43 protein-coding genes (2 of these 43 only partly in view) are annotated in these 57,671 nt (G+C 69.3%); 14 read left to right on the forward strand and 29 right to left on the reverse strand.

Annotation, left to right across the window (positions count from 1 at the left end):
* From HUA76_RS16350 to HUA76_RS16365, 3 genes are all read right to left on the reverse strand, one after another.
* On the reverse strand, positions 1-1,907 hold the start of the coding sequence (locus HUA76_RS16350) for a type I polyketide synthase (protein WP_254614259.1). It extends 5,086 nt beyond the left edge of the window; only the first 1,907 of its 6,993 coding nucleotides appear in the window; it begins with the start codon at positions 1,905-1,907; the stop codon falls past the left edge of the window.
* Positions 1,908-1,930: 23 nt separating this feature from the next.
* The gene (locus HUA76_RS16360) at positions 1,931-3,445 is read right to left on the reverse strand and encodes an SDR family NAD(P)-dependent oxidoreductase (RefSeq protein WP_174461404.1); all 1,515 of its coding nucleotides are present in this window, start codon (positions 3,443-3,445) and stop codon (positions 1,931-1,933) included.
* 477 nt (positions 3,446-3,922) lie between these two features.
* Complete coding sequence (locus HUA76_RS16365) at positions 3,923-4,345, reverse strand: YciI family protein (RefSeq protein ID WP_174453254.1); 423 nt, start codon at positions 4,343-4,345, stop codon at positions 3,923-3,925.
* Positions 4,346-4,696: 351 nt separating this feature from the next.
* On the opposite strand from HUA76_RS16365, the gene HUA76_RS16370 reads away from it, so the two are divergent.
* The 6 genes from HUA76_RS16370 (at position 4,697) to HUA76_RS16395 (ending at position 14,373) form a co-directional block, all read left to right on the forward strand.
* Positions 4,697-5,146, forward strand: coding sequence for a YciI family protein (locus HUA76_RS16370; RefSeq protein ID WP_174461405.1), 450 nt, complete (start codon positions 4,697-4,699; stop codon positions 5,144-5,146).
* 107 nt (positions 5,147-5,253) lie between these two features.
* Positions 5,254-7,089 (forward strand): fibronectin type III domain-containing protein, encoded by a 1,836-nt coding sequence (locus HUA76_RS16375; RefSeq protein ID WP_174461406.1) that lies wholly within the window; start codon positions 5,254-5,256, stop codon positions 7,087-7,089.
* A 74-nt stretch (positions 7,090-7,163) separates the two neighbouring features.
* Positions 7,164-10,184 carry a DEAD/DEAH box helicase gene (locus tag HUA76_RS16380; RefSeq protein ID WP_174453251.1) on the forward strand — a complete coding sequence of 1,007 codons (3,021 nt, stop codon included), beginning with the start codon at positions 7,164-7,166 and terminating at the stop codon, positions 10,182-10,184.
* Positions 10,185-10,340: 156 nt separating this feature from the next.
* Positions 10,341-10,775 (forward strand): hypothetical protein, encoded by a 435-nt coding sequence (locus HUA76_RS16385; RefSeq protein WP_174461407.1) that lies wholly within the window; start codon positions 10,341-10,343, stop codon positions 10,773-10,775.
* Positions 10,776-10,891: 116 nt separating this feature from the next.
* Complete coding sequence (uvrA, locus tag HUA76_RS16390) at positions 10,892-13,435, forward strand: excinuclease ABC subunit UvrA (protein ID WP_174461408.1); 2,544 nt, start codon at positions 10,892-10,894, stop codon at positions 13,433-13,435.
* A gap of 38 nt (positions 13,436-13,473) precedes the next feature.
* Positions 13,474-14,373: a glycosyl hydrolase gene (locus HUA76_RS16395; protein WP_174461409.1), complete on the forward strand. Its 900-nt coding sequence runs from the start codon at positions 13,474-13,476 to the stop codon at positions 14,371-14,373.
* A 56-nt stretch (positions 14,374-14,429) separates the two neighbouring features.
* On the opposite strand, the gene HUA76_RS16400 is transcribed toward HUA76_RS16395, so the two are convergent.
* From HUA76_RS16400 to HUA76_RS16415, 4 genes are all read right to left on the reverse strand, one after another.
* Complete coding sequence (locus HUA76_RS16400; protein WP_174461410.1) at positions 14,430-15,806, reverse strand: DNA/RNA non-specific endonuclease; 1,377 nt, start codon at positions 15,804-15,806, stop codon at positions 14,430-14,432.
* Positions 15,807-15,925: 119 nt separating this feature from the next.
* Positions 15,926-16,486 carry a gamma-glutamylcyclotransferase gene (locus tag HUA76_RS16405; protein ID WP_141641019.1) on the reverse strand — a complete coding sequence of 187 codons (561 nt, stop codon included), beginning with the start codon at positions 16,484-16,486 and terminating at the stop codon, positions 15,926-15,928.
* Positions 16,487-16,587: 101 nt separating this feature from the next.
* Positions 16,588-18,303, reverse strand: coding sequence for a M28 family metallopeptidase (locus tag HUA76_RS16410; protein WP_254614260.1), 1,716 nt, complete (start codon positions 18,301-18,303; stop codon positions 16,588-16,590).
* 120 nt (positions 18,304-18,423) lie between these two features.
* Positions 18,424-19,365, reverse strand: coding sequence for a LysR family transcriptional regulator (locus HUA76_RS16415; protein ID WP_174461411.1), 942 nt, complete (start codon positions 19,363-19,365; stop codon positions 18,424-18,426).
* A gap of 155 nt (positions 19,366-19,520) precedes the next feature.
* Between HUA76_RS16415 and HUA76_RS16420 the strand changes: the two genes are divergently transcribed.
* Positions 19,521-20,090 (forward strand): nuclear transport factor 2 family protein, encoded by a 570-nt coding sequence (locus HUA76_RS16420; RefSeq protein WP_174461412.1) that lies wholly within the window; start codon positions 19,521-19,523, stop codon positions 20,088-20,090.
* On the opposite strand, the gene HUA76_RS16425 is transcribed toward HUA76_RS16420, so the two are convergent.
* Complete coding sequence (locus HUA76_RS16425; RefSeq protein WP_174461413.1) at positions 20,073-20,864, reverse strand: trans-aconitate 2-methyltransferase; 792 nt, start codon at positions 20,862-20,864, stop codon at positions 20,073-20,075. The two genes, HUA76_RS16420 and HUA76_RS16425, sit on opposite strands and share 18 nt — an antisense overlap.
* A gap of 28 nt (positions 20,865-20,892) precedes the next feature.
* Entirely contained in the window at positions 20,893-21,294 is a 402-nt protein-coding gene (locus tag HUA76_RS16430) for a GFA family protein (RefSeq protein WP_141641014.1), read from the reverse strand.
* Positions 21,295-21,594: 300 nt separating this feature from the next.
* Between HUA76_RS16430 and HUA76_RS16435 the strand changes: the two genes are divergently transcribed.
* Positions 21,595-22,221 (forward strand): LysE family translocator, encoded by a 627-nt coding sequence (locus HUA76_RS16435; RefSeq protein WP_174461414.1) that lies wholly within the window; start codon positions 21,595-21,597, stop codon positions 22,219-22,221.
* Between the two features lie 81 nt (positions 22,222-22,302).
* On the opposite strand, the gene HUA76_RS16440 is transcribed toward HUA76_RS16435, so the two are convergent.
* The 5 genes from HUA76_RS16440 to HUA76_RS16460 all read right to left on the reverse strand — a co-directional run bounded on the left by HUA76_RS16440 (position 22,303) and on the right by HUA76_RS16460 (position 28,586).
* Entirely contained in the window at positions 22,303-23,262 is a 960-nt protein-coding gene (locus HUA76_RS16440) for a hypothetical protein (RefSeq protein WP_174461415.1), read from the reverse strand.
* 38 nt (positions 23,263-23,300) lie between these two features.
* Positions 23,301-24,866: a hypothetical protein gene (locus HUA76_RS16445; RefSeq protein WP_174461416.1), complete on the reverse strand. Its 1,566-nt coding sequence runs from the start codon at positions 24,864-24,866 to the stop codon at positions 23,301-23,303.
* A gap of 275 nt (positions 24,867-25,141) precedes the next feature.
* Positions 25,142-26,461, reverse strand: coding sequence for a DUF418 domain-containing protein (locus tag HUA76_RS16450; RefSeq protein WP_174461417.1), 1,320 nt, complete (start codon positions 26,459-26,461; stop codon positions 25,142-25,144).
* Positions 26,462-26,543: 82 nt separating this feature from the next.
* Complete coding sequence (locus HUA76_RS16455; RefSeq protein ID WP_174461418.1) at positions 26,544-27,011, reverse strand: ATP-dependent DNA helicase; 468 nt, start codon at positions 27,009-27,011, stop codon at positions 26,544-26,546.
* 150 nt (positions 27,012-27,161) lie between these two features.
* Positions 27,162-28,586 carry a hypothetical protein gene (locus HUA76_RS16460; RefSeq protein WP_174461419.1) on the reverse strand — a complete coding sequence of 475 codons (1,425 nt, stop codon included), beginning with the start codon at positions 28,584-28,586 and terminating at the stop codon, positions 27,162-27,164.
* Between the two features lie 376 nt (positions 28,587-28,962).
* Between HUA76_RS16460 and HUA76_RS16465 the strand changes: the two genes are divergently transcribed.
* Positions 28,963-29,346 carry a hypothetical protein gene (locus HUA76_RS16465; RefSeq protein WP_141646907.1) on the forward strand — a complete coding sequence of 128 codons (384 nt, stop codon included), beginning with the start codon at positions 28,963-28,965 and terminating at the stop codon, positions 29,344-29,346.
* A 58-nt stretch (positions 29,347-29,404) separates the two neighbouring features.
* Positions 29,405-32,977: a hypothetical protein gene (locus tag HUA76_RS16470; protein ID WP_174461420.1), complete on the forward strand. Its 3,573-nt coding sequence runs from the start codon at positions 29,405-29,407 to the stop codon at positions 32,975-32,977.
* A gap of 371 nt (positions 32,978-33,348) precedes the next feature.
* On the opposite strand, the gene HUA76_RS16475 is transcribed toward HUA76_RS16470, so the two are convergent.
* From HUA76_RS16475 to HUA76_RS16500, 6 genes are all read right to left on the reverse strand, one after another.
* Entirely contained in the window at positions 33,349-34,251 is a 903-nt protein-coding gene (locus HUA76_RS16475) for a hypothetical protein (protein WP_174461421.1), read from the reverse strand.
* 90 nt (positions 34,252-34,341) lie between these two features.
* Positions 34,342-35,232, reverse strand: coding sequence for a neutral zinc metallopeptidase (locus HUA76_RS16480; protein ID WP_174461422.1), 891 nt, complete (start codon positions 35,230-35,232; stop codon positions 34,342-34,344).
* A 123-nt stretch (positions 35,233-35,355) separates the two neighbouring features.
* Positions 35,356-38,109, reverse strand: a complete 2,754-nt coding sequence (locus HUA76_RS16485) for a pitrilysin family protein (RefSeq protein ID WP_174461423.1) — start codon at positions 38,107-38,109, stop codon at positions 35,356-35,358.
* Positions 38,110-38,225: 116 nt separating this feature from the next.
* Positions 38,226-39,776: a GMC family oxidoreductase gene (locus tag HUA76_RS16490; protein WP_174461424.1), complete on the reverse strand. Its 1,551-nt coding sequence runs from the start codon at positions 39,774-39,776 to the stop codon at positions 38,226-38,228.
* Positions 39,773-40,390: a gluconate 2-dehydrogenase subunit 3 family protein gene (locus HUA76_RS16495; protein WP_141646901.1), complete on the reverse strand. Its 618-nt coding sequence runs from the start codon at positions 40,388-40,390 to the stop codon at positions 39,773-39,775. The genes HUA76_RS16490 and HUA76_RS16495 overlap by 4 nt, the downstream gene beginning before the upstream one ends.
* A 102-nt stretch (positions 40,391-40,492) precedes the next feature.
* Positions 40,493-41,386 (reverse strand): spermidine synthase, encoded by an 894-nt coding sequence (locus tag HUA76_RS16500; protein ID WP_174461425.1) that lies wholly within the window; start codon positions 41,384-41,386, stop codon positions 40,493-40,495.
* Between the two features lie 92 nt (positions 41,387-41,478).
* On the opposite strand from HUA76_RS16500, the gene HUA76_RS16505 reads away from it, so the two are divergent.
* A complete protein-coding gene (locus tag HUA76_RS16505) occupies positions 41,479-43,605 on the forward strand; it encodes an ATP-binding domain-containing protein (RefSeq protein ID WP_174453659.1) in 2,127 nt (708 codons plus the stop codon).
* Here the strand turns inward: HUA76_RS16505 and HUA76_RS16510 are convergent.
* The 3 genes from HUA76_RS16510 to HUA76_RS16520 all read right to left on the reverse strand — a co-directional run bounded on the left by HUA76_RS16510 (position 43,571) and on the right by HUA76_RS16520 (position 46,987).
* Positions 43,571-45,274, reverse strand: a complete 1,704-nt coding sequence (locus HUA76_RS16510; protein ID WP_174453230.1) for a PAS domain-containing sensor histidine kinase — start codon at positions 45,272-45,274, stop codon at positions 43,571-43,573. The two genes, HUA76_RS16505 and HUA76_RS16510, sit on opposite strands and share 35 nt — an antisense overlap.
* A gap of 103 nt (positions 45,275-45,377) precedes the next feature.
* Complete coding sequence (locus HUA76_RS16515; protein ID WP_174453229.1) at positions 45,378-46,214, reverse strand: sensor histidine kinase KdpD; 837 nt, start codon at positions 46,212-46,214, stop codon at positions 45,378-45,380.
* 95 nt (positions 46,215-46,309) lie between these two features.
* A complete protein-coding gene (locus tag HUA76_RS16520; protein WP_174453228.1) occupies positions 46,310-46,987 on the reverse strand; it encodes a hypothetical protein in 678 nt (225 codons plus the stop codon).
* Positions 46,988-47,155: 168 nt separating this feature from the next.
* Here HUA76_RS16520 and HUA76_RS16525 point away from each other — a divergent pair, with 168 nt between their 5' ends.
* Both HUA76_RS16525 and HUA76_RS16530 read left to right on the forward strand, forming a co-directional pair.
* Positions 47,156-48,463, forward strand: a complete 1,308-nt coding sequence (locus HUA76_RS16525) for a pectin acetylesterase-family hydrolase (protein ID WP_141649147.1) — start codon at positions 47,156-47,158, stop codon at positions 48,461-48,463.
* 111 nt (positions 48,464-48,574) lie between these two features.
* On the forward strand, positions 48,575-49,597 hold the full coding sequence (locus HUA76_RS16530; protein WP_174461426.1) for a metal-dependent hydrolase: 1,023 nt from the start codon (positions 48,575-48,577) through the stop codon (positions 49,595-49,597).
* A gap of 96 nt (positions 49,598-49,693) precedes the next feature.
* Here the strand turns inward: HUA76_RS16530 and HUA76_RS16535 are convergent, their stop codons facing one another.
* The 5 genes from HUA76_RS16535 to HUA76_RS16555 all read right to left on the reverse strand — a co-directional run bounded on the left by HUA76_RS16535 (position 49,694) and on the right by HUA76_RS16555 (position 56,541).
* Entirely contained in the window at positions 49,694-51,130 is a 1,437-nt protein-coding gene (locus HUA76_RS16535; RefSeq protein WP_174461427.1) for a DUF1552 domain-containing protein, read from the reverse strand.
* Positions 51,131-51,135: 5 nt separating this feature from the next.
* The gene (locus tag HUA76_RS16540; protein WP_174453224.1) at positions 51,136-52,749 is read right to left on the reverse strand and encodes a DUF1592 domain-containing protein; all 1,614 of its coding nucleotides are present in this window, start codon (positions 52,747-52,749) and stop codon (positions 51,136-51,138) included.
* A 334-nt stretch (positions 52,750-53,083) separates the two neighbouring features.
* A complete protein-coding gene (gene rpiA / locus HUA76_RS16545) occupies positions 53,084-53,797 on the reverse strand; it encodes a ribose-5-phosphate isomerase RpiA (RefSeq protein WP_174453223.1) in 714 nt (237 codons plus the stop codon).
* Between the two features lie 525 nt (positions 53,798-54,322).
* Entirely contained in the window at positions 54,323-55,609 is a 1,287-nt protein-coding gene (locus HUA76_RS16550; protein WP_174461428.1) for an SBBP repeat-containing protein, read from the reverse strand.
* Between the two features lie 176 nt (positions 55,610-55,785).
* Positions 55,786-56,541 carry an outer membrane beta-barrel protein gene (locus HUA76_RS16555; protein ID WP_174453221.1) on the reverse strand — a complete coding sequence of 252 codons (756 nt, stop codon included), beginning with the start codon at positions 56,539-56,541 and terminating at the stop codon, positions 55,786-55,788.
* Between the two features lie 129 nt (positions 56,542-56,670).
* On the opposite strand from HUA76_RS16555, the gene HUA76_RS16560 reads away from it, so the two are divergent.
* The gene (locus HUA76_RS16560; protein ID WP_246137871.1) at positions 56,671-57,561 is read left to right on the forward strand and encodes a LysR family transcriptional regulator; all 891 of its coding nucleotides are present in this window, start codon (positions 56,671-56,673) and stop codon (positions 57,559-57,561) included.
* A gap of 17 nt (positions 57,562-57,578) precedes the next feature.
* Here the strand turns inward: HUA76_RS16560 and HUA76_RS16565 are convergent, their stop codons facing one another.
* Positions 57,579-57,671, reverse strand: partial view of a right-handed parallel beta-helix repeat-containing protein gene (locus HUA76_RS16565; RefSeq protein ID WP_174453220.1) — the 3' end only. It continues 1,173 nt past the right edge of the window; only the last 93 of its 1,266 coding nucleotides appear in the window; its start codon lies off the right edge, out of view; the stop codon is at positions 57,579-57,581.

Consider the following 57,671-nt stretch of genomic DNA (forward strand, 5'->3'; position numbering starts at 1 on the left):
AGCGCCTGACCCCGAGCACCTGCCTGCTCCACGGGAGCCCCCTCGGAAGGCAGCATTCCGGAAATAGCGCTGACCTCGGTGACGGATGCCGAGGGCAGGATGCGCTGAACGATGCGCGCCAGTCGCCCCTCCGTTCCGCAGTCCAGGAAGCGGGTGCAGCCCGAGCGCGACAACCACTCCACCGCGCCCAGGAAGTCGAACGGATGCATCAGATGTGACGCGAGGGCCTCCGCCAGCTCGCCCGGTGCGCCCGCATACACACGTCGCTCAATCGGCGAATAGATGGGCCCGCGGGGCGCCTTCATCGCGACGCGTGCGAGCGCGGTGCGAAATGCCTCCGCCGCGAGCCGTAGCCCTGGATGGTGGAACGGATACCGACTGACGACGAAGGTGAACCCCTGACCCTGCTGCTCCAACCAGGACCGAAGTCGCTCGAGTTCCGCGCGAGCCCCCGCCACGACGGTCTGCTTCGCGTGGTTGCGTCCCGCGATGACCAGCCCGGCCGCACCACAATCGCTGATGGCGCGCGCGGTCTCCGCCTCTCCCAGCGCGAGAGCGGCGAGCGTGCCCAGGTCGTCCGACACCATCTGGAGCGCCTGGCTGCGCAGACACACCACCTCCGCGCCCCCACGCAGGTCCAGCGCTCCGGCCGCGGTCATCGCGGCAATCTCCCCGAAGCTGTGCCCGACGAAGATGTCGGGGCTCCGCCCCTCGCGCATCAGCCACCGGGCACCGAGCACCCCCGCCAGGAAGATGCCGAGCTGGTCCAACCGGGGCGATTTCTCCAGCGCACGCCGCACCTCGTCCGCGTCGCGCGCCGCGAGCAGGGGCCCCGCGTCGAACCCGTGACGCCTCGCCGCCTCCTCAACCGCCGCGAGTTCGTCGCGCAGCTCCGGCTGCAAGAGCCTCAGTCGAGCGAACAACCCAGGCTCGAAGGAGCCCTGCCCGGCGAAGAGGAACGCGGTGGCCCCCGTGGGGAGCGTCAAGGGCGGCACTTCCTTCCGCCCCTCTGTAGCGAACCTCTCGGATGCCAGTGCGACGTCCATCGAGCGGACAGAGCCCGACGCGGCCGAGCCAGTGAGGAGCCCCAGCGTCGGCGCTTCCTTCCGAGCCGCCGGAGCAGCCCCATGAGGCGCCAGCGCAACGTCCATCGGGCGGACAGAGCCTGACGCGGCCTGACCAGTGCGGAGCCCCGCCGTCGGCACTTCCGTCCGAGCCGTCGGAGCAGCCCCATGGGACGCCAGCGCGACGTCCATGGAGCGGGCCGAACCCATCGCGACCGGTCCAGCGAGGAGCCCCAACGTCGGCGCGTCCTTCCGGCCTTCTGGAGTTGCTGGCGCGATATCCACCAGGCGGGCCGCCCCCAACGTGGCCGCGTCCGCGAGCAACTGCTTCGCCAGCCCCCGGACGCCTTCCGAGAACAGCTCCGCGGTGGCGGAGCCTCCCTTGAGCGCGCGCTCACGGAAGCTCATCGCCGCTGCGGGCTCGAACATGCCAGCCAGCGACTCGAAGCACGGACGAAACGATTCGGGGAACGGGCACAGGGCTCCGGTCTCCTTGTCGGCGCAGAGCACCGTTTGGTAGCCGCAGGCCACGGGCGTGCCGTCCTGCTTCAACGTCCGGAAGCAGAAGCGGACCGACACCTCGCCCCGCTCCTCGAACGAGGTCAGCACCACCAACCTGTCACCCAGGTTCGCGGGCGCGAGGTTGCGCGAGTACCCCTCGTACGTGAGCAGGAGCACGCGGTCGAAGTCCCGACGGAACTCGGGCACCTCGAAGAAGTGCGGGCTGAACAGCAGGTGCTCGCGCCCCGCGCACTGGAACTTGAAGTTGGTGAGGAAGTGATGGCTCCCGTAGGCCATCGTGTCATCGAAGTGGATGACGTACGGGACAGCGAAGTAACCCATGGCGTTCTCCCCGTCGAAGGTGTTCAGGAGTCGAGGGCGAGCAGCGCCCGTACATCGTGTCCGTTGGAGGGCTGCCGGCCGACGGGCAACAGGCCGTCCACCGTGCCGGAGAGCCCGCCATCCACCACCCAGATGGCCCCGTTCACCCGCTGCGTCTTCGGTCCGAGCAACAGCTCCGTCACGTCGGCCACGTCGTCCGCCGTGCAGAGCTGCCCGCCGGGCGTCGCCGCCTCCCAGCGCGAGACGCGGCCAGGGGCGTTGGGGAACATTCCCAGCAGCTCACCGTGCACCGGCCCCGCCGACACGCAGTTGGTGCGAATGCCCTCGGGCGCCAGCTCCGCGGCCAGGTAGCGCGTGAGGGACTCGACGCCCGCCTTCACCACGCCCTGGCAGCCCAGGTCATGCATGTACCGCTGGGACATGGACGTGGACATCGTGACGATGGCCCCGCCTCCTCGCCGCGCCATCAGCGGACGCGCCCGCATGGCGCACTCGTAGGTGCCGGTGACGCACGTGCGGAACGCCTTGTCCCAGTCGCGCGGCGCAATCCGGTCGAACGGTCCAATCAGGCCGTTGGACGCGTTGCACACCAGGAAGTCCAATCCACCGAGCCGCTCCTCGATGGAGGAGAACAACCGCTCCAGGTGCTCCTCCTGCGCGACGGACCCCCACAGGTGCAGCGCCTTGCCCCCCGCCGCGACAATCTCCTGGGCCGTCCGCTCCCCTTCGTCCCGGGAGTGGAACGAGTTCACGACCACCGTCGCCCCCGCGCTGGCCAGCCGCATGGCGACCACCTTGCCAATGCCCTTGCCCGAGCCCGTGATGAGCGCGACCTTCCCCTCGAACGGAAGCCGAGCCACGACAGGCGGCGGCGAGGCCCGCACGGACTCCTCTACCGGGTGACGAGGAGCGGTCACCGTCCCTCGCGACGCACGAATCGCCTCGCAGATGGCGGAGAGCGTCCGCAGTCGCTGGGAGGGCTTGGGGCCCACCTCCAGCCCCAGCTCCTTGACGAGCACGGCCAGCACCTCCGCCTGCTTGACGGAGTCGATGCCGAGCTCGTCCTCCAGGTCCGCCTCCAAGGTCAACAACTCCACCGGATAGCGCGTCACCCGCGCGAACACGGACCGCACCTGCGACTCGAGGTCCGACGACTCCATGGACGCGGGGGAAACCACCCGAGGAGGGACAGCGACGGGAGCGGGCGCCGCGACGGGAGCGGTGGCTGCCGGTGGAATCGGCGCGACGACCGACGCGGGCGCCCCTTCCGCCAGCAACTCCACCACGCGCTCGGAGATGGCGCCCAGCGTGCGCGCCTTCGCTCCGCGCGGCAGCCGGTCGGCCGCGAGGTTGAACTCCCGCGCGACGACCGCGGCAATCTCAGCGAGCTTCACCGAGTCGATACCCAGCTCATCCTCGAGCTGGGCCTCCGCCGTGAGGATGTCGAGCGGATACCGCGTGACACTCGCCGCGCAACGACGAATCTGCTCCAGGACCTGAGTCCGCGACCCGGAACCCTGATGAAATGACGGGGACATTCTGAACCCTCACAATTCAAGAACCGCATGGAGATGAATGAGCCACGTGCGTTGTGCATCAGGGGTCTGACATTGCCTCTCAAACCCACCACATGCGACACGCAATCAGGAACAAACAGACTCGCGGGAATACGCACCCGCGAAAATGAATCACTCACCGCGCGCGTTCGCTCTCGTCAGCGCCGAGAGGAATTCCTCGAGAACGCCACGGCGAGGGAATGAGCACGCCGCGGAATACACACGCACGCGAACCCCTCCAGACACACGTCTCCCCTCCATGGCCATACAAGACCTGACGGAGTGGCATCAATGATTTAAAACACATCCATCGCTCAAGCCGAGGGCTCTCGCGACAGGCTTTCCCGGCGGCACGGACCATGCCATTCACACCGGGGAATAGAATGTCTCGCATGAGCCCCCATCAAAGTGGGGCCTCGTGCGTGTCCAGCGGGGGTGTGGGGAAGCGGTGCGGGGTGCCTAGCTCTTCGCGGCCTGCTCACGCAGACGCGCATCCTGCGCACGCAGCTCGGGCGTGAGCTCGGCACCGAAGTCCTCCATCTCGAAGACCTGGCGGATTTCAATCTCCGATTCGCCGTACATCGGGTTCGGGCAGCGCTTCACCCACTCGATGGCCTCTTCCTTCGACTTCACCTGGAACAGCCAGAAGCCGGCCACCAGCTCCTTCGTCTCCGTGAAGGGGCCATCCACCACGGTCCGGCTCGTTCCAGAGAAGCGCACCCGCGCACCCCTGGCGCTGGGGTGGAGTCCCTCGCCCGCGAGCAGCACCCCCGCCTTCACCAGCTCCTCGTTGTACTTCCCCATCGCGGTCAGCAGCTTCTCGTCCGGCATCTTTCCGGCTTCCGAGTCCTTCGTCGCCTTGACCAGCACCATGAATCGCATGTCGTACTCCTTCGGGTTCCCGAGGTTCGTTCGTGCCCGTTGTCCCGGGCTCTACTTCTTCGTCGAACAGGCTCGCGGGAGATCGACACGGCCTTTTAATTTTCTGTGCGCCGCCTTCAACCCCGTGAAATGACAGGCCGCCCCGCGTCCTTCTCTGGAAATTGGGGCGTGCGGCGCCAGAAATCATGGAGCCGGTCGCTCGCCCGGTCCGGTGGCGAGGAGCGCATCCCTCCCCTGAAGCGAGGGGCGCCAGCGCGTGTCGATTTCACCAACGTCCGTTCGTTCTTCCAGCACCACCCGAGACGGAAGGCCCGACAGCCCCACCGTCCCGCCACGAGGGAACCGACGACGATGCGATTCTTGATTCTGCGCAAGGCCGACGCGAGCACGGAGGCCGGTGAGGTGCCGGACGCGGCACTGCTCGCGGCGATGGGGAAATACAACGAGGAGCTGATGAAGGCCGGCATCCTCGTCGCCGGTGAGGGACTCCATCCGAGCGCCCAGGGTGCGCGCGTGAAGTTCTCGGGCGGGCAGCCCCGGGTGTTGGACGGGCCCTTCGCGGAGACGAAGGAACTCATCGCGGGCTTCACCATGATTGACGTGCGGTCGAAGGAAGAAGCCATCGAGTGGCTGAAGCGCTGGCCCTCCATCGACGGGCGCGGCGAAGTCGAACTGGAGCTGCGCCGCGTGTACGAGCTGTCGGACTTCGACACCGGGCCCACACCCGAGCAGAAGGACGCCAACGCGCGCATGCGGGACCACCTCCAGGAAGCCGGCAAGCCCCTCACGCCTCAGGGATAACCACGAGGCCCCGCGCGGCGTGAGGGAAGAGAACGAAAAGAAGGGATTGACCCGAAAAATGGGGCGGTCCGCTCTCTTCGTTCTCTCCCAGCCGAAAGGCAGACGCCATGCAGCTTCCAGGACACCTCCCCCGGGCGGCACTCATCGCCCTGGTGGCCTTCGTCACCCTGCTCAGCACCCTGCTTCCCGCTTCCGCCTTCGCGGCGGACCGAGGGGCCTGGGCCCCCAATACGCAGTACACCGTGGGCGACATCGCCTCCTATGGAGGCAAGGCCTACGACTGCCGTCAGTCCCATTTCTCCCTCGTGGGCTGGGAGCCCCCCAACGTCCTGGCCCTGTGGCTGGAGCGTACGGGGAATCCACCACCCGACACCCAGGCCCCTTCCACGCCACCTTCGCTCACGTCCACGGCGAAGACCTTCGACAGCGTGTCGCTGTCCTGGGGCACATCCACGGACAACGTGGGCGTCACCGGTTACGAGGTCTTCACCAACGGCGGCGCCGCCGCGTCCGCGTCCACGTCCGGTGCCACCATCGTCACCGTGACGGGCCTCGCGGAGAACACCACGTACACCTTCACCGTGAAGGCCCGTGATGCCGCAGGCAACCGCTCCTCCGCGAGCACCGCGCACAGCGTGACGACGTCACCCCGCCCGGCGAACGACACGGTGGCGCCCTCCACTCCCGCCAACCTCGCCTCCACCAGCGTGAGCAGCAGCAGCGTGTCGCTGTCCTGGGGGGCGTCCACGGACAACGTGGGTGTCACCGGCTACGAGGTGTTCGTCAATGGAAGCGCGTCCGCGTCCGCCACCACCTCCGGGGCCACCAGCGTCACGGTGACGGGGCTGGCCGCGAACACGACGTACACCTTCACCGTGAAGGCCCGCGATGCGGCGGGCAACCGCTCCACCGCGAGCAACAGCATCTCCGCGACGACGACGGGGACGCAGCCGGTGGGGAACAAGATTCTGGTCGGCTACTGGCACAACTTCGACAACGGGTCGACGAACATCCGGCTGCGCGACATCTCCGCGAAGTTCAACGTCATCCAGGTCGCGTTCGCCGAGCCCGTGGGCGGCGCCGGCTCCGGCAACATGGCCTTCACGCCGTATAACTCCAGCGTCGCGGACTTCAAGGCGGACGTCGCCCTGCTCAAGAGCCAGGGACGCAAGGTGCTCATCTCCATCGGCGGAGCCAATGGCACGGTGCACCTGGATGACGCCGCCGCCCGGCAGAACTTCGTCACCACCATGCAGGGCCTCATCGACACCTATGGCTTCGACGGGTTCGACCTGGACCTGGAGGGCAGCTCGCTGTCGCTCAATGGCGGCGACACCGACTTCCGCAATCCCACCACGCCGCGCATCTCCAACCTCATCCAGGCCACGCGCCAGTTGCTCAACCAGAATGGCTCCGGCTTCATCCTGACCATGGCGCCGGAGACGGCCTATGTGCAGGGTGGCATGGCCGCATACGGCGGCCCCTGGGGCGCGTACCTGCCCGTCATCCACGCGCTGCGCGACAGGCTGACGTACCTGCACGTGCAGCACTACAACACCGGGACTGTCACCGCGCTCGACGGCCGGGCCTACGCGCAGAGCACGCCGGACTTCCATGTGGCGATGGCGGAGATGCTCCTGCGAGGCTTCCCCGTCGGCGGCAACGCCAGCGCGATGTTCCCCGCGCTCCGGCCCGACCAGATTCTCATCGGCCTGCCCTCCTCCCCGCAGGCGGCGGGCGGCGGGTACACCACTCCGGCCAACGTACACAAGGCGCTCGACTACCTCCTCAAGGGCCAGTCCTTCGGCGGCACGTACGTCCTGCGCAACACCGCGGGCTACCCCGGCTTCAAGGGCCTGATGACCTGGTCCATCAACTGGGACAAGTTCACCAACTTCGAGTTCTCCAACAGCCACCGCGCGTACCTGGACACCTACCCGTAGCCACGCGCCTACAGGCCCGGCGCAGGCGAGCATTGCGCCGGGTCCTCCAACGGAGCTAGGGAGGCGGTCCTCGTATGTCCGCGACCGCCGACCTGCTCGAAGCCATCCAGGAGGAAGCGCGCCAGGAGACCTGGTCCGCCGGCATGGGCCTCGCTCGTGCTGGCGCCGTCTCGGTGCAATCCGTCGGTGAAGAGGAGACGGTGCTGCGCGTGCGCGCCACCGGCCGTCCCGCGCCGGTGACGACCGTCCTCTATCCCGAGGACGAAATCTGGGAGTGCGACTGCAAGGGGAAGGTGGACCCCTGTGAGCATGTGGTCGCCGCCGCCCTCTTCCTCCATCACTCCTCGCAGAAGGCCGCGCCAGCCCGCCCCGCCGCGCCCGCGCGTCCACCCGTTTCCGCGCCCACGCGCGCAACAGCCCCCTCCGCCCCGCGTCCCGGCACAGCGCCCAAGCCGGAGCGGATGGTGTACCGCTTCAAGCGCGTGGACGGGGGCCTCCAGCTCGAGCGCCTGGTGGTCCGGCCCGACAACACGGCCCGACTCCTGGCGCGCAGCCTCTCCTCGCTGCTGACGAACCCCGTGGAGGCCGCTCGCATCCAGGTGGAGCCGTGCGACCGCGTCGCTGACGCACTGCTCGCGAAGCCCACGCGCGGCGCCCTGCCACCCGAGCGACTGGAGGCGCTGCTGCGCGCGCTGGAGCCCGCGCGCACGGTGCTCTTCGACGGTAACCTGGTTTCGATATCCAGCGAGCTGCTCCTGCCTCGCGTCACCGTGGAGGACCGGGGCGAGCAGACAGTGCTGAAGGTGGACCGCGACCCACGCGCCACCGAAGTCGTCAGCCCCGGCGTGGCGGTGGGCGGTGGCATCCTCTTCCGCATGGGCGAGCAGTCGCTCACCGGCTCGCGATGGGAGAACCTGCCCCAGGAGCGCGTCTTCTCGCCCGACCAGATGGGCGACCTCACCGGCAAGGTGCTGCCGGAGATGGCGCGGCGTCTGCCCGTGGACGTGAAGAGCCAGCGGCTGCCGCGCATCGACCGCACGCTCAAGCCGCGAATCTCGCTGGAGCTGGACCCGCTGGGCACGGGGCTCTCCGTGCTGCCCACGCTCGTGTACGGCTCACCGCCCACGGTGCGCATCGACAACGGGCGCATGGTGTACCTCACCGGCGCGGTGCCCGTGCGCAACGAGCCCGCGGAGCAGCAGCTCATCCACGGCCTGCGCGACGAGCTGAACATGGTCCCCGGTCGCCGGGTGACGGTGCAGGGCCAGGAGGCCTTGCAGCTCGCCGACAAGCTGCGGCGCTGGCGGGGTGGGCTCACCGGAGATGCGGCGCGCTTCGTCAGCCCCGACGTGAAGCTGCGCCCCATGCTCGACGTGAAGGCGGGGACCACCGAGGCGGGTGCCCCACGCGTGGACTTCTCGTTCGACTTCCAGGTGGAGGGCGCGGGACCGGATGCGCCGCGCACGGTGGACGCGGGCGCGGTGATGAAGGCGTGGGAAGAAGGACTCGGCCTGGTGCCGCTGCAGGGTGGTGGCTGGGCGCCGCTTCCCACCGCGTGGCTGAAGTCACATGGCCAGCGCGTGACGGACCTCTTGGCGGCGCGCGGCTCGGATGGACGGCTCGCCAACCACGCCATCCCCCAGCTCACGGACCTGTGCGAGGCGCTGGAGCACCCGTCCCCACCCGGCCTGGAGCGGCTGGCGCCCTTGGTGCAGGGCTTCGAGAAGCTCCCCGACCCGAGGCTCCCGGCGGACCTCACCGCAACGCTGCGGCCCTACCAGCTCCAGGGCGTGAGCTGGCTCACGTTCTTGCGTCAGGCGGGCCTGGGCGGCGTGCTCGCGGACGACATGGGTCTGGGCAAGACGCTGCAGACCATCTGCATGGTGGGCAAGGGCACGCTCGTCGTCGCGCCCACCAGCGTGCTCCCCAACTGGCACGCGGAGGTGAAGCGCTTCCGTCCCTCGTTGAAGGTGTCCGTGTACCACGGCCCCGGACGCTCGCTGGACGAGACGGCCGACGTGACGCTCACCACCTACGCGCTGATGCGGCTGGACGCGGAAGTCCTCGGCGCGAAGACGTGGGACATGGTCGTGCTCGACGAGGCCCAGGCCATCAAGAATCCCGACAGCCAGGTGGCTCGCGCGGCGTACGGGCTGGAGGCGACCTTCCGCCTGGCGCTCAGCGGCACGCCCATCGAGAACCGGCTCGAGGAGCTCTGGAGCCTGATGCACTTCACCAACCAGGGACTGCTCGGCGGGCGCAAGGAGTTCGAGGAGCGCTGGGCCCGTCCCGTCGGTGACAACCACAAGGGCGCCGCCGAGCGACTGCGCGCGCGCATCCGTCCGTTCGTGCTGCGCAGGCTCAAGCGGGACGTGGCCCCGGAGCTTCCTCCGCGCACGGAGTCCGTGCGTCACGTCACGCTCAGCGAGCACGAGCGCGCCGTCTACGACGCGGTGTACTCCGCCACCCGCGAGGAGGTGGTGTCCCAGTTGGAGGCGGGCGGCAGCGTGCTCAAGGCGCTGGAGGCCCTGCTGCGGCTGCGTCAGGCCGCGTGTCATCCCGCGCTCGTCCCGGGGCAACACGCGAAGACGTCGTCCAAGGTCCAGGCGCTCCTGGAGGCGCTCGGCACGGCGGTGGAGGACGGACACAAGGCGCTCGTCTTCTCGCAGTGGACGTCCATGCTGGACCTCATCGAGCCGGCGCTGAAAGAAGCGGACATCGGCTTCATCCGACTGGACGGAAGCACGTCCAATCGCGGCGCCGTGGCGGAGTCCTTCCAGGACCCCAAGGGTCCGCCGGTGATGCTCATCTCGCTCAAGGCGGGCGCCACGGGCTTGAATCTCACGGCGGCGGACCACGTGTTCTTGGTGGACCCGTGGTGGAATCCCTCCGTGGAGAACCAGGCCGCGGACCGCGCGCATCGCATCGGCCAGCAGCGCCCCGTCATGGTGTACCGGCTGGTGTCCCAGGGCACGGTGGAGGAGAAGATCCTCACGCTCCAGGACAAGAAGCGCGCGCTGTTCGAGTCCGCGCTGGGTGGAGCCTCCGGTGGCGGCGCCATCACCCGCGCGGACCTGATGCAGCTGCTCGACTGACGGCAGGCGGCTCCGTCAGGAGCCGTGGCCACACGAGCGCCCTCCTCCCCGGCGCCATCGATAACAGGGAGTGATTGACTGATGCTCGATTAGTTCCCAACGGAATTCATGGGAGCCCGGTACGGTGGCTGTCGCCCGAAGGAAGAAGGGGGACCCATGAAATCGCTGCTCGCACTGGCCGCCGCCGCGCTCTTCAGCGTCATCGTCAATCCACTGGGCGCGGAGCTGGCCCGCCTCTTCTCGGACATCGGTCCTCAGAACCAGGGCGCCATGTTCATGCTCGCCCCGTATGTCGCCGTCCCGCTGGTCTGCTTCGTCACCGTGGGTGTCGTCGTTGCCTACGGAGTGCCCAGGACTCCTCCGGTGACCTGGGGGCTTCTCACCGGCGCCGTCAGCGCGCCCGTGCTGCTCCTCGCCGGACAGACTCGGGTCTGGAGCCATGTGGGCGAGGATGCCCAGGCCGCCATCGCCCTCATCTTCATGCCTATCCGCGCGGTCATGGCCTCGGGAGCCCTGGCGCTGGGCGCCATCTTTGTCCGCTGGGTGATAGGGCGGTGGAGGAACGCCGTCGACCGCCCCCGGCATGGCTAGGGCGCACGTTCCCGGCGGCCCGCGCAGAGACTCGAGCACGGGCTCCGTCGGTCGGAGCCTGTTCCTCCGCGCCTCCCGGCACCAGATTCGGTAGGACGCCCGGAGGAGCGTCCCTCATGAGCCGACCCCGCCGTCTTCACCTCGCAGGACCGTCCGGTGACACCCGGACGGGCTTCGTCCGCGTCCGGGGTGCCCGCGAGCACAACCTGAAGCACGTGGACGTGGACCTGCCCCGCGACGCGCTGGTCGTCTTCACGGGCGTCTCCGGCTCCGGCAAGTCCTCCCTGGCATTCGGGACGCTCTACGCGGAGGCCCAGCGGCGCTACTTCGAGTCCGTGGCCCCGTACGCTCGGCGCCTCATCGACCAGGCAGGCATCCCCGAGGTGGACTCGATCGAGGGTCTTCCCCCCGCCGTCGCGCTCCAGCAACACCGGGGCGCCCCCACGACACGCTCATCGGTGGGCAGCGTGACGACGCTGTCGAACTCCCTGCGCCTGTTGTACTCGCGCGCCGGCACCTATCCGCCGCACCAGCCGCATCTCGACTCCGATGCCTTCTCCCCGAACACTCCGGCGGGAGCGTGCCCGAACTGCCACGGCCTGGGCCGCGTCTACGAGGTGACGGAGCGGACCCTGGTGCCGGACGACTCGCTCACCATCCGGGAGCGAGCCATCGCCGGGTGGCCGCCCGCGTGGCACGGGCAGAACCTGCGCGACATCCTGGTGTCGCTTGGCTACGACGTGGACACGCCCTGGAGGGACCTGCCCAAGAAGGACCGCGACTGGATTCTCTTCACGGACGAGCAGCCCACCGTCCCGGTGTACGCGGGCTTCACTCCCGCGGAGACGCGTCAGGCGCTCAAGCGCAAGACGGCGCCCAGCTACATGGGGACCTTCACCGGCGCCCGGCGCTACGTGCTGCAGACCTTCGCCACGACGCAGAGCCCGCTCATCAAGAAGCGGGTGTCGCGCTACATGGAGAGCGGCGAGTGTCGCGTCTGCCATGGCAAGCGGCTGCGCCCCGAGTCCCTGTCCGTCACCTTCGCGGGACTGGATTACGGAGAGCTGTCGCGCCTGCCGCTCAAGCGTGTCGCCACCCTGCTCCAGCCCTACGCGGAGGGGACGGCGTCGCCCCTGAAGAAGCTCACGCGAGAGCACCCCGAGAAGGCGCTCGTCACGGAGCGCATCGCGAAGGACCTGGTGGAGCGACTGCACGTCCTGCTGGAGCTGGGCCTTGGCTATCTCTCACTGGAGCGCGGCACGCCCACGCTCTCCCCGGGTGAGCTGCAGCGGCTCAGGCTGGCCACCCAGGTGCGCTCCAACCTGTTCGGCGTGGTGTACGTGCTGGACGAGCCCTCCGCGGGCCTGCACCCCGCGGACACCCAGGCGCTGCTCAGGGCGCTCGACGCGCTGAAGGGCTCCGGCAACTCGCTCTTCGTGGTGGAGCACGAGATGGACGTCATCCGCCACGCGGACTGGGTCATCGACGTGGGCCCGGCCGCCGGAGAGCAAGGCGGAGAGGTCCTCTACAGCGGTCCGTTGGACGGGCTCAAGGGCGTGGAGGCGTCCCAGACGCGGCGCTACCTCTTCGGAGCCGAGCCTTCGCGTCCCCGCCCTCCGCGCACTCCCAAGGGGTGGCTGCGCCTGCGAGGCGTCTCCCGCAACAACCTGCAGGGGCTGAACGCCGACTTTCCGCTGGGCGTCTTCACCACCGTGACGGGCATCTCCGGCTCTGGCAAGTCGAGCCTGGTGAGTCAGGTGCTGGTGGAGTTGGTGGCCGCGCACCTGGGCCACGAGCCTCCCGAGGAAGAGGAGGACGGCGAGCCGCTGGAGCGCACCCTCGTCCTGACCACGGGCGGGAAGATCACCGAGGGACTGGAGGACATCCACCGGATGGTGCGGGTGGACCAGAAGCCCATTGGCCGCACGCCACGCTCCAACCTCGCGACGTACACGGGCCTGTTCGACCACGTCCGCAAGCTCTTCGCCGCGACGCCGGCCGCGAGGTCTCGCAAGTACGACGTCGGGCGCTTCTCGTTCAACGTGGCCAAGGGCCGCTGTGAGACGTGCGAGGGCGAGGGCTTCGTGAGCGTGGAGCTGCTGTTCCTGCCCAGCGTCTATGCGCCCTGCCCCACCTGCCATGGCGCCCGCTACAACGCGAAGACGCTGGAGATTCGCTACCGGGGGAAGAACATCGCCGACGTGCTGGGCATGACGGTGGACACCGCCCATGCGTTCTTCACCGAGGAGCCTCACGTGCAGCGCGCGTTGGGCGTCCTGCGCGAGGTGGGCCTGGGCTACCTGCGCCTGGGCCAGCCCGCGACGGAGCTGTCCGGCGGCGAGGCCCAGCGCATCAAGCTGGCCACGGAGCTGCAACGCACCCAACGAGGCCACACCCTCTACGTCCTGGATGAGCCCACCACCGGCCTGCACCCCGCGGACGTGGACAAGCTCATGGCGCAGTTGGATGGACTCGTCGAGGCGGGCAACACCGTCATCCTCGTGGAGCACGACATGCGCGTCGTCGCCGCGAGCGACTGGGTCATCGACCTGGGGCCCGGCGCCGGGGATGAAGGCGGCCACATCGTCGCGGCTGGCACACCCGCCCAGGTCGCCGCGTCATCGAAGAGCCGCACCGCGCCATTCCTCGCACTAGGATGACCGTCTCCACGCGCCCTCGCGGGCGGAGGTGACGGCACATGAGACGCTGGCTCGCGCCATCCTACATCGCGTTGTTCCTGCTCCTGGGTTGCGACCCGGCGGACCCCATCAAACCCGGCCGTCCTTCCACGGACGACGCGGGCACCCAGACGCCTCCGCTCATCAAGAGCGCCAAGCGCGGCATCGCCTTCGACCTGGCGACGCCCGAGGACCTGGCGGCCGTCTCTCCGGGCGTGAGCTGGTGGTACAACTGGAGCCCCCGTCCCCATACCAACGTGCCCACGGACTTCCGCACCCGCTACGGCATGGACTTCATCCCGATGCTCTGGAACGGCGACTTCGACGCCGCGCGCACCGAGACGATGCTCCGGGACAATCCCCACATCGAATACCTGCTGCTGCTCAACGAGCCCAACCTGACGGATCAGGCGAACATGTCACCGCAGGCCGCCGCGCGGCTGTGGCCCCGGTACGAGAGCGTCGCCGCCAACACGGGCGTGAAGCTGGTGGGCCCGGCGATGAACTGGGGAACGATGTCGGGGTACTCGGACCCGGTGGTCTGGCTGGATGCGTTCTACGCCGCCTACCGCGCGGAGAACGCCAACCGTGAGCCCCGCATCGATTACCTGGCGTTCCACTGGTACGACTACGGACTCGACGGCCAGCTCAACCGGCTCACGAAGTACGGCAAGCCGTTCTGGGTCACCGAGTTCGCCAACTGCCACCAGCAACAGGATGGCGCGCAGATTGACTCGGTCGCCAAGGCGAAGGCGCAGATGACGGAGATGGTGGCCGTCTGCGAGCGCCGGGCGGACGTGTTCCGCTACGCGTGGTTCACCGGACGGTGGACCAATGACCCGTGCTTCGCGAGCCTCCTGGGCGCGCCCGGCGTCCTGAACGAGCTGGGCAGGCACTACATCTCACTGCCCGCGCCCTGAGGGCGGAGACAGCGCGCCACCGGGCCCGTGAGAGAGGGCCCGGTGCTCGGGAGGGACTACCGCTTCGTGAGCAGCGTGGCGGACTCGTACTTGCTGCCCTGGAGCTGGAAGGCGCCAGGGGCCGACGTGTCCTTCTCCAGCTTCGCCTGCACGCTCTTGGGAAGCTGCGCGTACAGGTCCTGACCCAGCAGCTTCTCGAGCTGGTCCACCGGCACGCGCGAGGACTCCAGCAGCGGGATGATGGCGTCCTTCTTCGAGGGCCCGTCCTTCACGTTGGGCACCATGTACGCGAACATCGTCACGTTGCCGTTGGGCAGCTCCAGCAGCACCGTCTTGAAGTTGTGCGTGGGCACGCCAATCTTGCGGTCCTTGGCGCCCGTCGTCTGCACCGACTCCTGAGGCAGCGGCTTGCCGTCCGCGTCCAGGAACAGGTTGCCGGTCATGATGTGCGCCTTGCCACCGGTCTCCTTCACCAGCCCCGTCACGGCCTGCTCCAGCGTCTTCCACACCTGCTGATTGTGGTTGCCGTACTGGGGGGCGATGTTGGTCATCTGGTGACTCTCGTTCATCGCCTCCTGGTTGGGAGAGTCGTCGGCGGGCTTCATGTGCCCACGGTCGAAGCCCGTGTGGTCGTAGTCGGAGTCCGAGACGCCGTTGGCGCCCAGCAGCGGGTCCCTCACGAAGGAGCTCTTCGTGCGGTTCACCTCGGCGGGCGTCTCCTTGATGTCGGCGGCGGACAGCATGTAGCTCACGAAGGTGGGGAGGTTCTTCCCCTCATCCAGCGTCAGTCGCGAGTACTGCTTCACCAGCTCCATCCCCTTGCCCTCGCCGCCCGTGGGACGCAGCGGGTCTACCTCTCCGGCGGACTCGGCGACGCGGCTCTGGATGACGGCCATCTGCTGGTCCGGCACCCACCGCGTGCCGTCCACCTGGTTGGCCTTGGACTTCTGGATGTAGGCCGCCAGCTCATCCTGGCTGACCTTGCCATCGCTGTTGCCACCCAGGAGGTCGGCGCGCTTGGCGAGCCCGTCCTGCCACTTGGTGTCGAAAGCGTCGACGTCCACGGGCGTGCCGCCGCCCTTGGCGACCTTCGCCTCCACCGCGGAGCGACCCTGCTGGAGCGCCGTGGAAGTGAGGTATTTACCGTCCGTGGGCGCGGAGAGGTAGGCCTGGATTTCCGCTGCGGACACCTGGCCGTTGCCACCGCGCGTCTTGGTACCCGCCGCATCCGCCGCCTTCAGCAGCCCGGTCTCCCAGCTCTGCTCGGTCCAGCCGAACTTCGCCTGGAGTTCGGCGATGGGGACCTCGCGAGCGGTGGAGCGGTTCCAGCTGCCCCCCTTCGGCGCCACGACGTTGGTGGGAGCGGCGTCCGCCGTGGCGACCGTGGCGGGGGACGGGGTGCTGGCACGAGCAGTGGGTCGCAGCGTCGTCATGCGGAAGGCATCCTTGGGCCGCCCAGGGGAGGAACGGAGTGAGGCCCTGGTAGAGCTATGGTCGGTCGGAGGCGACACCGGGTTGCGTCATCGCCCCGCCTTTTTCCAGAAAGTTGCGATCAAGGCTTCTTCGCGGACGGGCCTGGGACGGAGCGTGCGTCCGCCTTCGCCTGTTGGAGCGTTCCCACGATGTGGGCCTCGGCCTGGAGGCGCTCCACGTAGTCGGCGGGGAGGCCGGTGCGCTCGGCGGCCAGGGCCACGGTGACGAGGAAGGCCTCGCTGATGGGGCCCGTGGCGGGAGGGCCGCTTCGGGCCGGAGCGGTGAAGGCGTGGGCGGAGAGCACGGCGCCGGTGGCGGTGCGCACCTTGACGGGCCGCGACGCGGTGGCCTCGGCGAGCACCGATTCCAGGCGGCTCACGGCGTCCCACGTCTCCGGCGATACGCGCCGCAGCAGCCCGGGGAGCGTCTTGCCCGGGGCGTCCACCAGCCGGGCCACCTTGCCGCCCCAGGCCAGCGAGGGCACGTCGTAGACGACGTCCACGTCCAGCGCCTCGGCCGGCTCGCCATCAGGCAACGCGGGCGCGGAGGGGAGACCTGGAAGGCGCTCACGCGCCGTCGCGGGGGACAGGTCGACGGAGAAGGCGAACCACGGACGCGGCGGAGGAGTACCTGCGGACATGGTTTCGAGTCTCGGCGGGTGATGGCCTGGGGACAAGCCCCCTGGAGTGTGCGCCGGGCCCCGAGGACTTCGAGGCCGGCGCCTTCACGCCCGAGCGGGCGCTACTCCTTGGCGGTGGTGCGGTTGGCGGCCAGCTCGATGACGTTGACCATCAGGTCCTTGACCCGGCGCGGCTTCTCGCCGCCGTTGTCGCGGAGGATGAGGTCGATGTCGTCCTCGGGCTCATGGTACTCGGGGATGAGGTCGCCGCCGCCCTTGGGATTGGACAGGCCCTCGAAGAGGAAGAGGACGTCCTCGCCCTTGCGGCCGAAGACGGCGCCGTCCTGACGGTCCCGGTACACGTTGATGTCGCGGTTGATGCGGTCGAACGGGTCCGCGAGCTGCGCGTTGGCCTGGTCCACCACGTCGCGGAAGTAGTTCGCCTGGCCCCTGCGGTCGGTGTCCACGACGGACAGGCGCTGGTCATCCCAGCGACCCACCATGTCCACGTTGACGACGCCGGAGATCTGCTCCGTGCTCAGCCCCGGAATCGGGTGGTCGACGAAGTACTGCGAGCCGACCAGCCCCTTCTCCTCGGCGCCCGTCCAGATGAAGAGGATGGAGCGGTCCAGCTCGCCGCGCTTCTGTGCCTCGGCCAGCTCCGGCACCGCCGCCATCAGCACCGCGCTGCCAGACGCGTTGTCGTCCGCGCCGTTGTGGACGTTGCCGCGACGGTCCGTGCCCACGTGGTCCAGGTGGGCCATCACCACGATGACCTCGTCCTTGTGCGGCCCGGTGCCGGGCAGCAGCGCCATCGTGTTCACCGCCTGGCCAGACGCCGTGGCCAGCGCGCGCAGCTCCTCGACGCTGCGCAGGTCTCCGCTGCGAGCCGGCGCCAGCGGCTGCCCCTCCGCCTTCATCGTGCTCTCGTACTTCTTGTTGAGCATCTCCAGCGTCTCGCGGGGCATCCCGTCCTCCAGGTAGAACCCCTCCTGGAAGAGCTGGTGGCCGAACTCCTTGTGCGCCGCGTGGTCGTGCTCCCGGGCGTCACCCGTCGCCGACGTCTCCGGCTTGCCGACGAAGGAGAACACGTCGAACTTCTGCTGGAAGGGGTTCTCCGCGTTGTTCGAGTTGGGGCCGACGAGGCCGTACTTCTCGACGTGCGCCTGAACGTACGCGGAGGCCGCGTCGAGTCCCGCCGACGGGCTGTCCCGGCCCTGGAGTTCGTCCGAGGCGAGGTACGCGATGTGCGTCATCGGGTCCGAGTCGGTGATGGAGGGCTCGGGCTTCGGCTCGGGCGTGGGCTCCACGGGGCCGGGCTCGGGAAGCGGCAGAGGCTTCGGATCCGTCGGCAGCGGCTTCGGGTCCGTCGGCAGCTGCGGGTCCGTCGGCAGAGGCTTCGGGTCCGTCGGCAACTGGGGCAGCGGCAGCGGCTTCGGGTCCGTGGGCAGCGGCTTCGGATCCGTCGGCAACTGGGGCAGCGGCAGCGGCTTCGGGTCCGTCGGCAGCGGCTTCGGATCCGTCGGCAACTGAGGCAGCGGCAGTGGCTTCGGGTCCGTCGGCAGCGGCTTCGGGTCCGTCGGCAACTGGGGCAGCGGCAGCGGCTTCGGGTCCGTCGGCAGCTGCGACGGAGGCTTGGGCAGCGGCAGGGGCAGCGACACCGGGGGCTTGGGGAGCGGCAGCGGCTGGGCGTTGCCCGGCTCGAAGCAGTCCTTGTTCCACTTCAGGTCGGGCGTCTTGACCTTGTTCGTCTCCGAGGGCTGGGGAGCCTTCGCGGCCGGGGTTCGCGTCGTCGCGGTAGGGAGTGGACGAGGCGGGTCGCTGATCTTGGAGGCCATGGTGGGGGATCCCGATGGAGAGCGTGAACGGCGCGCTTCGGGATTATCGCCACGAGGGAGTTCCGTGTTGCGAGAAGGTTTCACTTTCTCGTGATTTCAGTGACTTGTCTCAGCCATGTATCACCGCCGGTGGATCTGCCGGCCCCGAGGCCCCGGGTGGTGCGCGCGCAGGGCCGCCACGAAAGCGGTGAGCGCGGGCTCCGTTTCTCCGTCCCGGGTGGCCACGGCCCAGTCCAGCCAGAGCCCACGCGGGCCGATACGGAAGGCCCTCAAGCCGCCGTCGTCCAGTTGGGGTGCCACGGCCCATCGAGGCAGCACGGTGACCCCCAGGTTCGCACGCACCATCTCGACAGGGAGGCCCCCCGTCATCGGGATGAGCGTCACCTTGCGAGGCGAGAGGCCCCCCGCCTTCGCAAGCGCTCTGCCCAGGGGTGCATCGGCTCGGAGCGCGCCCTCATCGAGCCACAGGTGCTGGTCCGCGAAGGTCCGCACGTCGATCTGCCGCTGACGCGAGGAGGCCCAGGGGTGCTCCCGTCCCACCAGCGCGACGAGTTCGTCCCGGAACAGCGGCTCCATGCGGATGCGTGGGACCTTTCGGACCTCCCCCGCCACGAGCGCCACATCGAGCTTGCGCGCGAGCAACCACTCGGCGGGCGCCACCCCCGCCTCCGTCACCACCGTGACTTCCGTCCCGGGCCAATCCCGCGAGAAGGACTTCAAGAGTTCCGGAAGCCAGCGATAGGACTGGAGACACACCGTCGCAACGCGCAGCGTGCCACTCGCGCCGCGCAGGAGTTCGCGCGTCTCGGCCTCGGCGCGCGCGAGTTCCCCCAGCACGGAGCGCGCGGCCTCTGTGAGCCTCTGGCCGGCCGCCGTCAGGACCAGGCGCCTCCACTGCCGATGAAACAGCGCGCCTCCGAGCCGGTCCTCCAGCTCCCGGAGCTGCTGGCTGAGCGCCGATGGGGACAGGTGCAGCTTGCGTGCGGCCGCGTTGAGGCTGCCCACCTCTTCGAGCGCGGAGAGCAGGAGCAGATGTCGGGTCTCGACGAGCGGGCTCGGCATCGATTCAGCCTGCCTTAACAATCCGACGGGAACAACGCGTTCGACCGAATCGATGCTCCCTCACATATTCCGCCGTGCCTGCCCCGATGTCGCGAGGTCCGGGTCACCCTCGCGCTCCACCCCGGGGCTTTCGCACCGACCCGAGGACACTCTCCATGCACACGCACAAACTCGCGCCGCTCGCGGCGTCGTTGCTCACCCTGCTCGGCTGCGCGAGCACCCAAGAGGGCTCGGCCATGTCCTCGCGCATCGCCACCGCGGGCGTCTCGAATGTCGAGGCGTACCCCATCGACCACCTCGCCCTGCGCTCGCTCATCGAGCGCTTCGCGGACGCGGCGAATCACCAGGACTGGGCCGCGACGGAGGAGATGTTCGCGAAGGACGCGGTGTGGGAGGTCCTCGCTCCCCCACCGCTGGGTTGGACCTTCGAGGGACGCGACGCCATCCGAAAGGGCATGGCCGGCAATGCCGAGAGAATCAACCTGCGGGTCCAGAGCGTGACCCCCATCGTCGTCCACGTCGAGAGCCCGGAGCGAGCCACCGCGAGGTCCACCCTGGACGAAGTCCTTCGCTTCAAACAAACCGGGCTGGACCGGAGGATTGTCGGCACCTACTCCGACCAGTTCGTGAAGCAGGACGGACACTGGAAGTTCTCTCGGCGTACCTTCCGGCTTCGCTACGACGAAGAGGTCTTCATGCCCCCGTCCTCACGTCCCGCGCCGTGAGCCAACTCCGGGCGAGGACGAGGCCTCGCGCGACTCGCGACGCTTCACGGCGACGAAGGTGTCGTACGGCGCGCCCTCCAGGGTGCGCGTCTCCAGGCAGGCGTCGAGCCCCACCTCGTCGAAGAGGCGCAGCCACGTCGCCCTCGAAAAGAGGCCATTCAGGTGCACGTCGTGGACGGAGCGGACGCTGCCGTCACGCTCCTTCAGCAACATCGCGAAGTGGGTCTCCGAAGTGTTGCTCCCCGGCTTCGGCGGCAGCGTCCACATGAGGTAGCGCAGGGAGCGCGAGCCCCGGCCCGGAGCCTCGGGCTCGTCGCCCCCTTCCGTGCTCGAGCCCGGCACGAAGCTCTCCTGCGTCGCATCCGGCGCCACCAGGACGACTCCACCTGGGCGCAGGTGCATCGCCGCCGTCTCCAGCGCCGAGCGCAGGTCCGTCTCCGTCGTCATGTATTCGACGGCGTCGTGGATGAACACGGCGTCGAACTCGCGGCCCAGGCGCACGGTCCGCATGTCACCGGGCAGATGTTCGCACTCGGGATTGAGCTCGCGGCTGTGCTTGCGCATGCCCTCCGAGGGCTCCACCAGCGTGAGCCGGAAGTCGCGCTTGAGGAAGCTGGCGTTGTTGCCACCACCACTGCCCAGCTCCAGCACCGTCACCAAGGGGCCCGTCGCGCCGGCATGAAGCAAGCGGCGGTACTCGGACGCCTCCTCTTCGTAGTCGCTCGGAGGAGAGACCAGGGGCCACCACTCCGCCAGTTCGTCATAGAGCTTCATGCGCAGCGTTCCGTTCGAGCCAGCAGGTTCAGAGGTGACGGACCTCGGCCGGCGGCTTCTTGAAGTCGTTGTCCCGTTTGTTGACGTAGGTGATGGGGGAGCGCAGCAGCTCGTCGAGGTCCACGTCGTCGAGGCAGTTGACCTTGATGGTGTAGAACTTCCCCAGGTCCGCGTCGTCACCCCAGCCGAAGGAATGAACGCCGCAGTGCTTGCAGAACAGGTGATGGAGCTGCTTGGTGTGGAACTGGTACTCGGAGAGCGAGGACTCACCGGCCAGGAGACGGAAGTCCTCCGGCCCGATGATGGCGTGCCACAGCCGCGCCTTGGTGCAGATGGAACAGTTGCACTTGTAGGTGCCCTGGCTCAGGTCGACGTCCGCTTCATAACGGACCGCCCCACAGTGACAGCTCCCAACGTACGTCTTCTTCACGTGTGACGCTCCTCATGATGAGCCCAGGCCTCATCCGAAGCCGGAGCAGACCATGAGTGCGTCCTGATGCAACGCCGGGATTTCGCCGCGGCGATTCAGTTCATCCATGGGTGACACTCCGTGAAACGTCGTCATTCCGACGCCGTTTCAAGGACGGTGGCATGCCTCCCCTGCCCCGGCCCTGTGTCACCGTGGAGCCCGCCCTTCGGGCGTCGCGCACGCGTCATTTGCCGTGACACCGTCCCGTCCGTAGGGTGGCCTCGTCCGGGCCGGAGCGTCTTCCGGTCACGCGGCCACTCCATGGACCTCACCCTCTGGGCCACCTTCACGCTGACCATGACCCTCTTCGCCATCACCCCGGGCCCCGCCGTGTTGCTGGTGGTCTCCCAAGCGATGTCGCGAGGCTTTCGCACGGGAATGAGCGCCGCGCTGGGCATCCAGGCGGGCAATGCCGTGTACTTCCTCATCTCCGTCGCCGGCCTGGGCGCGGCGCTGGCCGCCTCCCCCTTCGCCTTCTACGGCATCCGCTATGCGGGCGCGGCATACCTCGTCTACCTCGGCGTGAGGACGCTGCTCGCCGCGAAGTACGCTCTCACGCTGGAGCAGCGTCCGAAGCCACCCCTGTGGCGCGGGGCCTTCGTGCAGGGGTTCGCAAAACAACTCGCCAACCCCAAGTCCATCCTGTTCTTCGGCTCGCTGCTTCCGCAGTTCATCCACCCGGGCCCACGGGCGGGCTTGCAGTTCGCCGTGTACGGAATCTCCTGCATCGTGGTGGAGGTGCCCGTGCTCGCCGTCTACGCCTGGCTGGGTGTCGCGGGCGGACGGGGTTCCAGCTCACCACGTGCCCTGGTCTGGCGCGAGCGACTGTCAGGCATCGCGCTCATCGGCATCGGCGCGGTGCTCGCCACGATGCGGCCACAAGCCTGAAGCCTGTCTGAACCCTGACGGAGCGTTGACGACCGGAGCCACTCGCTCCGGCCGTCGTGTCCGGCACTCACCTCGACGACATCACGGCGCGGGAGCAGGCGCGGGCGCTGGGGCGTCGTCCTTCAACGCCTCCAGCTCCCGAGCGGTGGCGGGCCGCGTCCGGGCCTTGCCCTTCTCCACGGAGATGACCGTTCCCTTGGTGCCCAGCTGGCAGACCAGCGCGTCCCCCAGCGAGGGCGCCTTCTTCACCGCGTCGCAGCGACCCACGTGCGCCACCTGTCGACGCGCGGGCTCGATGCCCAGCGCCACGGCGAAGACCTTGCCCGGGTTGCCGTCGAACGGCCCTCCGGATACCAGCGTCACCCAGGTGTCCTTGAGCAGCTCCTGAGTGTAGAGCACCTCGTAGCTCTCCGCCTTGCACTCGGCCTGGGTGCTCCCGGCCTTGCAGCGCTGGGCCCCGCGAAGCTTCTCCAACAGGGCCGAGTCCACCCGCGCGGTGAACGAAGGCGTGGGCAGCTCGTAGCGGGCCGGCCCCGCCTTCTCCAGCCCCGCGCACGGCCGCTTGCCGTCGGAGGCGGAGATGCGCAGCGCGAGCGGCACCTGCTGCGCGCCACTGGAGGGCACCATGAGGAACGCCATGCCCGCGCTCGCGAGCGACTCCGGCACCGTGACGGTGAAGGCCCCGATGAAGTCCGACATGCCCTCGTCCGAGTCGGTGAGCAGCAGGCTCAGCGAGCCGCCCACTCCCACGGGCAGCCACGCTCCCGAACGCGTCTCTTCCAGGAAGAGGCTGTTCCACAGCAGGGTGCCGGCGTCCTCCTGCTTCGGACCGATGACGGTGGGCGAAGCCCCCTCGACGTCGACGGCCATCGCCGACAGCTCCGGGTCCGGCGCGGAGCCCTCGTCCCAGGACGCGCCACTGGAGTTCGTCGTCCCGACCTTCGCCGCCAGCGGGGACACGAACAGCTCCTTGCAAGCCCGATAGTCCTGCGCCCACACGCGCGTGGAGACACAGAACACCAGCAACACCCACCGTCGCATCGTGCTTCCTCTCATCCGTCCGGGCGACATCGCCTCGGCTACAGCCCCAGGGCGTATACCTTGTTCCGGTCCACCACATAGACCCGGTCCTTCACGATGACAGGGTCCCTGAGCGAGCCACCATCCGACGTCCCCACCAGGGCCAGCTTGGTGGCGCTCCACAGCGAGGAGAGCGTCGAGACGGCGACGACGTGCAAACCCATACGCGAGGTGATGACGAGCGTGGGGATGCTCACACCGGACGCATCCTTCGTCCCCGAGGCCGCGGCGATGGAGGTGCTGCGCTTGCCCGCGAAGGGCGTCGTGGAAAAATCCAGGAGGTCACGCCCGTAGTAGGGAACGATGACGTCGTAGACGCCCGGGAGGGTCGCCGTCAGCGGCGTGCCACCGGAGAGGGCATCGAAGGAATAGAGCACGGTGCCAGCGTTGGGACCGGAGCTCTCCTGCGCGGCGACGATGGCCCGGCCCGCCACCAGCACGGGCGCCTGATAACCGGTGACTTGCGAGCTGGGAAACGGCGGGGACCGGAAGAGACTCGCGCCGTTGTAGCCCGCGTTGCGGATGTTGAACGTCACCGTGCCAGTGCCCAGGTCGCGCTCCAGGAGGTAGATGCGATTGCCCGACACGCTGATGTTGCTGGCGGGCTCCAGCGCGACTCGAGGCCAGCGAGGCGTCCCCGTGGCCAGGTCCCAGCCGAACAGGCCCGAGGCGAAGGGACGGGGCTCGTTCGCGTCGCAGTTCGTGGAGCACTGGAAGTTGTAGATGGCGGCCAGGTAGATGAAGCCGTTGTCGGTGGCGATGGAGCCCAGGCGGTCTTCCGCCGTGTCCCACTGGTGCTGCGGAAAGACGCGCGTGCCGCCGTAGTAACCGTAGGTGTTCAGCTCGAGCAGCAGGTTGCCACGCTTGTCCAGCGAGCGCAGGCCCAGCTTGGGGCCGTGGTAGTGGAGCTGGTTGTAGACCCACAGGCGCGTGCCGTCCGACAGCGACTGGCCCCAGCTGTCGTTGTTCGCCTGCTCCTGTTCCGCGTACGGCGTGGTGCCACCGGAATAGTAGTTCGCGCCGAACTGCTTGCTCCAGGTCCGGATACCGTCGTCGTTGCGGACGACGCCGTCGCGTGCCTCATAGACACCGCCGCCGACAAGCTTTTCATACGCGAAGAAGGAGGGCCAATGTCCCCGGTTGTCATTGAGCTGCCGGTCGACGCTCCACACGCTGGCGCCCGTGGCCGGGGCGATTTTCTCCAGGGCGGGGCTTCCACCAGAGCCGACGTAGTTGGGGTTGGAGTTCCATGCCAGGTAGACGCCGTCGGTGTCCGCCACCGCCCGCTCCACGCCTTGCACGGAGCGCCCCGTCCCCGCGGTGGGCGCGAACTCCCAGAGCTTGCGCAAGGGGTGCCACGCACAACCATCCGAGCTGAAGGAGCGACGTGCGTCATGCCCCATCGTGGCCCACGCATTGGTCCCCGTGCAGGGTGGCACGACGGCGGCCTCAATGACTCCCGGTGACTCAGGCGGAGGCGAGGAAGGCCCCTCCACGGAGCCTCCACACGCAACGAGCCCCACGACAGACAGCAGCAGCACCACGTCTCGCGTTCGCAGCGTCATGGCACGACCTCCACGTCAGGGCACGCCGGGAACTCCCGGACGCGCCAGGAAAGCTCCTCGCGTCACCCCGCCCTCCACCGCACCTCTCCGTAACCGCCCCGCCAGAAGCCCCCCCTGCCGCCGGGACGATGAGATGTGTCACGGGCTCCGGCAGCGTCGCGGGTGAGCGTCTCTCATGGAGCGGGCCTGGCTGTGGCGACGGGAGGACGGGTGGCCCCGACACGATAGCAGCATCCCTCCACCCGCCCCGAATGCCCGAGTCCCACCCGGTCCGCTCAAGAAGGCGCCGCCCCCACCTCGCCGTGCCCCGCGGGCAGTCGCATGGGCTGGGCCCGGCCATAGGTGAGCGAGCGCCACAGCCACTCGGCGGGACCGAAGCGGAAGCGGGCCAGCCAGAGATGGCTGAGGACAATCTGCACCGCGAAGATGCCCAGTGCCAGCAGGATGCTCCGTGAAGGTGGCAGCTTTCCGATGAGCCCCAGACCCCAGCCGTTGTAGACCCAGACGCTCACCACCGACTGCAGCAGGTAGTTCGAGAGCGCCATCCGGCCCACGGGCATCAGCACGTTGAAGACGCGCTGAACCCAGCCACGGCGGGACAGCAGCGCGAACAGGGCGACGTAGGCCGCGGCCAGCGTCAAGCAGCCCAGCTCCTGGACCACCGTCAGCACCATCATCCAGTCGCGGCTCACGAAGTCCCCCATCCCCATCGCGCGCAGCCGCCAGAGGACCAGGCCCAGCCCATTGCCAATCACGCCCAGGAACAATCCCCAGAACAACAGCCGGTGGTGCAGGCGGCGATTGCCGTCCAGGTCCTGGAGCAACAGGAGGCGCCCCGCGAGCAGTCCGAAGAGGAACCGTCCCAGGATGAGGCTCATCCAGACGAGCCGGTTGATGCGAAGGTAGGACTCGTTGTTGAAGCGGGCGGTGCCCACGAGCGCCGTCCAGAACGAGTCGCTGGAGAGCGCCTCCAACAGCCTCGTGCGCGACGCGGTCTCCAAGGCCCGCGCAGCCTTCGCCGCCTCGCCCGCCGCCTCCGCGCCGTGCAGCCAGATGGGGACGAAGCGCTCCAGGGCCGGAATCAACAGAGGCACCACCGCCATCAACGCCACGGCCCAGATGAGCACCGTCGTGTTGGAGCGGTTCCGGAACAACAGCAGCGCGAAGCCCACCATCGCGTAGGTGTGGAGGATGTCTCCGCACCAGATGGCGTACTGGTGCGTCAGCCCTATCGCGAGCAGCACCAGCAAGCGGCGCGCATAGAGCCGGACAATCGAGGAGCCTCGTGCCTCGGCTCGGGCGAGCTGGATGCTGAAGCCCAGGCCGAAGAGGAACGAGAACAGCGTCACGAACTTCTGGTTCACGAAGAACTGGTAGAGGCCCGTGGTCACCGTCTCGAGGAGCGGCGCCGCCAGGGCCTGCGCCTGCTCTCGGGGCATCATCACCCGACCACTGAACCAGGAGACGCTGTTGGAAACGAAGACGCCGCACAGGGCGAACCCGCGCAGCGCATCCAGCAGCGTCACCCGCTCGGAGGTGTCCACCGGGCGGGCATCGGCGAGTTGCACTGGCGCGGAAGAAGCAGGGTCTGACATGGGGCAAGCAGACGCCTGCTCCTTCCGTGCGTCAACCGAGGGCGCGTGACTTCAACCCCCGGTCTTCATGACGCGGTGCCACCTAACCATGCCGGGAGTATGCGCCGCAGCGCGCATGCCCGTAGCGCGCGCACTCCGCCCGCTCACGACGCTCCCGCTCCACCCGCGCCTGACGCTCGCGCTCCGCCCGCTCACGCTCCAGCCGAACCAGACGCTCGCGCTCGATTCGAGCCCGCTCACGTTCGATGCGCTCACGCTCCACCCGGGCCTGCCGCTCACGCTCGCGCTGCACCCGCTCGCGCTCCAGCCGCGCCTGACGCTCACGCTCCGCCCGGTCGCGCTCCAGCCGCGCCTGACGCTCCCCCTCGGCCCGCTCGCGCTCCACCCGCGCACGCTCCGAGTTCGAACGCGAATCCAGGCGCTGGTCGCGAACCCACTCGGTGACGCCCGGGGTCGAGACAGGGGAGGCACCATGCACCGACTGCGCGAGGACAGGAGAAGCCACCGTGAGGGAGCACACCACCAGGACTCGCATCAGCTTGCTGTACATGACGACCTCCTTCGCAGCGGGTTGCGCCGCGTTCTGTACAGTCTGACGGGGCCCCCTCCCACCTATTCAGTCGAGCCCACGCCCCCGCACGGCGCGACACCGCGAGTCCGGGTCTCCCTGGGAAGACGTCCCGAAGCCCCACACACGCCGTCACGCCTGGCGCGACGGAGGCTGGGCAAGCCACAAGGCCCCGGCGGCGAACGTGGCGATGACCGTCCAGTAGTAGAAGCGGAACTCGGCGCTCACGCTGACGGGGAAATACGCCAGCGCGTAGGTGACTCCGGACGCGGCCACACAGAACATCAACCCACCGTCTCGCGCGCGACGCCGCCAGCCCACGACGGCCAGCGCCACGGTCAGCACCAGCCAGGACCCGCCGCGGATGAAGATGTCGGGACAGGCAGCCCGCATGGCCGCCCAGCCCCGATGAAGCAGGGTGTGCTTGCGCAGCGTCAGGCCCAGGTCATTCTTGTCGATGCTCTGGAAGAAGCCCCCCTCCTCCCGGTAGTAGTTCCCGGCGAAGTCCTCCATGCCGAGGTTCGCGACATAGGCCGCCCAGCGATGCCGCAGATAGGCCCCCGGGTAGGCGCGCACGACCCGCAGCCACTCCCGCGTCAGGGGCTCCTTCGCCGCGCGGAACGCCCCCACGGAGATGGCGCCCCGCTCAGGGTCTCCCCACAGAATCGGGGCCAACGAGCGCCGATGGTAGATATGGGCAATCCGCGTCGCATCCCACTTCCACAGCGCCACGAGCGGCGAGCCCTCCATCGCCGCGGGCTCATGCGCGTAGACGCCCACCACGTCGAACACCAACAGCGCGCCCCCAATCCAGTCCTTCTTCGCGTCCACGGCGCGATTGAGGATGCCTGGCGCCGAGGCCAGCACCGCGAGGAGCCCCACGCTGGCGAGCACCGGCCTCACCCTGCCCTTCATCAGCATGGGCACGCGCGCCACCACCATGGGCACCAGCAGCATGCTGGCGGTGATGGCGTTGTGGCGCGTCAACGTCGCCGCGACCATGAAGGCGAAGGCCCAGCCGGGTCGCCTCCAGGCGAGAAACACCACTGCCCACAGCAGGGCCACCCCGTTGAACGTGTCCTTCCAGAGCGTCACTCCCACCGCCCAGTTGCTGGGAATGAACCAGTAGACGACCAGCAACACGAGCGCGGCCAGCCCTCGTCGCCCGGTCAGGCCCCCGAGCAACAGGAGCGGGCCCAGCGCCAGTCCCACCAGTTGGAAGGCGAGCACCGGCCACGTCGAGCCGGCCAGCAGGAAGGTCTTGCCCAGGACGAAGGCGAAGAAGGGCGAATGCCAGTCCGAATAATTCCCCGTTCGCCCCTGGTACAGCATGTCGAGTGAGTCGCTGGACAGCAGTCCGGGCTGGAAGGCCGCGAACAGCAGCGCGAACCAGAGGAACGTCAGGCCCAGCCGGACGTGCCACCCTCCCAGCACCGCGAGCAGGCGCGTCCCGACGGCCACCTTTTCGGCGGCGGCTCCGTCGACCTGGGGGGAGGGACCTCCCGAAGCGGGCGCCACCTTTTCCGCTTCCTGCACTGGCTGAACTTCCGTCCCCATGTCAGCGCGCCCTCGTCGCGAATGAATTCGCGCGGAGATTGTCAGGCTGGCACGGCAAATCCAAGCGACTCATGCGCCGTCGGGGACCACCGAGCGGTCAACCTTCCGCGCAGCCGGGTGTCTTGTCCGGGTCTGGAAAAGGGTGTGCGCGATGGGGTGCCGCGTCGTCGTCTCCCTCGGCCACGCCGGGTGTATGGCCGGGCACCTCGTCCTCATAGCCTGACTCACGGTCCCTCCAATCCCCCAAGGGCTCGCTTCCTCGCTGTCGCTCGTCGATGTCTGGCATCACGGCCTCCTGTCTCTCCTTGAAAGATAGGCAGTGTCGGCCCAGGTCGGCGCGGACCTGAGCGATGATGCGAGGCCATCGGGAGGATGCATGGCCAGGTATCTCGGCAGGACCCTTCGCCAGTTCCGCGACAGCGCCAGCCGGCTCGTCCAGAACGCGGCGGCCCTGGCGGTGACCGTGTTCGTCGTCCTGCGACCCGACCGCGCGGGGAGCGAGCGAGCCCAGCGCAACGCCGAACGCCTCATCACGGCCTGCAGGGCCTTCCAGGCGCGACATGGCCAGCTGCCCCAGACCCTCGCGGAGCTCGTTCCCGAGTTCCTCCCCGAGCTGCCCCCGGCGAAACACGGCGGGCCCCATTTCGGCTTCACGTACGACGTGAGCAACGGGCGACACGTGCTCGGCTGGACGGACCGGATTCCCTTCGGACGTCCCTTCTATGTCTTCGAGGAAGACCGCTGGGGTTATCTGGACTGAGGGCCTCCTCCCTGGGGGCATGCACGGAGCGCTTCGTCTTGGGCTAACGTCCCCCGGAATGCACCTCACGCGCCTCTCTACCGCCGTGCTGTTGCTGTCCCTTGCCATCGCCGGATGTGACCGGGGCTCGACGGCACCGCCCGTGGCCGCCGCGCCGAAGCCACCGGTCGCCCCCGAGAGCTTCCTCAAGGCGGGCCTCGCGGCGCCTGTCACCGTCGCCGGCGTTCCCGACCTCGGAGAGGTGGACGTCGCGGAGCTTCGCGATGCCGTTGCGGACCCGCGGACCCTCAGTGAGCAGGACCTGGAGCAGCTGCTCCAGAATGCCCAGGCGTCTGCTCAGGGTGCCCCGAGTCCCACGGGGGAGCTGGAGCCGGTGGAAGGCCTCCCGGCGGTCGAGGCGGAGCGGGTAGCGCCCCACGGGGACATACCGCCTCCACCTCCACCTCCACCGCCCGCGCCCTCCGCCTCGCCCCCTCGACCGGCTGATGCCGCCATGGAAGAAACCGCCAGGGCCGCCTCGTCGGCGGGCGAAATGGACATGCGCCGGAGGGAGGTCATCCAGATCATCAAGGGCGGTCCGGATAGAGCGGGAGGAGGAGCTCCGGGCTCGCCAGCGAAGCGGATGAAGGATGGCCCGGAGCCCGCCGCGAACCTGCCGACCCCCGTGCTGCCCAAGGTGGACACCGCGCCTCGCGCCGCCAAGGTGCTGGTGCGCGACGAGTCCGGTCGCTATCAGCCGCTGAAGACGCGTGCGATTCGAGTGGTGACGTACATCCAGGGCGCCCGCGCGCGCACGGTGGTGGACCACCTCTTCGAGAACGACACGAACCACAACCTGGAAGGCACCTTCTACTACCCGCTGCCCGGAGGCGCGTCCGTGGCGGGCTTCGCGCTCTACTCGGGCTCCGTGGCGGTGAATGCCCCGTCCCTCTTCCAGTCGTCGGACCTGCTGCCGCCCCTGGGCGACGGCACCTCGAACGTGGAGCAACTGACCGCCGCCGCGCCCCCCAGCCCCCCGGGTGCGAAGCGCTCATGGGGCGCCCCCCAGGAGGCCCGCGTCGTCGAGCAGAAGCGCGCGCGCGAGGTCTACGAGGATATCGTCCGCAACAACGTCGACCCGGCGCTGCTGGAGTGGGCCGGGGCTTCCACCTTCAGCGCGCGCGTCTTCCCGCTGCCGCCCCGCTCCCTGAAGCGCGTGGTCATCGCCTATGAGCAGACGCTGCTCCATGACGGCCAGCGCCTGCGCTACACGTGGCCCCTGCCCGTCGGCGCGGGCAAGGACCTCCAGGTGTCCGCGCGCGTTCACGTGGACCCGCGTCACACGCAAGACGTGCTGGTGGCACCCGACACGAAGGAGAAGCCACGGGAGCTGGGCGCGTGGCGTACCTACGATTTGCCCAAGCTCACGGGCGACGGTGCGCTGTCGGTGGCCCTCACGCCGAAGAACGCCGAAGCGGATGTCCTGGTGGGCCGGGACGACGCGGGCCTTCCGGGTCACGCGTTCCATGCCCGCGTGCGCCTGCCCGCGCGCCTGACGTCGGAAGCGGAGGGGCCGCCCACCGGTCGCGCCGTGCTCGTGGTGGACACCTCGCTGGCCACGGAGGACGGCAACGCCTGGGCGCTCCAGGCCGCCACCCTGCGCGCGCTCCTGGAGAAGGACTCCACGCTGAAGGAGTACGCTGTCCTCCTCTTCGACGTGCGGCCCCGGTGGCTGCACGGAACGGGCTGGCGGACCAATGACTCCGCCCGGCGCCAGGAGACGTTCTCCGAGCTGGAGCGTGTCTACCTGGAAGGCGCCTCCCACGTGGATGGCATGCTGACGGAGCTGGACCGGGCCGCCGGTGAGTGGCTCAAGCCGGCGAAGCCCGGTGAGCGCGTGACGGCCTTCCTCCTGTCGGACGGCAACGTCACCTGGGGCCAGAGCACCATCGAGTCACTCATCTCCCGCCACGGCAGCACGGAGGCCCTGCGCTGGGTGACGTACCGCTTCGGCGAGTCGGCGGTGAACACGGAGCTGTTCGACGCGCTCTCCCGGGCCAGCGGCGGCCGGAGCGTGACGGTGCTCTCCGGGGCCCAGGTGGATGCCGCGGCGAAGGCCCACCGCGCCATGTCCGTGGTGCTCACCCGCGTGGAGGTGAAGGGCGCCGCCGTGAAGGACCTGGTCGTCGCCGGACGGCCCCACCTCGTGTTCCCCGGCCAGGAGCTGCTGGTGGCCGGACGGCTGCCGGAGAAGGGCACCCCGGAGCTGGTGGTGGCGACACGCGCGGGCGACGTGGAGCAGACGCTCAGCGTGCCCCTGTCCACCGAAGACAACAGCACCTTCGCGCCGCGCGCCTGGGCCGACCTCTTCGTCACCCGGATGGTGTCCCTGGACGACGTGCGACTGGACCGGATGGTGGTGGCGCTCAGTCAGCACTACCGGCTGGCCAACGCGCGCGCGTCCATGCTCGTGCTCGAGTCCACGGCGGACTACGAGCGCTTCGCCATCCAGAACGAGAGCGTGGAGCTGGATGCGCTGGAGACGCTGCGCAAGCGCGAGCAGGACCAGCGCAAGGACAAGCTCCAGGGCCTCGGCATGGACGCTGTGCCCAAGTCCGGGCTCGCCGTGGTGCGGTCCCTGACGGAGCATCGCTCCGCCCTGGCGCCCCTGATGAAGCGTCAGCCCCTGCGGGACGAGCCCTACGCGGGTGGAGAGCCCCGGCTCACGGCGGAGCTGGCCTACCGCAAGGCACGCCGTGAGAACCGCGACGACGTGACGCTGTACGAAGGCATCGCTCGCCAGCGCGCCTTCGCCGGAGACACCGGGGGCGCGCTGCGCGCCCTGTCCTCGCCCGTGGAGCTCAGGCCCAAGGACGCGGAGGCCCTGCGTCTGGTCGGCTACGGCCTGCTGGCCATGGGACAGTTCCCCGCCGCGGCGGAGCTGTTCGAGCACGTCCGCCTCAACCGCCCCTTCGAGGGACAGGCCTTCCTGGAGGAAGCCCTCGCGCTGGATGCCTCCGGGCGCTACGCCGACGCCGCGCGCAACTACGAAATCGTCCTCGCGGGAGGCCAGTGGCGACACCCCGTGGAGCTGCGTCTGGTCGCGGCGTATCACTACGGGCGCCTGCTCTCCGCGCTGGCACGACATCCCCGCGCGGAGTCCTTCGCGTCCGTGCTGAAGACGCGCATTGGCGAAATCCAGGAGGCCAGCACGGTCTGGTACGGCGGCATGTCCCCCACGCCCATCGACTACCAGCTCACCACCCACTGGAACTCGGACATGACGGACATCGACCTGTGGGTCATCGAACCCAACGGCGAGCGCTGCTTCTACCAGCACAAGGAGACCCGGCTGGGTGGCCAGCTCTACTGGGACATCACCGATGGCCTGGGCCCGGAGCTGTACCACGCGCGCAAGGTGGCCCCCGGCCCCTACCACGTCGTGGTGCATTTCTACGGGCACCGCGCGCCCAAGCTGTCCGTCCCCACCGCGCTGCTGCTGGTGAGCGACAAGGGCGTCTTCTCCTCCGGGGACTCCTACCAGCGGCGCTTCCAGCTGCGCATCCTCCCCAAGAACGACGCGAGGCTGCTGCTGCGCCGCGAGGAGTTCATCCCGCGCAAGACGGCCCTCTCCGCCGAAGGCCAGCCCTGAGCCACACGACTCCGCTCCATCCGCGAGAGGTCCGGCATGCATCACGGACGAAAACCCCGGGGACCCATCGGACGCGTCGGTGGCCTTCGCCGTGTCGAAGGCGCTGATGGCGTCCTCCGGGTCCGCGCCCTGGAGCGCGTCTCCGGCCCCGAGCGTATCGAGGCACGAGACGTGACAAGGCGATCCTTCTCGGAGGCACTGGACCGCGCCTCGCGAGGGCTTCACAGCACGGAGCCCCTGCCCTCACCGTCGCCGCGCCGTGACTCGCCGCCACCGAGGCCGCGCAGCGACGACGAGGAGTCACTGCTCCCGCCAGAGCCACCGCCGGAAGGCTTCCTCGGAATGCTCTGGTGGAAGGTGAAGGGACGTCGCTAGAAGGTGAGGCCCGCGCCCAGGTACGGACCATGGAGCCGGTCCTGGTGGGCCACGCCGTCGACCGTGCCCTGGTCATCCAGGTACACGCCTCGCCAGCCGCCTCGCAGCATGAGGCTCCCCAGGTGCAGGGCCAGCCCCACCGTGCCGTCGAGCTGGAGGTATGGCCACGGCGTGAGCTGCGTGCGCGCTTCCAGGTCCAGGGGGCCCAGCACGCAGGCCTCGAAGGACACCCCCACGCTGGGTCCGACGAGCATCACATCCGGCGCATACGCCGTGCTCACGCCGGCCTCCGCGCGCAGCCGCAGGTGCTCGCGCACGAGGAACGCATGCGTCACGTGCGCCTCCACCAGCGTGAGCCTGTCCCTCCCCTCCGTCCCGTCATCGGTGGGCAACGACAGCCGCAGCACGTGGCCCTCCACGCCGAAGCGGCGAAACTCCAACCCCACGAACATGTCGGCGCCCTTCGCGTCACCCCGCCAGAGCAGGTTCTGCGCGCCCATGCGGAAGGACACCGGCACCGCGTGCCGACGCTCCGTGCTCAGCTCGGTGGTGGCCACGCCCGGAGGAAGGTTCGCGTCGACCTGCTGGTTCAGGTGGGTGCCCGTGTTGGCAATCGCATGGACCATGCCCTGGAGCATCCACCCCACCACGCTCCCCACCACCTCGTTGCCCAGGTCATCCAGCGAGTCGTCGCTCCCCGAGTCGGAGGACTCATCGTCGGAGTCGGAGTCCTTGTCGTCGTCATCGGCATCGTCTTCCTTGCCGATGGCGGTGGCCTCGTGGGTGTCCGACGTCGAATCGCTCGGCTTGGAGCGCTTGCCGAAGCGGGCCTCCGCCGGCACGGCCAACAGCAGGCCCAGGAGCAGTCCCGCGGACCATCTGGCTTGAATTGAAGGCACGCCCCCTCCGACATCGCTGGCCGCGGATCCGTTCCACGGGGGGGCCATTCAAGCGCGGGAAGGGGTCTGGACGCCAATCGTCCCGGTGAGTCAGCGACGACGGCGCGACGGCGTGGACGCCTCGGAGAACGTGTCACACGCCTCCAGGGTGCCCTGCGACAGGCCTCGCTTGAACCACGAGACGCGTTGCTCCGAGGAGCCGTGGGTGAAGGACTCGGGGACGACGTAGCCCCGGGTACGACGCTGGAGCGTGTCGTCGCCAATGGCGGTCGCCGCGCCCAGCCCCTCCTCCACGTCCCCCGCCTCCAGCACCTGGCGCTCCTTCTGCGCATGGTGGGCCCAGATGCCGGCGAAGCAGTCCGCCTGGAGCTCCTGGAGCACCGACAGCGCGTTGGCGTCCTCGGGAGAGGCCCTGCGCCGTGCGGCCTGCACCTGCTCGGAGATGCCCAGCAGGTTCTGCACGTGGTGGCCCACCTCGTGCGCCACCACGTAGGCCTGGGCGAAGTCACCCGGCGCGCCGAAGCGACGGTCCAGTTCGTCGAAGAAGTCGAGGTCCAGATACACGCGCTGGTCCGGCGGGCAGTAGAACGGCCCCACCGCGCTCTCCTGGAGCCCGCATGCGGACCGCACCGCACCGGAGAAGAGCACCAGCCGGGGGTCCACGTAGCTCACGCCTCGCGGCTCCAACAGGCCCGGCCACGTGTCCTCCGTGTCCGCGAGGATGACGGACACGAAGTCCTTGAGCTCCGCCTGACGCGGGTCCTCGGGCGCGCCCGAGCCTCCCGTGCCGTAGTCGCGAGAGGTCCCCTGACCGCCCCCGGAGTTGGTCGAGGAGATGACCGACGGGTCTCCTCCCAGCAGCATCACCAGCAGCGCCACCACCAGCGAGGCGGCACCACCGCCCACCGCCAGCGGACGTCCGATTCCACTGCCCCGCCGGTCTTCCACATTGGAGCTGCGACGTCCTCCCTGCCACCGCATGCCTGCCCTCCTCCTCGACGGATGCTCCGTCGGGGCAAGGTAGTCAGCGCCGGAGCGGAAGGACGCGCCGCACGGCCCCCTCGCCTGGCCGACCGCGCGCCAGGCAAGGGAGCAGCCAGGCGATCAAGGCACCGACAGCGCCTGGAGCGCGGTGCGGGCCTGGCCCTCGTCGGCGACCACCCCGACCACCAGTCGCTTCAAGCAACCGTCGAACTCCTGCTTCAGCGCGGCGGACGTCACGGCCTGGAGATGGGCGGGACGCTGGGCCAGCGACTCTGGCGGGAAGCCGCGCACGCGCGCGTCCAGCAGCGCCTGCACCCATGCCTCCGAGGAGATGTACGACACCGCCTGCCTCGCGAGCAGCCGCGTGCGGGCCCGCGAAAGCTCCCGCTCATCCACGTTCGTGGCGAAGTTGGAGAGCATGGCCTGGACGGACTTCGCTCCCTCCGCCATGCGCTGCGCGTCCACCACGCCCTCCACCACCAGGTGGGAGGCGCCGCCGCGGGCCAGCCACGTACTCGCGCTGAAGCCGTAGGAGGCACCCTGCTGCGAGCGCAGCTCGTTGAACGCATACGCCGACACCAGCTCCGCCATCAGCGAATAGCGCGCCTCCGCCTCGGGGGTGGCCGTGGGCAACCGGCAGGCCAGCTGCAGGTGGCCCTGGCTCGCGCCCGGGCGGGGCGTGACGAGCGTGCGGGCCTTCGCGGAGGGCTCGGGCAGCGACGGCGCCGCGGGCACACTCACTGCCGTGGCCGGCCCGTGCTTCCAGCCGCCCAGGTACTCGCGCACCAGGGGCTCCACCGTCTTCACGTCGAACTCACCGGCGATGACCACCACCGTGTTGGCGGGGCGGTACACATCCCCAATCCAGGACTGGACCTCGTCCCAGGTCACCTGCGCCATCTCCTCACCCGTGGCGTCCCGCGAGTAGGCGTGGGCCCCATAGAGGGCCTTCATCAGCTCGCGCTCCGCCCGGACTTCCGGGTGCGCATCCACCGCGCGGCGCCACGGCACCACCTGCTCCTGCAGGTACTTCACCGCGTCCAGAGAGGTCCTCGTGGTGGACAGCTGCTCGGACAGCATCGCCAGCATGTTGCCGACGTTGCCGGCGGTGCCCGACACCTCGATGCGCTGGTGGTCCCTGCGCATGGAGTCCCACACGTGCAGGCCCCAGTGGCTGGCATGGCCCTCGAACCACGACTCGCGGAAGGAGCCGTAGTCGGCCAGCGCCGCCGCGCCCGCACGGGCACCGTACGTGGAGCCACCGCCCAGCACCGCGCCCACCCGCACCACGGGCAGCCCCGGCCTCGGCGCGAGCAGCACCTCCATGCCGTTGTCGAGCTTCAGCGTCTGCACGGGCGCGGACAGGGCCGTCAGCATGGACGGGGTGATGCGCTGCTCGGCCGTCAGGGTGGAGTACTCCACCGGCAGGGGCGGGGGCGCCGCCACCGAGACGCCAGCGCTCTCACCCGGCCGCACCAGGATGATGCGAGCCCTGTCTCGCTGGAGCCACTTGTAGGCGAAGTCCGTCACCTTGCCGCCATCGATGGTCATCAGCGCCATCTGCGAGCGGGTGTAGCCGCGCACATCGAGCATGAAGTGCGTCAACTCCGCGCGGCGGACGGTGCGCGCCATCAGGTCCTCGGACTCCAGCACCATGCCGGTGATGACGTTGCGGCGCATGGACTGGAAGTCGAACTCGCGGCCGAGCACCGCTCCGGCATTGATGGTCTGCGTCCACGTCTCGTGGACCTGGTCCAGCACCTTGTCCGCGGACTTGCGCGGGTGCTCTCCCGTGGTGAGCGCCACGCGAACCACCAGCAGCGACGAGCGCGTGCCAGCCACCACCTGCGTGCCGATGCCGGCGATGTCGCCGTCATTGCGCATGGCCCCCTGCAGGTTCCGGTTCAGGTTCACCCGGACGAAGTCATGGATGGCGCTGGCCTCGTCGAAGGAGCGCGGCAACACCCAGGACAGGTACAGCTCGGGCGAGCCGACGGATGCCTTGAACTCCGGAATCGACGGCGAGGCGGCCTTCAGCGGAGGCTCCGTCACCTGCGGCATGCGAGTGCCCACGGCCAGCGGCGCGCCAGTGCCCACCCACGCGGGGGGAAGGTTCTGCATCAGCACCGCCTCCACGGCGGCCAGGTCCACGTCCCCGGCGATGACCAGGGTGATGTTGTCCGGACGGTAGTGGTTGCGCGCGAAGCGCTGGGCGTCCGCCAGGGCGAGCGCCGTGAGCGACTCGTGCGTGCCGATGATGGGCCGCGAGTACGGGTGCTCCGCCGGATAGGCGGCGGCGTGCATCCAGCTGAAGACCTGGCCCACGTAGCCCGTCTCGTTGCGCTGGCGCAGCTCGTTGCGCACCACCTCGCGCTCCACCGCGAAGACCTCCGGCGTGACACCGGCGAGCGGAGCGGACATCCGCTGCCCCTCCATCTTCAGCAGCGCGGCCAGCGACTCCTTGGGCGCCAGCGTCTGGTAGAGCGTGTGGTCCAGGCTGGTGAAGGCATTGAACTGGCCGGCGCCCACGTCCTCCAGGCGCGTCCACACCGACGGGCTCCCCGCGTGACGCGAGCGGAACGCCAGGTGCTCCACGACGTGCGCCAGGCCCTCCTTGCCCACCGGGTCGCTGGAGCCGCCCGTTCCCACCAGGGCCACCACCGCCACCACCGGCGCGCGCGTGTCCTGCTCCACCACCACGCGCAGCCCCGAGGGCATGCGGAAATCCCGCAGAGGGAAGGACACGTCGCGCATCACGACCTGTCCACGCTGCGGCAGCGTTGAACAGGCGCCAAGCACGGCGGAAAGGACGACGACGGCCGCCGTCATCCTCCGAGCACGCGGAGAAGACCGAGACAGAATCTGGGAGCTCATATGAAATGGACTCGTGGGGGACGGCGCGCAAGGACAGGCATGCGCGCCTGGGAGACAACGAGTGCTCCATAGACCAACTGATGGCGTGAACACCATCATCGTTCCGTCATGAACTGTTACACAGCCGCGGCCACGTGCTGACTTCCCCAGTGGGCGATGCCGAGGATGGACTCCATGGGGTTGACGCCCAGCGCGGTGGGGAAGACGGAGCCATCCACGACGAAGAGGTTGTCCGCGTCCCAATAGCGCAGCGTGCTGTCCACCACGCTCGTCTCCGGGCTGCCGCCCATGGAGCAACCGCCCATCTGGTGCGCGCTGAGGACCGAGAGCTGGAGCGGGCCATAGGGCGCGTCGTCCAGCAAGCCGAGGTCCTTCTCGCTGCGCATCACCACGGGCCGCGAGTGTGGACTCGACACCTGCTCGGCACCAGCGGCGAACTGGATGCGCGCGGACACCTTGAGGGCCTCGCGAAAGGCTTCCCAGTGAAAGTCGTTGAGCGGGTAGTTCACCTTGAAGCGCGTGTATTCCCCCTCGCCGCGCAGGGCCACCGTGCCGCCCTCGTCGCCCGGGTGTACGCCATCCAGACAGATGGAGATGAGCGCATTGGCATACGGCAGCCGCGCCATCTGGTCCTGGTGCGCCGGGCCCAGGCCGGTCAACGCCAGAGAGCTCAGGATGGGAAGCAGCGGAGGCACCTCCAAGAGCCACCCCAGCCTGCCCTGCCCCCGGTCGATGAACTGCCGCGAGTACACGGTGAGCGGCGCGCCGGTATACGCCTCCACGGGCTCCCGGAAGTGGGCATTGGAGACGACCACCGGGTGCAGGAAGAGGCGCTTGCCCACGCGGCCCCGGCCGGTGAGTCCGCTGCGCAGCAACAAGCCCGGGGAGTTGATGGCGCCGCCGCACACGGCCGTCACCTTCGCCTTCACGGTGAGCCGCTTGCCGGTGGGTCGGTCCGTGCCCGGATTGAGCACCTCCGCGTGGACGGCCACCACGCGCCCGCCCTGGGTCTCCAGTCGCCGCGCGCTGACATTGGCGAACAGCCGCATCCCCTTCTCCACCGCCTCCGGGATGAGCGTCACCAGCATGGACTGCTTGGCGTTGGTGGGGCAGCCCAGGCCACACGCGCCCAGCGACGCGCACGAGCGGACGTTGCGCTTCACCGTGCCCCGGCTGTAGCCCAGCGCGCCCAATCCCTCCCACAGAATCCGGTTGTTGCGATTGGACTGCTCAATGGGCCATTCGCGGATGTTCAGCCGCTCTTCCAGCCAGTCCCAGTGCGGCGCGAGCGTGGCGGCATCCAGGCCCTTCACCCCGTGCGTGTCGCGCCAGCGCTCGAGGATTTCCGGCGGCGTGCGGAAGCAGGCGCACCAGTTGATGGCGGTGCCCCCGCCCACGGTGCGCCCCTGGAAGATGCCGATGGACAGGTCATCCGTCGCCCGGTTTCCAGCCTCCTGGTAGTAGGTCGAGTACGCCTTCGCCTCGTTCAGGTCGAAGTCGCGACGCGTGTGGTAGCCGCCCTCCTCCAGCATCACCACGTCCAGCCCGCGCTTCGCCAGCTCCAGCCCGAGCACCCCGCCGCCCGCGCCGCTGCCCACCACGCAGACATCACACGCGAGCGTCTGGTCCTCGGTCAGCTCGTCTCCCGTCCTGATGCGGCCGCTCATGGCGTGGACCCTCCGCTGCCCGCGAAGGAGCCGTCTCCAGGCCCCCGCCACACCGGAGCGTCCGCGACATGGAAGCCCTGTGGCACCACATAACCCGTGGCCGCGATGGCCGCCGGATGTGAGTAATAAGCGGCATGGGCCAGCGAGCGCAGCGCGTGAAAGGCGCCGCGACGAAACACCAGCCTCGACGTCCGCCAGTCCTCCAGCACGGCGTCCTGCGCCTCGGGAGCCAGCCGCGAGAAGGGCGTGACGCCGCCCGCGAAGAGCAGCCCCGCCAGCGCGTTGTCGAAGATTCCCAGCACGTCCCGGACCTCCCGCGCGATGGAGGGGTCTCCCCGCGCGAGCAGCCTGTCCGCCAGGAAGGCCACGCGCACCGTGTCCGCGTCCGGCCAGCCTTCACGCGGCTGGAACGCACGGCGGGCCAGGGCCTGGAATGTGGCGTACTCGCGCGGCCCGAGGACGAGCAGCCCTTCCTCAGGCAGGGGCAATGACAGCCCTTCCCGCAGGATGAGGACTCCGCTGCCCCCCAACGCGAGCAGCGCGCCTCCGAACACCCCTCGCTTGAGCAGGCCCCGACGCGACAGCGCGGGCGGCCCGACGTGAGACGGGGACATCGCATCCTCCGAAACGAAACGGGTACACGACACGCCGTGAGGCGGCAGGAGTCTATCCCGCGCGCCTCATCGAAGCGCAATCGACGGGCTCCCCTCCGCGCGTCAGGGGACCGGAGCCGGGGACGCCTGGCGTTTGTCCTTCAACACCTGTCCTGACAATTCCTTGCGCCCGGTGACGTCGGCGAAGCCTTCCAGCACCATCGCGCTCAAGTCGAAGGGCACGCCTCGCTCCCGCTCCAGCTTCTGGGCGCGGGACGCCAGGGCCTCGCGTGACTGCTTTTCGGCGGACGGCACACCCACGAAGATGCGGTTGGCGTGGTCCTCCACCTCGAAGGTGTAGAGCTGGCGGAAGCCCGCCTGCCACGTGCGCAGCATGGAGGAGAAAAGCGGATTGGGCGGGTCCTCCCAGACGTTGCCCACCACCACCCCACGCGCCGTCAGCCGCGCGCGCACCGCGGCGAGAAACTCCACCGTGCCCAGGTGCTCGGGGATGCTGTCGGGGCCGTACGCGTCCAGGAAGACGAGGTCATACGCGGGGCGCTTCGCCTCGATGAAGGCCCGGCCGTCCGCCACATGCGCCTTCAGTCGCGCGTCCTCGGTGAAGCCGAAGTAGCGCCGCGCCACGTCCACCACATCCGGGTCGATGTCCACCACGTCGATGTGCGCCTCGGGCAGCACCGCGCGCAGGAACATGGGCATGGCGCCTCCGCCCAGCCCGACAACGAGGATGCGCTGGGGACGGGGGACGAAGGCCAGCCCCACCATGGCCATGCGCGTGTAGCCCAGCTCCAGCTTCAACGGCTGCCCCGGCCACACGACGCTCTGGAGCGCGCCCGACTCGTCGAACTGGAGGTAGCGCCGGCCCTCCGCGTCCTGCGTCACCGCGACGAGCGTATAGGGCGACTGTTTCTGGTGGAGGACGGTGCGCGGACTGGCGGACGCGCACGACAGGAAGGCCAGCACCAGCAGCGCCAGGCGAGGGTTGAAGCGCCGCATGCCCACTCCTTCCGACCGCCATTCAAAGTAGCACTTCCGCCAGGAAAACCAACGGGTTGACGTGCCCCTTCGCGCGGTTCACCTTGGCGCCCATGACGCATGCGCAGGGACACCTCTCCGAAGACGTCCGGGCCATCATCGCCGAGGAGGAGGCGCTGCTGACGCGCGTCCAGGCGACGCTGGAGGCCGCGCGTCGCAAGGCCGGACGGGCGCAGGAGGACCGGGGGCTCGTCGCGCAGCTCCAGGCGCTCCGCGACGAGGCGGCGAGCGCGGCCGAGGCCGACCTTCCCCACCTCTTCTTCCAGATGGACCAGACGCGGGCCCTGCTGGACCGGCAGGAGAGCGCGCAGCTCCCGGACGCCCAGGCCCCCTACTTCGCGCACCTGCGCCTGGCTGGCGACGCCGGTCCGCGCGACTATCTGCTCGGGCGCACCACCTTCGCGGATGTGAGCGCCGGAGTGCGCGTCATCGACTGGCGCTTCGCCCCCATCGCCCGCGTCTTCTATTCGTACGAGGAGGGCGACGCGTACGAGGAACAGTTCGGCGAGCGGCTGGCCGAGGGCACCGTCGAGGTGCGCCGCCTCGTCGTCATCGAGCGAGGAGTGCTGACGCGCATCATCTCCGGCGCCCTCGTGCTGGAGCGCGCGCAGGACGGCACGTGGCATGGCGTGGGCCGAGACGTCACCGCGCTGCGAGCGGGTGGCGCGGGGTCGGCCGCTCGGCCCGGAGCCCTGGGGACGGGCAAGGGCGCACGGCGCGCGGAGGATGCCTTCGGTGTCACCGCCCTCCTGGACGCCGAGCAGTACGAGGCCGTCAGCGTGGACGCCTCGCACCCGCTGCTGGTGCTGGGCAGCGCGGGCAGTGGGAAGACGACGGTGGCCCTGCACCGGCTGGCGAAGATTGCCTTCGACGACCCGGCGAAGTACCCGCAGGCGCGGATGAAGCTCATCGTCCCCGAAGAGGGCCTGGCCCGGCTGTCGCGCCGACTGCTCGCGCCCCTGGGCCTGGGCCGCGTCTCGGTGGATACGCTGGACCACTGGCTCCTGGCCACGGCGCGCTCCGCGTTCAATCTGCCGGGCATCAAGCTGAGCCCTGAGACACCGCCGCTCGTGTCGCGCTTCAAGCGCCACCCCGCGCTGCGGCGACTGCTGCTCGGCCGCATCGGCGCGCCCAAGACACAGGCGGGCACCACGCTGGAGCGGCTGCACCGGCGCCTGGCGGACGCGTACCTGGACCGGCACTTCGTCGAAGACGTGGTGAACAAGGCGAAGGGCGAACTGCCGCGCACCGTCATCGACGAGGTGCTGGAGCACACGCGCCTGCAGCGCTCCACACCGCTGGAGAAGGAGCTCAAGGACATCACCGACCCGGAGCGACTCATCACCGTGGACGGCAAGGCGCTCGAGGACGACACGCCCTACGCCCTGGCCGGCACGGTGGACCTGGAGGACCTGCCCATCCTCATGTTCCTCAAGGCCCAGCAGGGTCCGCTCGGCCTGGAGCGACTGGCCCACATGGTCCTGGACGAGGCGGAGGACTTCTCCCTCTTCGAGCTGTTCGTCGTGCGCAAGCTGCTGGGCAAGGGCCGCAGTTGCACGCTCGCGGGCGATGAGATGCAGCAGACCGAGGCGGGCTTCGCGGGCTGGCCCGAGGCGCTCGACGAACTGGGCATCCGCGACGCGTCCACCTGCCGGCTGCAGGTCTCCTACCGCTGTCCGGCGTCCGTCGTCGAGCTGGCGCGACAGGTGCTCGGCACCCAGGCTCCGGCGGAGTCGACCGCGCAGCCGCCCCGCGCGGGCGCGCCGGTGGGCTTCCACCACTTCCCCGTCGAGGCCCAGGCCCAACTCTTCGTCGGCGAGGCCCTGAGGGACCTCGTCTCACGCGAGCCCCATGCCTCCGTGGGCGTCATCGCCAGCAGCCCCGAGTCGGCCGACGCCGTCTATCGCGTCGTCGCGGACCAGGCGTGGGCGCGCCGGGTGAAGGACGGTGAGTTCTCCTTCGAGCCCGGCGTGGACGTCACGGACGTGGGCAGCGTGAAGGGCCTGGAGTTCGACTACGTCATCCTCCCGGACGTCACCGCGCGCGCCTGGCCCGTGGATGACGAGTCCCGCCGCCGCCTGCACGTGGCCATCACCCGCACCTCCCATCAGCTCTGGGTGGTGTCCTCGGGCGCGCGCTCGCACCTCATTCCGGCGGCTGGCGCGGCAACTCCACTGTGAAGGTGGAACCCTGACCGGGCGCGCTGCGCACGAGGATGCGCCCGCCCATGGCGTCGACAATCTGCCGGACAATCCACAGGCCCAGCCCCAGGCCGCCGTAGTGCCGCTCGCTGGCCAGCCGCTCGAAGCGATGGAACAGACGCGGCTGCGCCTCCAGGGCGATGCCCACGCCCTCGTCCCGCACGGACAGCCAGGCCCGCTCCGCGTCCGCGCCCACGCTCACCTCGATGGGGTGGCCCCGGCCATACTTGATGGCGTTGGACAGCAGGTTCTGGAGCACCTGCTCGACACGCAGCCGGTCCCAACTGCCCGTCGCGGGCCCCGGCGCCTCCAGCCGCAACGAGCACCCCGCTCGCGACAGCTCCTCCGCGTAGCGCGGCACCAGCTCCCGCGTGAGCGCGGCCAGGTCCAGCTCCTCCCGCTCCAGCCGCAGCTTGCCCGCGGTGATGCGCGACACGTCCAGGAGCTCGCGCACCAGACTGGACAGTCGGGAGAGCTGCCGTTGCACGGCCATCACCTTGTTGGAGACGGACTCGGACGCCACGTCCCCGGGGCTCGCCCTGGGAGATTCCAGCTGGCGGCGCAGCGCCTGGACGTTGAGGGTCAGCGAGGTGAGCGGCGTGTTCAGCTCATGCGAGGCGACGGAGAGGAAGGAGTCCCGGGCGCGCACCGCCTCCTGCGCCTCCGTGTAGAGCCGCCCGTTGTCCAGCGACGTGGCCGCGCGCCGCGCCAGGTCCTCCGCGAGCCGCACGTCCGCCTGCGTGTAGCGCCGGCCGCCCTCGGTGTTGACGAGCGAGAGCGCCCCGAGCACCTGCCCCCGACTCATCAAGGGCACGATGATGTACGCCGTCAGGCCCAGCTCCTGCGTCGCGCGGCGCCGGGCCTCGTCGGCGATGCCCTGCGCGAGCGCTTCCGGCCGCAGCTCCGCCACGAACTCCGTGGCCCCCGTGCGCAGCACCTTGCCCACCCCGTGGGCATCATCCATCCGGATGGGGTAGCGCTCATGGTACGCACGCGTGCGCGCCACCAGCTCCGGCCGCACGTGCGCCATGGCGACCCGCCGCACGCTCCCGTCGGGCAGGGGGACGTCCACGCTGCACCCATCCGCCAGGGGAGGCACGGCGAGCGAGGTGAGCCGCTGGAGGATTTCGTCGTGCTCCAGGGACGAGGTCATCACCTCGCTGGCCTGCGCCAGGAAGGCCGCATGCCGCTGCGCGCGCCGCGTCTCGTCGTAGAGGCCCCGGAGGATGGCCTCCTGCTTCTTCTCCGCCGTGTTCTCTCGCGAGAAGACGTAGACGCGGCCATGGCCCCGGAACAGGCGCAACACGAACCAGCGGTCCTCGGACGCGAAGTGCCACTCGAAGGCTTCCGGCTCGCCCGCCGCCGCCACGCGCTGGAACCGCGCCTGGAGCTGCTCTCGCACGACCTGCGGATACAGCTCCCACAACGAGCGGCCGAGCAGCTCCGCCCGGGGGCCTCCGAAGGCACGCTCCATCGACGGGTTCGCGTAGAGGCACGAACCGTCCGGCGCGCAGACGGCGACACTCTCCGGGAACTGGTCCCACAGAACGGTGTCGAGTCCCTCCACGTCCACGGGGGACGCGGCGGCGTTGGCAAACCCTTGTCCGGTCAAGTGATGGTCCACGCGCTCGGTGCGGATGCGGGTCAAGGCCCCCAGCTCCCGCTTAGCACTTCCCTCGTGTCAGCCCACCGCTACCTCCCACACCTCTGCTCGTCAGACAACACTCGGCGCCCTGGGGCCAGACAGGCCCTCAAGGGCCCGGCGGCGGCAAGGGTGCCGGCAGCGGCAGTCTCACGGTGAAGCGGGCGCCCTGACCTGGGGCGCTCTCCACGGACAGGCTGCCCCCATGGAGCTCCACGAGCTGGCGGGAAATCCACAGCCCCAGCCCGAAGCCCGGCCGCGTCGGGTCCAGACGCGAGAAGCGCTGGAACAGCCGCGCCTGGTCCTCCGGGGAGATGCCCGGCCCCTCATCCCTCACCCAGAGGAGCACGAAGTGTGGCTCCGCGCGCAGCGCCACCTCGATGGCCGTCCCCGCGGCGTGCCGCAAGGCATTGGTGAGCAGGTTGGTGAAGACCTGCTCGACGCGCGTGCGGTCCCACGCGCCGACGATGCCGGGCGGGGCGCGCAGGCACAAATCACAGCCGGCCCGCCGCACGTCCTCCTCCATCCGCTCCACGGTGTGGCGCACCAACTGCCCCAGGTCCACCTCCTCCAAATCCAGCACGGGCCGCTGCGTGGACAACAGCGACACGTCCAGGAGCGTGGCGATGAGCCTGTCGAGCCGCCCGCACTGGTCCTGGACCCGCGCCAGACGCCGAGGCACATCCTCAGGCCCGAGCGCGCCGAGCTGCGCGGAGCGCACCAGCCCATCCACGTAGAGCCGCAGCGACGTCAGGGGCGTGCGCAATTCGTGGGAGGCCACGGACAGGAACTCGTCGCGCACCCGCAGCGCCGCCTCCAGGGCGGCCGTCCGCTCCAGCACCCGCTGCTCGAGCTCCCCCGTGGGCTGGCGCGACTCCTCCTCGGAAGAGCCCTCCTCGCGTTCGCCCTCTCCGGGCAAACCCGTCCGACGCGTCTCCACCACCATGCCCCGCGTCTCTAGCGGAGCATGCGGGGCGCTCCAATCCGGCGTCCGGCCGTGCGCCCCCGCAAGCTTTCACTATCCGACACGAGCGGGCGCGCTCAGGGCTGCGGCTGTCCCTGACGCCACTGCTCGCGGCGCTGCTCCTGCGAGCGGCGGTGCGCGAGCGACTCCTCTTCCTGTCGGGGGTACTCCGACAGCCGCGTGCGGTGCATGTTGATGCTCAGCTCGTACAAACCCTTGTCACGCTCGGGCAGCTTGTCGCCCTGCTCCTCCAGCACCGTGGTCGCGAACCGCAACATGTCCTCTGACACCTTGCGTCGTCGGTCGTAGTACTGGTGAATCTCAGACTCGGTGGCGTCACCCGACTGCACCCGGCCAAAGACTTCATTCCACTTGCGCGTCTCCTCCTCGCGCTTGCGCAAGAGCTCCGGGTCCTTCGTCGGCGCGCCCAGCTCCCAGTACAGGTTGTCCGGCAGCTTCGCGCGCAGCGCCTCCAAATCCAATGGATAGGCCTGGGGCTCGCCGTCCCCTTCAGGCTCGGGCTCCGGCGCCCGGAGCGTCTCCGGAATGACGCTGCTTGTCATTCCTTGCGGAGGGGTGGGCGGGGCGGGCCGCGAGGGCGCGGCGGGGGGCGGGGTTGGCGCGGTGGCCGTCTCTGGCTCGGGCACCGGGGGCGGCGCCTCTCCGCTCAGGGCGAACACGAGCGCGGCCACCAGCGCCACGCCCCCGAGCCCCGCCAGCCAGCCCAGACGCTTCGACCCAGCATTATCGGACATGACGTCCGAATACCGCGTGCCTCGCGCACATGGCAACCAACCCTTGTCATGCCGCAATGCATCACAATCCACCGTGATGCTCGAAACATGAAACAACACATTCAGGACTGACTCTCGGGTCAACGTGGGCTATAGAGCCGGTTTCCCCCCAAACCCGGAGGAGCCTGCATGAAGCGCGTACTCGTGGCGTGCCTCGCTGTCGCTGCGCTGATGGTCCCCAGCGCCGCCCGCTCGGAAGTCATCGTCTCATCCATCGTCAGCGTGCTGGTGGATGGCGGCAACAACTACAACTGGCAGAAGGTGGAGCTGCCTGGGACGAAGTGTGGCAATGGCTCCCAGTTCAAGTTCTTCATCCACAAGACGAACTCGCCCAACCTGCTGATGCTGCTCGAAGGTGGCGGCGCGTGCTGGGACTACGACACCTGTAGCGGCCGTGCGGGCCTCCTGGGCGCGGCGAACCCCAACGGCATCGCCGACGACTACATCACCCAGTTCACCGCGAAGTACGTCTCGCCGCTCGTCAACGGCGCCGACCCGGGCCTGCCGCTGCGCAGCAAGACGAACCTGGTGACGAACGGCTGGAACATCGTCTACGTGCCGTACTGCACCGGCGACGTGCACATCGGCAACAACGTGAAGACGTACGTGGACCAGACGGGCGCCAACCCGCCGCTCACCTGGCACCACAGCGGCTACACCAACACGCTGGCGGTGGCGAACTACGCGAAGACGCAGTTCCCCAACGTGCAGAAGTTCCTGATGACGGGCTACAGCGCGGGCGGCACGGCGACGTCGGCGGGCTACTACTTCGCGCGTCGCATCATCAACCCGGCGCAGGGCTACCTGCTCAACGACTCCGGCCCCATCTTCCTGGCGCCCAACGCCAACTTCAAGTCGCGCGCCCTGCACGACAAGATTCGTGAGTCGTGGAACCTGAACTCCGTGTTCGGCCTGCTGCCCGCGTCGTTCAGCCAGAGCGACTTCGGCACCATCAACCGCATGGTGGCCACGGAGTTCCCGAACGACCAGCTCGCGTACACGGGCTACACGCGTGACTACAACTACTCGCGCTTCTCCTATGAGCGCTTCCACACGCCGAACGACAAGGAGTCCGTGCACGCCTACTGGAAGACGGACGAGGCCGCGCTGGTGACGGAGCTGAACAAGTACAACAACTTCAGCTACTTCATCCCGCACGAGCGGGCCATCAACTCCAGCCACTGCAGCACCATCATCACCTTCATCGGCGCGCACGCCTGCCAGCGGATGGAGAAGAAGAAGTGGTACGAGTACATTGAAGCGCCGTGGCAGTCGTGGACGTGCCGCAGCGAGTTCGTGGGCATGGACACGTTCCTCACGCGCTTCGTGAACAACAACCAGCGCGTGCGCATCTACGAGCCCGCCAACGGCTACAACGCCGAGGACCCGGGCATGGGCATTGTCGCGCCGCTCATCAACGGCGCGCTGGGCGGGTAGTCGTAGGCCCACTGGCTGAAGCAGTCGTCTGACTGGCGACGGGGCGCAAGGCGTTGTCTTGCGTCCCGCCGCTGGCCCCCGTGGGAGGAAGGCGCTAGAGCCACGGGCGCCATGGACAACCTCACGCACGGACTCCTGGGACTGGCTGTCGGCGCGCTGCGCCGGCCCGACGTACGCCCCGACTCTCCGGAGCGCTCTTCATCCACGGACCGCGCGGTGTTGCTGGCGAGCGTGCTGGCCGCCGAGCTGCCGGACCTGGACACCCTGCTGGCGAGGGGCGACGCGGTGACGGTGGCGCTCCATGCGCACCGGGGCCTGTCCCACTCGCTCTTCTTCGCGCCCGTCGTCGCCCTGGCCGCCACGCTCGTCGCCTGGGCGGTGTTCCGCCGCGACACCCGGCTGCCCCCGGTGTTCCTCACCAGCCTCACCTCCGTGCTCTTCGCGCACCTGCTGCCGGACCTGTGGACGGGCTGGGGCACGCGGGTGCTGCTGCCCTTCTCGGATGCGCGGCTGAGCCTGGACTGGACGGTGGTGGTGGACCCGTGGGTGACGCTGCCGTTGGTGGCGGGGGCGGTGGTGGCGTGGCGACGGCGCGCGGTGTGGCGGCGCGCGCTGCTCCTGGGGCTCGCCTGCTCCATGGCCTACGTGGGAGCACGCGTCGTGTCCTGGAGCGTGCTGACGCGGCGGGTGGACGGCGCCCATCCCGGGGCCGAGTCCGTGCGCGTCTTCCCCGCGCCCTTCTCCTTCAGCACGTGGCGGTACGTGGCCCGCCTTCCTGGCGACGTCCTGGCCGCCGGAGACGTGACGCTCCTGGGAGAGCCCAGAGAGGCCCGCAGGGTGACGGCGCCCGTGGACGTGCTGCCCGGAGATTTGCGCGAGGTGCCCACCGTGCGCGAGGCCCTGGCGTGGGCGCGCTTCCCCGTGGTGACGGTGACGCAGGTGGAGTCGGGGCGAGAGGTGCGCGTCGCCGACCTGCGCTACCACCTGCACGGCGAGCCCACGCTCACCTTCGTGGTGCGGGTGGATGCGGCGGGGACGGTGACGGAGGCCCGGCTGGAGCGAGGCGGCAGCGCCTCCGAGCTGCTGCGCCGGTGGCGCGGAGGGGACACGGCACCGAAGTCCCGGTCCCCCTGACGCGACGGCGGGGATACGCCTGCCCTTCGAGCCCGTCTTCCAGGCCCGAAGGGAGGCTCGCGGCGGGACGTCCGGCCCCGCCGCGAGACACCGGACTCAGGTGAGGCCCGACAGGGGGCCCTTGAAGTCCGGATGGCCGAAGGTGTTCACGTTCACCCCGAAGGCCTGGGCGATGGACACCAGCAGCTTGTTGTGGGCCACCGCATCCGGCATCGGCGTGCCTGGGCCACTCCAGCCGATCAGCGGGTCGGAGCCCTCCGGACGCAGCCGCAGGAAGCGGCCCATGCGGAACTTCCCGGCCGCGCCGCCCGCGAGCACCGTGGGCACGCGCACGTTCATGTGGCCGGACGCATCCCCCAGCTCGTTGCCCCAGAGGATGAGGGTGTTGTCCAGCGCGGTGCCGCTGCCCTCCTGCACGGAGGCCAGGCCGTCCATGAGGTACGCCACCTGCTCGGCGTACCAGCGCTGCACCTGCACCATCTTCCCGCGAATCTGCGAGCGCAAGGGCTCGTCCGTCACGTCCAGGCGGTGCGCCAGGTCGTTGTGCGTGTCCTCGTGGATGCCGAGCCACGGCATCGACGGGCCCGGAATCGTCATCGTCACCACGCGCGTCAAGTCACACGCGAAGGCCCGGACGATGAGGTCCATGTGGAGCTTGGTCAGCGTCGGCATGTTCTCCAGGTTGCCGAGCTGCCCCAGGTCGAACGCCGGAGGCGCCGCACCACCACTGCACGCGGCCTCCGCCGGCACGGGCTCCTGCGAGGGCGCGGGCGCCGTGCTCAGCGAGCCCAGCCGGCGCTCGATGTCGCGCAGCGACTCCAGATGCGTCTCCAGCTTCTGCCGCTCCGCGCCCGCCAGCCGGTTGCGCAGCCGGGTGGCGTCCTTGACCAGGTAGTCCAGCAGGCTCTTGCGACGCGCGAGCGTGCGCGCGTTCTCCCCCGGGTCCGAGGTCGGCGACGGCGCGGCGCCGAACAGGCGCTGGTAGACGCCCGCGGGGTCTCTCTCGAAGGGCACGCGGCCGCCGTTCGGCGTGAAGCTGATGCTGTTGTAGACGTGCTGGCCGCCGAACTGCTCCCACGCGTTGAGCTGGAGGGAGCGGAACCGCGTGGCGCCGCCAATCTGCGCCGCGAGGACCTGGTCCAACGAGGCGTTCTCCGGAAGGTCGTCACCGCTGGCGGTGTTGACCTTGCTGCCGGTGAGGAACGTGACGGGACCGCCCTCGTGGCCCGTCAGGCCGTGCTCGTAGAGCACCTGGTAGTCCAGGCCATCCAGCACCAGCAGCTTGGAGCGGTGGCGCTGGAGTGGAGCCAGCATGGAGTTGGGGAAGTCGAGGTTGAAGTCCAGCTCGCCGCCCTTCGGACTCCAGTACTCCGGCAGGCACCCGTGGGAGGTGAAGATGGCGATGAAGCGCATGGGGGGCGTGGTGCCCTGGGCATACGCGTCCGTGGTGCCGAGCAGGTTGGCCAGGGGCAGCGCCGCCGCCGAGCCCGCCAGGGTCTTGATCAGGGAGCGTCGTGAGAGTTCGCGGAGCATGGTGGCTACTCGGGGGAAGTGGTGCGCCGGTGGACGAAATACGGTGAGCGGACGAGGCCGACGAGGGCATCGCCCAGCTTCAGCTTCGGGTCCGCGCGGAAGCGCGAGCGCATGTCGGTGAGCATCGGCCCATCGACGGTGTCCTCATCCCGCCCCATGACGTAGCGGAAGAGCTGCAGCGGCACGCAGTCGGCCACGTCCTCGCTGCTGGCGAGCCAGCGCGCGAGTTCGGCGCCGCCCGTGAAGGTGAACTTGCCGTTGGCGTGCTCGACGGAGCCGCTGGCATCCACGTCCAGGCCGTTCTCCGTCGTGCGGTACTTGCCCAGGCCGTCGTAGTCCTCCATGCCGAAGCCGATGGGGTCCAGCTGGCGATGGCAGCCCGCGCAGGTGGGGTTGTCGGTATGGGCGGCGAAGCGGGCGCGGGTGGTGCTGTCCGGATTGACGGCGGGCGGGATGATGATGACGGACGGCGGGGGCGGCGGAATTTCACGGCACAGAAGGCGCGTGAGGACGAACTTGCCGCGACGGATGGGCGAGCTGGAATCGAACAGCGCGTACGTCGTCAGCACGCTCGCATGCGTGAGGATGCCCACCCGGTTTTCCGGCAGAGGAACCCGGCCGATGCGGCCATCTGACGTCTGCGACGTGCCGTAGAACAGCGACATCAGGCCGTTCGCGAAGGTGTAGTTCGCGCCCAGCAGCTCCTTCACGGAGCCACCCTCGTTGGTGAGGACGTGGTCGATGAAGGTCGTCGTCTCCGCGCTCGCGGAGAGCTTGAAGATCTGGCTGAAGTCCGGGAACACCTGGTTGTTCTTGTTGACGCTCTCCAGGCCGGTCAGCCCGAGCCACTCCATGACGAAGCGCTGGAGGTACCTCTTGGACGCTTCCGTCTGCAGCAGGCGACGTGCCTGGGCCTCGCGCGCATCGGCCGTCTTGAGCTGCCCCGAGCTGGCGGCGGTGGTCAGCTCCGCGTCAGGAGGCGCACCCGTCACGGCGAACGCCAGCGCCGTGGCGATCTCCTGCTGCGTCAGCCACACCACCCTGTTCGCCGGTCCACCGGGCTCGCCCAACTCCGTGCGGTAGAGGAACGACGCCGACGTGAGCACCGCCTGGATGACGTACTCGGCCGCCTTCTTCGGGTCCGTGTCCTTGCGCACCGCCTTCCACAACTCGAGCAGGTCCTTCTCGTCCTCGGCCGTCACCGGCCGACGGAAGGCGCGAGCGCCCAGCGCGCGGATGAAGGAGCGTGCGCAGTCCTCTTCGTTCTGTCCCTCGGCGCAGGCGTACTCGCTGGCCAGGTTGTTGGCCGCGACAGGACCCCAGTTCCGCTCCGCCGCGAAGTCCAGTTGGTCCGCGAGCAGCGGCGTCACCTGGAGGCGATCATGCGTGGTGTAGCCGAGGATGGCGTCCTCGGGCGCGAAGAGCTGCGCCATGGGCACCAGCGTGGGGTTCTTCACGATGCCGTAGACGCTGTTGTCGTATTCGGCGCGGGTGATGCGACGCACTCGCGCGGGGGACGCCTCCGACACCTCGGGAGGGTCTCCGCCAGATGTGTCGCCTGAGCAGGAGGCGGTCACCAACAGCAGTGCCGCGGGGAGGCAGTAACGGATGATTCGCATACGAAAGGCACCCTCTGAGCCAGCAGCCCCCGGAAACCCCCTCTGAAGCGCTGGAACGCAGCCGAGTGTAACCGCGCGCGCTGTCGTGGCCTTCGCACTTTTTGACGCACCATGTGAGGGCCGCGCTCCACGCTCTTCCAAGCCCGCGAGAATCACCGCCGAGCGCGCCCGACAGTCGCCTACGTCCACGTCGCGCGACCCACGTGCGAGAGCCCCCAATGGTGGAGCGCTCGTGACCCACGCGACACTCGCCCACCCACGCGACACACGACCGCCAGCACGTCATGCGGGCGGATGGGCACCCTCGCACGGGCCCCGCATGCCAGGGGCCGACTCAGGTGGGGCGCACGCGGTGTTCGACGCCCCCGGGGCCCGCCACCATCAGGTCCGTGGCGATGCCGAGGAACAGGCCATGGCCGACGATTCCCGCACGCGCGCCCAGACGTTCGGCCAGTGTCGAAGGTGCATCGAGGGGACCGAAGGCGCAGTCGAGGACGAGGTTGCCCTGGTCCGTGACGAAAGGCGCATCGTTGGCGCCCTTGCGCGGTGTCACGCGAGCGCCAAGGGACTCGAGGAAGCGCAGCTGCGAGCGCCAACCGAACGACAGCACTTCCACCGGCACGGGCCAGTGGGTGCCGAGCTTCGGTGACAGCTTCGCCACGTCCGCGACGATGACGACGCGGCGACTGGCCTGGGCGACGATCTTCTCGCGCAGCAGCGCGCCGCCTCCCCCCTTGATGACGGACAGGTCTGGCGCCACCTCGTCGGCGCCGTCGATGGTGACGTCCAACTCGGGGTGCTCCTCCAGCGTGGTGAGGGGGATTCCCAGTTCCAACGCCAGCGCCTGCGTGGCGCGTGACGTGGGGACGCCGAGAACATCGAGCAGGTGTCCCTGTCCGCGCAGCGTCGCCAGCCGTCGCACCGCGAAGGCCGCGGTGCTCCCGGTGCCCAGGCCCACGCGCATCCCCGGTAGGAAGAACCGGTCCACCGCCGCCTCGGCGGCAGCCCGTTTGTAGCGTCCCGTCCGCGCGCTTGAATCGAACTCCATCACCCCGCTCCTTCGTCCGCCCTTCCGCGTGATTGAAAGGTACATCGCCTCGGCGTGAGCGGGTGTCCACGCCTGCCGCCCGACATCCGTCCCCAGCGAGCGCTCGACAGGCCACCGCCTCGACACCCGCCGGTGCCGGTGCCCGCGCCTCGCCCCGAGTGACTGAGTGAAAGCGCATTCCCGCGAAGCGAACGGGCGCCGCGAACCTGCGTCGCGACACCCGCTCACCATGACGTCTCGAAGGTCCTCCGCATCGAAGCAAGCAGGTGCCGCGCACCTGCTTCGCGACACCCGCCCATCATGAGAGCTCGAAGGTCTTCCGCATCGAAGCACGCAGGTGCCGCGAACCTGCTTCGCGACACCCGCCCATCTTGAGGGCTCGAAGGTCCTCCGCATCGAAGCAAGCAGGTGCCGCGACACTCGCCCATCATGAGAGCTCCAAGGTCCTCCGCATCGAAGCAAGCAGGTGCCGCGAACCTGCGTCGCGACGCCCGCCCCGGCGAGAGTGCGCCAGCTCGGCCTTACTCAGAAGCGAAAGAGGATGGCGTCGTAGCCACCCGCCCTGGCGCTCCCGGGCAGAGCGCCCCAGGTGTAGCCCACCGCGTACGCGGCCCCGTCGTCGCCGACGGCCACGGCCTGCCCGCGGTCCGACGTGCTGGAGCCCACCTGACGCGTGCCAAGAGGGTTGCCCGCTTTGTCGTACGTGGACAGGAACACGTCACTGCCACCCAGTGACACGTTGCCATCCAGCGCGCCCGACGTGTGCCCCACCAGGTGCACGGTGCCATCCACACCCACCGCGACGCCTTGCCCATAGTCCGTGGTCGTCGTACCAGGCTGCCGCGTCCACTGCCGCGTGCCCGCCTCGTCATACTTCACCAGCACCGCGTCGTACGTGCCCACTCGGACGTTCCCGTCGAGCGCACCGAAGGTGTAGCCAGACACATAGGCCGCGCCGTCTTCATCCACGGCGACCCCCGTGCCGTACTCGTCACTCGCCGAGCCCAGCTGACGTACCCACTGCGCCTTCCCGAGCACGTCATACTTCGCCAGGAACAGGTCCACCGTGTTTCCCGTCGCCGTGACACCGTCGAGGCTGCCCAGCGTGTAACCCGCGACGTAGATGTCCTCGCGCGGGCTCACCGCCACGCCCAGGGCAATGTCGCTCCGCGCCGAGCCAAACTGCCGCATCCAGTACGGGTTGCCACCCGTGTCGAACTTGGCCACCACCACGTCGTAGTTGCCCGGCGTGGGAGTCCCGTCGATGCGCCCCAGCGAATAGCCCGCGACGAAGAGGCCGTCCTGTCCCGCGCGGCGCGTGACGGCGATGCCGGTGGCGAAGTCGTCCGTCTCCGTGCCGAACTGCTGCACCCACTCCAGCGCGCCCTTCGCGTCGAGCTTCAGCACGAAGAAGTCCGTGCCACCCGCGTTGACGTACGGAAGGAAGCTGCCCCACGTGTAGCCCGCGACGTAGACGTTGCCCGCCAGGTCCGCCGTCACCGAAATCGCCCGGTCATTCATCGCCGTGCCCAACTGCCGCACCCAGCGAAGCGTGCCGTCCACGCCGTGCTTCGAAACGAAGAGGTCCTGACCGCCCGACGACACCTCGGAGCCGAGCTGTCCGCCGGTGTGGCCCGCCATGTAGACGGCGTCGCCCACGGAGGTGACGGCCAGCGCCAGCTCGTCCGCGGTACTTCCCAGCTGTCGTTGCCAGTCAGGCGGCGTCAGGGCTTGGGCACTCGCGGGCAGTGCTCCCAGGATGGCCACCGCGCTCGCGACACCACACGCGCCACTCCACCACTTCCGAATCATGGGCGACTCCTATCGAGATGAACGACTCCGCCCGTACTCTGACGCGTCTGCCGGGCCTGAATCATCTCGGAAGGACCGCCCTCTTCCTCGCGGAAGGGGCGACGCGGAGCGTTGGGCACTCCGCGTCACACCAGGGGTCAGCCCGAAGCAGACCCCCGGTTCAACAGCTCAACGGTTCAGATGTTCCAGCTGCCTCGGATGCCCAGCATGATGAGACCGTACGGACCGTCCTCGGCGGGGCCCAGCGGCGTCGTCGTGGTGGGCAGCGGCGCGGGCAGCGCCAGCGTGGTGTCACCCGAGCGCGTCGTGTAACGCGCGTAGGTGCCGGTGAGGTAGGGGCCGAAGGACAGCGAGTGCCCCAGGCGCCACTTGCCGCCGACGGTGACGTTCACGAACTCGGGACCACGCGTCTGGCTCTTCAGCTTCAGGTTCGCCGTGACGGGCGCCCCAGGTCCCACCTGAACCTGCGTGGGGCCGGAGTTCTCGTTGTTCAGGAGCACCATGCCGAAGCCAACGCCGACGAAGGGGTCGAACGAGGCCGTGGGCGAGAAGTGATACTGCACCTGAGGACCGAAGCGCAGCTGCGAGGCCGCGCACTCCCAACCCTCGAAGCAGGAGTACGGATTCTCCTTGGTGAGGATGTACGAGTAGCTGCCGTACGCGCCGACGAACCAGTTCGGCGTCACGCGGTAGCCCACCTCCACCAGGAAGGGCACTGCGCCGTTCGCGGCGTCGCTCAACTTCACATCACCCACGGTGCGGTCCAACCGTGCACCGTTCTTGTAGACGTAACCCGCTCCCGCCTGAAACCCGAGGCCGACCGTGACTTCCAGTCCCGTCGGCGCGCTGTACGTCGCGACTTCCTGAGCGCTCGCGCCCGCGGAACCCAATGCGACCGCCGCTGCCAGGGCCCAACTCAGCCTTCCCGTCATAAACCCCTCCGTCGAGTGGAGCGTTGACTCTAGAACAGCACCCATCACACAAGTAAGCCGCACTGCGTCACAGTTGCAGTTGTGACGGTGGGTCAGCGCTGACTGTCAGGGGCGTGCACAATGCGGGCGATGAACGTCACCTTGGAGCAGGCCCGTGCGCTGGACGCCCTCGCCCGACACGGCACGTTCGCCGCCGCGGCGCAGGCGCTGGGAAAGGGGCACACGGCGGTGCTCTACACCCTGCGCACGCTGGAGGGACAGACGGAGCTGGAGCTGCTCGACAGGCGCGGCTATCGGACGCGGCTGACGCCCGCGGGAGAGCGCGTGCTGGAGCACTGTCGCAAGCTGCTCGCGGCGGAGCGGGAGCTGGAGGCGACGTGCGCGGAGATTCGCGCGGGCTGGGAGCCCACGCTGCGCATCGTCTTCGACGGCGTCTTCCCAGCGGAGCCCTTGTTGCGGGTGGTGAAGGCGCTGCGAGCCGAGGGCGCCGGCACGCGCTTCCATGTGTCGTCGGAGTTCCTGGCCGGAGTGGAAGCGGCCTTCGTGAGGGACGAGGCGGACCTCATGGTGTCCGTGCTTCCGCCCTCGCTACCAGGCCTGCGCAGCTACGCGCTGCCGGAGCTGAAGGCGCTGCTGGTGGCCCACCGCTCCCATCCGCTGGCACGGCGCAGGCGCGGGACGCTCCAGGAAGAGGAGCTGTCGGAGCACCTGCTGCTCACCGTGCGCGGCTCCGACCCCCGGCTCCAGCTCAGCACCGTCTCCCTGGAGATGCGCTCCACGGTGCACCTCAACGACTTCGCGGCGAAGAAGGCGGCGATTCTGGAAGGCCTGGGCTACGGGTGGCTGCCCGAGCACCTGGCCTCGCGCGAGCTGCGCCGGGGCGAGCTCAAGCTCCTGAAGCCCTCGAGCGGCTCCACCCACGCCTTCCTGCCCAAGCTCCACCACCGCGCGGGCGTGAGGCTGGGCCGCGCCGCCCGCCGCGTGGTGAAGACACTCACCGGGACAGAGCCTCCCCAGTGACGTGAGGGGACACGCGGCTATTGCGCCGCCGTGGTGCAGTCCCCCGACACATTCGGCGCCGGACGCCCGTTGGCGGTGTTGCCGGTGAAGACGTTGTCGGCGGCCACCAC

It is taken from the genome of Myxococcus sp. CA056 (assembly GCF_013336715.1).
Taxonomy (GTDB): domain Bacteria; phylum Myxococcota; class Myxococcia; order Myxococcales; family Myxococcaceae; genus Myxococcus; species Myxococcus llanfairpwllgwyngyllgogerychwyrndrobwllllantysiliogogogochensis.

Bases quoted from the DNA above. Each gene is read 5' to 3' on its own strand.
- HUA76_RS16500 (WP_174461425.1), bottom strand. From the start codon at position 41,386: ATGCGGCGCTTCAACCCTCGCCTGGCGCTGCTGGTGCTGGCCTTCCTG.
- HUA76_RS16535 (WP_174461427.1), bottom strand. From the start codon at position 51,130: ATGCTCCGCGAACTCTCACGACGCTCCCTGATCAAGACCCTGGCGGGC.
- HUA76_RS16495 (WP_141646901.1), bottom strand. From the start codon at position 40,390: ATGTCCCCGTCTCACGTCGGGCCGCCCGCGCTGTCGCGTCGGGGCCTG.
- HUA76_RS16455 (WP_174461418.1), bottom strand. From the start codon at position 27,011: ATGTACAGCAAGCTGATGCGAGTCCTGGTGGTGTGCTCCCTCACGGTG.
- HUA76_RS16400 (WP_174461410.1), bottom strand. From the start codon at position 15,806: ATGACGACGCTGCGACCCACTGCTCGTGCCAGCACCCCGTCCCCCGCC.
- HUA76_RS16360 (WP_174461404.1), bottom strand. From the start codon at position 3,445: ATGTCCCCGTCATTTCATCAGGGTTCCGGGTCGCGGACTCAGGTCCTG.
- HUA76_RS16480 (WP_174461422.1), bottom strand. From the start codon at position 35,232: ATGCGGTGGCAGGGAGGACGTCGCAGCTCCAATGTGGAAGACCGGCGG.
- HUA76_RS16505 (WP_174453659.1), top strand. From the start codon at position 41,479: ATGACGCATGCGCAGGGACACCTCTCCGAAGACGTCCGGGCCATCATC.
- uvrA (WP_174461408.1), top strand. From the start codon at position 10,892: ATGAGCCGACCCCGCCGTCTTCACCTCGCAGGACCGTCCGGTGACACC.
- HUA76_RS16370 (WP_174461405.1), top strand. From the start codon at position 4,697: ATGCGATTCTTGATTCTGCGCAAGGCCGACGCGAGCACGGAGGCCGGT.
- HUA76_RS16435 (WP_174461414.1), top strand. From the start codon at position 21,595: ATGGACCTCACCCTCTGGGCCACCTTCACGCTGACCATGACCCTCTTC.
- HUA76_RS16515 (WP_174453229.1), bottom strand. From the start codon at position 46,214: ATGGTGGTGGAGACGCGTCGGACGGGTTTGCCCGGAGAGGGCGAACGC.
- HUA76_RS16420 (WP_174461412.1), top strand. From the start codon at position 19,521: ATGCACACGCACAAACTCGCGCCGCTCGCGGCGTCGTTGCTCACCCTG.
- HUA76_RS16380 (WP_174453251.1), top strand. From the start codon at position 7,164: ATGTCCGCGACCGCCGACCTGCTCGAAGCCATCCAGGAGGAAGCGCGC.
- HUA76_RS16365 (WP_174453254.1), bottom strand. From the start codon at position 4,345: ATGCGATTCATGGTGCTGGTCAAGGCGACGAAGGACTCGGAAGCCGGA.
- HUA76_RS16450 (WP_174461417.1), bottom strand. From the start codon at position 26,461: ATGTCAGACCCTGCTTCTTCCGCGCCAGTGCAACTCGCCGATGCCCGC.
- HUA76_RS16385 (WP_174461407.1), top strand. From the start codon at position 10,341: ATGAAATCGCTGCTCGCACTGGCCGCCGCCGCGCTCTTCAGCGTCATC.
- HUA76_RS16485 (WP_174461423.1), bottom strand. From the start codon at position 38,109: ATGAGCTCCCAGATTCTGTCTCGGTCTTCTCCGCGTGCTCGGAGGATG.
- HUA76_RS16470 (WP_174461420.1), top strand. From the start codon at position 29,405: ATGCACCTCACGCGCCTCTCTACCGCCGTGCTGTTGCTGTCCCTTGCC.
- HUA76_RS16525 (WP_141649147.1), top strand. From the start codon at position 47,156: ATGAAGCGCGTACTCGTGGCGTGCCTCGCTGTCGCTGCGCTGATGGTC.
- rpiA (WP_174453223.1), bottom strand. From the start codon at position 53,797: ATGGAGTTCGATTCAAGCGCGCGGACGGGACGCTACAAACGGGCTGCC.
- HUA76_RS16490 (WP_174461424.1), bottom strand. From the start codon at position 39,776: ATGAGCGGCCGCATCAGGACGGGAGACGAGCTGACCGAGGACCAGACG.
- HUA76_RS16425 (WP_174461413.1), bottom strand. From the start codon at position 20,864: ATGAAGCTCTATGACGAACTGGCGGAGTGGTGGCCCCTGGTCTCTCCT.
- HUA76_RS16445 (WP_174461416.1), bottom strand. From the start codon at position 24,866: ATGACGCTGCGAACGCGAGACGTGGTGCTGCTGCTGTCTGTCGTGGGG.
- HUA76_RS16530 (WP_174461426.1), top strand. From the start codon at position 48,575: ATGGACAACCTCACGCACGGACTCCTGGGACTGGCTGTCGGCGCGCTG.
- HUA76_RS16550 (WP_174461428.1), bottom strand. From the start codon at position 55,609: ATGATTCGGAAGTGGTGGAGTGGCGCGTGTGGTGTCGCGAGCGCGGTG.
- HUA76_RS16560 (WP_246137871.1), top strand. From the start codon at position 56,671: ATGAACGTCACCTTGGAGCAGGCCCGTGCGCTGGACGCCCTCGCCCGA.
- HUA76_RS16555 (WP_174453221.1), bottom strand. From the start codon at position 56,541: ATGACGGGAAGGCTGAGTTGGGCCCTGGCAGCGGCGGTCGCATTGGGT.
- HUA76_RS16395 (WP_174461409.1), top strand. From the start codon at position 13,474: ATGAGACGCTGGCTCGCGCCATCCTACATCGCGTTGTTCCTGCTCCTG.
- HUA76_RS16415 (WP_174461411.1), bottom strand. From the start codon at position 19,365: ATGCCGAGCCCGCTCGTCGAGACCCGACATCTGCTCCTGCTCTCCGCG.
- HUA76_RS16520 (WP_174453228.1), bottom strand. From the start codon at position 46,987: ATGTCCGATAATGCTGGGTCGAAGCGTCTGGGCTGGCTGGCGGGGCTC.
- HUA76_RS16410 (WP_254614260.1), bottom strand. From the start codon at position 18,303: ATGGCCTCCAAGATCAGCGACCCGCCTCGTCCACTCCCTACCGCGACG.
- HUA76_RS16540 (WP_174453224.1), bottom strand. From the start codon at position 52,749: ATGCGAATCATCCGTTACTGCCTCCCCGCGGCACTGCTGTTGGTGACC.
- HUA76_RS16465 (WP_141646907.1), top strand. From the start codon at position 28,963: ATGGCCAGGTATCTCGGCAGGACCCTTCGCCAGTTCCGCGACAGCGCC.
- HUA76_RS16440 (WP_174461415.1), bottom strand. From the start codon at position 23,262: ATGCGACGGTGGGTGTTGCTGGTGTTCTGTGTCTCCACGCGCGTGTGG.
- HUA76_RS16375 (WP_174461406.1), top strand. From the start codon at position 5,254: ATGCAGCTTCCAGGACACCTCCCCCGGGCGGCACTCATCGCCCTGGTG.
- HUA76_RS16460 (WP_174461419.1), bottom strand. From the start codon at position 28,586: ATGGGGACGGAAGTTCAGCCAGTGCAGGAAGCGGAAAAGGTGGCGCCC.
- HUA76_RS16405 (WP_141641019.1), bottom strand. From the start codon at position 16,486: ATGTCCGCAGGTACTCCTCCGCCGCGTCCGTGGTTCGCCTTCTCCGTC.